Origin of the sequence: Leclercia sp. 119287, from assembly GCF_009734485.1 — a bacterium.
GTDB classification, from domain to species: Bacteria; Pseudomonadota; Gammaproteobacteria; order Enterobacterales; family Enterobacteriaceae; genus Enterobacter; species Enterobacter adecarboxylatus_C.
This window is the reverse complement of record NZ_CP046445.1, coordinates 1,781,236-1,838,906: the sequence shown is the minus strand read 5'-3', so window position 1 is coordinate 1,838,906 and position 57,671 is coordinate 1,781,236. Positions and strand designations below refer to the sequence as shown.

Genomic DNA, 57,671 nt, shown 5'->3' with positions numbered 1-57,671 from the left:
ACTGCTACAGCCGTGATAAGGGCACCGACAATACTCATTCCCGAAATTTTACCGCCCATTATTCACCCCCTGCCGTACCTGCATCAGGAGTGATCCGGTAAAACGTCCAGTCATGTAGCCAGGGCAGTACTGCCAGGTTGAATCCAGTACTGTCGGCATTCAGTGCAATGTACTTACCATCGAGTACTACAGAACCGTGAATACCGTTAACCATGATGTCCCCGAACACTGGCTGATCGACCTGTACGCCATGCTTCTTACAGATATCTGCCAGTGAACCCAGTTCGTGTTTAGTGAACAGTTTCTGACCTGCTTTGATTGTCTTATATTTGCCCATAGCCAGATCGGTATATGCAGTACCGCATAGTTGATCGATAATTTTAAGTACCAGAATATTGCAATCATTTTGGCCTAACAGGAATTCAGTACTTATACATTCCTGAGCAATGTTATGAATTTTAATTATGTTGTTTCTCATTTCTTATACTTCCATGTTTGCTGAGAGTTAATTTTTCCTAGTAATGAAAAGTACGCGTCATTTTTATGTGTACTTTGGTGTACTGAGTTCGCCGCTAAGGTACGCTGCTGTACGTCCAGCTTCTTCCATATGCTATTGACGTATACTGTTAATTCATTCTTAAGATCATCGTTATTAGAAATCGATTCGAAATAATCAATATAGCCACTGAACATGAGAGAATGGTCGAGTACTGTAGCGTCTGCGGGATTCAAAATAGTCAGCCACATATTTACCTGTGCGTTTTTAAGACCACCTGATAATGCGAGTACCTGGAATGACTGCGATACATTGCTGACCTTGAATGACATTGAATCATTACTGATATCTTTCTGTTCACTGAATGAGCCAAAACTGTCATTAATGAAGTCTGGAAAACTGGTATAAAGATTGCCATTGATATTCAGGTCGATATAACCATCATTTAGATGAAGTGCCTGAACACCCGAACCCTGAACTGGATAGATATCAACACATTTAACTGTAACGCCTAACTGCATGACGTCTGATACTGATAACTGTGTTTTATTACCGCCTCTGGTAGTGTTCCAGTACTTCAATAGTGCTGAGTTTGTAAATACTGCCTGATTCATTATAAAGCCTCCGTTGCTTTGATACTGAGGTTCATAATGTTTTTAGATGGCAGATTTAAATCACAGTCAATATCGATAATGAATGTTCCAGTGATACCCTGATAGCGGATTACTTCACCTGCCTGTACGTTCTGACGTAACGCCGGAAACACGGTTATTGAGGTGCCTGTATTGGCGATAATGCGATGAATTTTAGTACTGTTCTGGAAGGTTACTAACGTCCCAACTTCAAGCATATTTGCTGTGCAAGGAATAACAGACCCGCCTTTATTAATGTTTGCAGTACTGTATACTGTTGCAAAATGCTTGCCTGTATATTGACTGTAATAACCTAAATCTGTACTGAAAGGTTTGCCCTGCGAATATTGAGCAATAAAATTCAGTACTTCCTGTCGGTCTGCCTGATTGAACTGGATATTGAATGTTAATTGATAGTACTGAATACCCGTACTGCGGCGTATCTGTGAGCCTGTCCAACTTTTATTAGAGTATGCTGGTTCAATACTCTGCATTTGGAAGTCACTAATTTTAATGTCGTTCGAAAATAAAGCCATTTGAAATCTCCTGATTTATAGTATTTATCAGGAGAACGAAAACAAAAAAGCCAGCGTGAATGCTGGCTTTTGATATTAAGTGTTTCTCTTTTGTGCTGCCCGAACTGACTGCATAACGTTATTAGAATGCTTCTTTAACATTGTCTGGAATTGTTCATCAGTAATTTGACCACCACCATTAACTACCAGTGGTGCATTAATGACAATCTGACCAGTACTGTTACTCTCCTGCTTATCCTGCTGTTTCAGGAATTGAGTTAAATCACGGTTGTTATCGTTATTCAGAACACGTTCACCCGCTTTCAATACCCATGTTGATTCATCTTTGCCACCCAGTTTAGGTACTGAATCAATACCGCTGTGTGCCTGCCCCTGAATCTGTGTACCACGTGCAGTACTGATAATGGATGCCCCTAAACTTGCCACCTGTGCATAGTTCGCAAAGTTGGCAGGCCACGGCGTAGCCATCGCATTCGCTAATGCTTCCTGAATTTTCATAACAATATTGGCAATCGATATACTCTTACCTACCACAAAAGCGGCTTGAGCGGCCTTGTTGCCCTTTCCTGCAACACCTTCAAGCATGGTTCCAATATTCATGGCTGAATCTGCAAACATCTGGATCTGTGCCTGGCTGTTCTGCCGTTCCACTTCTGCCGCTTTGTTATTGTATTTTGCAGTCAAATCAGCTTTACGTTTTTCAAACTGTTCTTTACTAATCAGTTTGTTCTGGTACATTTGTTCATCAACCTGAATTTCAAAATCACGCTGTTTATATATTTCATCCTGCTGCTGTTTGATATCTGCCTGATTGCCAAATGGGTTAGTTGGATCATGCAGTCCAGAACGGATATCCTGTGCTGAAAGCATTTTTGAAATATGTTCGGATGTAATATTCTGGGTATTACCGATAGTCAGTGCTGCCAGATTCTCACTTAATTGTTTAGGATCTGTTGCTTCCAGCATCTCAGTAATAATACGTTTAGAACCTTCAAGCCTCGCTGTTTCCTGCCGGGAAATAATATTTGTTTTCTGGGTTTCATTTAGATTTAGAATAGTTAAGGACTCATCCAGTTTTTTACGTAACTCGTTCTGTGTGTAGTTATATTGCAGTACTTGCTGTTCGGCGGAATTCTTACCCAGTTGAGACATTACCTGATTAAGGTTAATTTTTGCCTGTAGCTGTTTAAGCTCCAACTGTTTAGCGGCATCTGCGGCTTTTTTGGCTGCGTCTGATGCTTTCTTCTCACCTTCTGGATCTTTGAGTTTATAGGGCTTGCTGGTTGGCTGTTGCGTAGGTACTGCACCTGCCGTTGTACTGTTAGAGTACTGACCTTTGCCCCATGAATCCGGCAACGCATGATGATCACCCAGTGACGCAAAATCATATGCAAATCGTTTAAGATTTCCTCCCATCTGATCGAATGATGGTAATTTCCATTCACCAGAAAATATGTTGCGTAGCTCGTTGAGTGCTTCGATGACGGGTAATAGTGCGTTAACTCTGAGTTCCTGGAAGTTGCGATCCAATTGAGCAATATTCTGTTGATAGCGTCCGTATGCCTGTGCCGTTTCAGTAGTAATACCAGCATGTTGTTTTTCAATAGCATTGATCGCTTCAACTTCTGATTTGTACTGTCTCAGTACTGGCAATAGCTTACTACTGTCACTGGCGATAGACTCCATAGCGTTCGTGATCTCAGCATTCGACTTACCCGCTTTTTGCAGTTCGTAGAACGTCTTGATAATCATCTTGATACCGCCATCAGCATCATTCATGTACTTCGTAAAACCCTGTAGATTGACACCCCAGGCTTTCAGGTCATCCCCGAAACCACCCTTGCCTTCACGGAAGAAATCACCCATGTGATCAAGAGCATCTTTGTTGAAATCACTGAATTTGTCATATTCGATGTTCAGTGAACCAAAAGCACCCTGTAGCTTCTGTAATTGTTCTACGGTCATTCCAGAAGTTTGTGAGGCTTCATTCAGTACTTTAACGTAATCAGAGGCTGCATTTACCTGGCTGATTGTAACAGCGGTTAATGCACCGAACCCTGCACCTACAGCAAGTAGACCTGAGTTCATCCCGGCCAGCTTGCCAGTAATATCACCGAACCCACCAGATAATGAAGCGAGCGAACCGCCCGCCTCACGACTGAATGCATTTAAGCTGTTCCCGGCTGTACCTAAAGCACGTTGCAGGCCAGTAGCATCACCGTTGATATTGAATACTAATTGTTGATTGTTCTGTGCCATCCTTAGCCCCCAGTACCAGTACTGCCAGTAATGAATTGCATCATGGCTGACTGTTGTAATTGTTGTTGTGTCAGTTGTTTTTGTTCTTCATCCTGCATACGTTCATATACAGTTTTATTAGAAAGCAGGCCGTGCATATCCCAGTCATGAACATTGGCCTTCTTCATCCCGTCCTGTGTCAGATTGCCACTGCTCATTAATATCAGGTGGGCAAGATTCGAATATTTAATATGTTCAAACCTTGCTCCTGAAGGTTCAATACTGGAATCGTAAATCATCATGTACTCAAATAGTTCAGGATCTAATGACTCCAGTTCTGATGGACTCAATCCGCGTTTGTTTAATAGTTTCAGGGAAAACATCAAACGCGGATTGTTCCTTATTTTTTTTCGATCTGATCCTGAACTTGTGGTTCGTCTGCTTTAGGCCACAATTTCATTACTGCGGTGTTAATTTCACCTACGATAAGTGCATCAATAGAATTAACGTTAATTTTCCCGTCTTCATCAACATCAGAGAAAATAGGTTTACCGTTTTCATCTGCAACTGTATAAAGTAGAGTACTTTTAGCATCAATGCATTTTTCGAAATTGCTGATAGCAGGTCGATGAATATGCAGTACTGCACCATTCTTTAGGGTAACTTCGTGTAGTTCAGGCTTCAGGGCTGCAAATAGAGTATGAATATCCATTATGGCAGTAATCCCTGTGCTACTGGTGCCCCATCACATGCAAAGGTCATTGTGAGGTTCACTACCTTATCCCGATCACCCTCGATCTTCTTCTCGCTAATGAAGCCGTTATAGACAACATATGAACCTGCTGTTTTAGTGGCATCGGTGAAATAACTGAACTTCAACTGAATACGAGTGCCATTTTCAAAAGCAGTTACTAGTTGCTGCTGGGCTGCGTTATCTGGCATCCAGTTAACCTGTAAGGTCACGTCTGCGGTTGTTTTACTACCTACTAGTTTACGATTGTATGAAGTATTGAAAGAAACTACTTCAATTACTGTTGCAGTACTACCAGTACCGGGGAAAGCGGCAACTTCTGGGATATTAGTAAATGTTGCGGCTTGAGTGGCTCCGGCAGTACCAATACCTACTGTGAAATATGTCCCGCCGAAAATGTCCATTGGAGTTGGCATAATGATGTCCTTATCATAGAGTTCAGTACTGGCATCCTTGCCAGTACTGAATTGTTGTGTTTATTCTTACTTATTTATGGCTGCAATCATTGCCCGTAATTCAGCAATTTCATTTTCCATTGCTTCAATTTTTGCAATTGAATGATTTAGTGCAAGTGCGGTATCCATCATAATGACGTTATTATCAAGTGCTAAGGTATCATCCTTATCACAACGATTACCTTCATCATCATATTCCGGTGCGGCTGGTACTAACTTGACATACTCACTATCAATATCGCGTAATGCGTCCTGTGCAATAATGCCACGGCGTTCACGCTCCATCGGATCAAAGTTATATTTGAAAGTACATGGTTTCAGCTTTTTGATATTTTCATAAGATGCTTTACCATCGTTATATTCAATATCATGTTTTAGTGTTGCATCAGAGGTTGCGGCCTTCTGGAATGTGTAACTACCCGACCAACCGCCACCCGCTGTACAGGTCAAATCACCTGATGCTGGAGTAAAGTACCAGTACCGTGTTCCCGCATTACCGGAATCACCAAACTGAGTTAACGAGGTGTTACCCCAGTTAGTCATTCCATTACCAACGTTGCCCCACATTGATCGCAGTTCATAACCACCGTTATGTCTGTATGCCCATGACAATGCACCAATAGCACTGACACCAACGGGATCTGTAGTCATATTTTGATAGATACCGGATTTACCTGACTGAGCTGATTCCCACCACGGTGCAGGAATTGGTGAACCTATTGATAAGAGGCTTCTGAAAGTCCCATTAGTCGCTAATAAACTACCATCCTGACCGATATCAAAATAACTCTGAATTGATGGTGATCCACCTGAAGCGACAATACGTGCCTTACGTGTTTCAACACCGCTTGAGGACTTTTCATATACAGAGAACATATAAGCGGCTGATAATTCTGCACCAGCAACACTAATTGTAGATCGAAGGAGTCCACCAGCCCCCGCGAAATTATTGGGCGGTGTTGCCGCTAAGACTTCATCAGCCTCAATAACACGTGTAGTTAATTCACCAGTATTAGATAATTTGAGTACATCAGTAGTATCAGTAGTACCTGTAGCTATTCTATACAGTGTCCCCTGGACGGTTTCATGAAACGTGGCATCAGTGGAACCAGAGCCGCCTTTGAACTTTCTAAGATATGACTTCCCACCCGCTGTACCAGTACTCATTGATGTATGACCGTAGGTACTTTGGGCAACTGAATCCTGGTTGATAGTGTTCTTAACAGTGAGAGTGCTATTGAAAGTACTGGCACCTGTTATCGTGCCACCAGCCAACGCAAAACCACCCAGTGCCGCAAGGCCAGCCGCTGCTGTTGTGGCACCTGTACCACCCTGTGAAACCGGGATAGTACCGCTGAAATCGCCCTGACTCAGTGTGATGTCGCCGGTTAACGGAATCCCATTTATCATGAGTGTTGAAGGTACTGTACCTTCAATATCTGCCTGAGTAAGGACTACGTTTGTACTGAGATTTTTCCCATTGATGGTGCGACTAGTCGGTACTGCTCCAAGATTCGTTAAAGCTGCGGCTGCTGTAGTAGCTCCCGTACCACCACCAGTGATCGGAATCGCTGTAGTCAGTCCGGTAAGAGACTTGATAGTACTGTTCACACCTGCACTGGTAATGTTTGCAGTACGAACCCATGCAGACCAGGTTACAACGCCACTACTATTACTTGTGCCTGTACGGTTATAGATATCATCAGCATTAGCCGGGTAATAGACCTGAGTACAGCTATTAGCATGTGTTAATCCATTTTTAAGTACAGCTAACGTACCTGCTGCAACTGCTGGATAATTCAATGCCACGGTAGCATTTGCACTTACAGGTTGTTCATAAATGCCATGAACAGAGCCGTTCAGGGTATTCAGATTGACGCCTGTTACGATGGTTCCGTAGTACGGCATTGCTGATACATCGAGTGCCCCCAGTACTAAATCATCACTGAGTACTTGCCCGTTGATCGTTCTTGTCGCTGGTACTGCTGATACGTCTGCTGCGTTCAGAACAATGTTGGCACTTAAAGGTTTAGAGTTCACTGTTACGGTTTTAGCAACACCGCCCAGGTTTGAAAGTGCAGTTGCAGCAACGTTTGATCCAGTACCGCCCTGTGCAACTGAAAGTGCTGTAGTCAGTCCGGTAAGAGACTTGATAGAACTGTTAACGCCTGCGGTAGTGATGTTTGCAGTACGAACCCATGCTGACCATGTGACAGTACCAGTGTCGTTTGAAGTGCCTGTACGGTTATAGATATCGTCAGTACTGGAAGGGTAATAAACCTGAGTACATGAATTCGCGTGAGTTACGCCACTCTTCATTACAAACAACGTACCACCTACGGCAACCGGATAGCTTAAAGCTGTTGTTGCGTTTGCCGTAACGGGTTGTTCATATATTCCAAAAACACCGCCGTGCAGAGTATTAAGATTAATCCCAGCGGCGATAGTTCCGTAGTATGGCATTGCTGATACATCGAGTGCTGAAAGGTCTACATTTGAACTCAGAGCCTGACCATTAACGGTGCGGCTTGTTGGCACTGTTCCGGCAATATCACCCTGTGCTAATACAATATTTGTAGAAAGAGCCTTACCGTTAACGGTTAGAGTATTCGGTACAGAGCCTGCAATATCAGCCTGTGCTAATACAATATTTGCAGAAAGTGCCTTACCATTTACTGTACGGCTGGTTGGTACTGTTCCAGAAATATCAGCCTGAGCAAGCGTAATATTACCAGTTAAGGCTTTACCATTCACAGTTAATGAAGTTGGTACAGTACCTGCAATGTCTGCCTGTGCTAATACAATATTGCCTGATAATGGTTTGCTATTAACTGTTAAAGTACTGGGTACTGTGCCAGCAATATCAGTCTGAGATAATGTAATGTCTGAGGTCAAAGGATAACCATTAACCTTACGGGCAACGTTTGAACCAGTGCCGCCACTTGCGATAGGTAATGGCGTGTTTAACGTAGCTCCGGTAGCTGTCAGAGCACCAGTAATCGTCAGGTTGCCAGTACTGGATAAAGTAAGGGCATCAGAACTATCGGTTGTTGCACCAGTCGCTAAACGGTAGTTCCCTGATTGAATGGTTTCGTGAAAAACTGTATCACCACTACCTCCACGCATCTTACGCAAATAGCTTTTAGTACCTGCGGCTGCTGAACTGAGTGATGTATGACCATAGGTTGCTGCTGCAACACCGTCCTGGTTAATCGTGTTGTTTACCGTTACTGCACCTGTAAGAGTACTGGCACCTGTCACGGCTAAAGTACTGGATAGTGACAGTGTTGTTCCTGTGACACCACCAGTGAATGCACCGCCCGTTTTCGGCATCCCGCCGAGGTTAGACAGTGCAGTACTTGCCACGGTTGCACCTGTGCCGCCAGAACTGATAGGCAATGTTCCGGTTACGCCCTGCGTTGCACCTGCGGCCAGAGAGGGCTTATTTGCAGTACTGTAGACCTGATCCCATCCAGTACTATCAGTGTTCCTGATGTACATGCGAGGTGTTGCAGTCTCAGACACTACGATCTGTGCCTTATTAGTGCCACCACCATCAACCATGCCTACACCCAATAGATCTACACCCAGTGGGTTATCGGTACGTGTCGCCGCTACTTTGATAAATGCGTTACCAGTTGGATCGGCTTCGTAATGTGGAACTGTTGTACCTTCTGCACCCAAACCATAGTTACCGATTAGTAGTGGGGCTGGTTCGTCAATACTGCCCTGATTGACAATAGAAGTTGGGGTATATGTCCATGTACGCCCGTACACCTTATTAATATCAGCATCGTCTTTCTGTGCAGTGATTCGACCGTTAAGAATGATGAAGTTCTGACGTAAACTTGTTGGGCTTTCATAGATACTTAATTTTAGTTGGAAAACTTTGTTATTACTGTATGCACTGTTCAGAAACTGATGACCAACGTTAGACGGGTCGTAATGAACAACAATACTGATGTTACTAATCTTCAAATCACCTCGCAGTACTGCAAGATATTCTTGATCATATGTTTCAATAGTCTGATTTGAACTACTGATTTTTAGTTCTGGGAATGAACCGAGATTATCTATATTTTGATATACTGCGGTTGGGTAGATGTTATTGATATCAGTACTGTAAGATAGCAACGTGCGGTTGCCGAGCATGATCCCTGCCATTATTGTTATTCTCCATTATTTGTAGGACGTGCGATGTAATTAATCTGGCACGTTGTCATAATGGTATTTATGGCTAGACTTGCATCAGGGTCTGTATCATCGACTACTGAAATCAGTTTTAGTGAACTAACATTAATACCCTGCTCCAGTAGGCCAGTAATTAATTCAGTACTGAAAAGTACTTCCTGTACTTTCGTCATCGTTTGCTGTGCTGTTGATTCACTCTGCGATGTAACAAGTATATCCATTGTCAGCATCACAGAATGACGATTGCTGTATTCAAGTTGTTCGTATTGTTCGGTTACATTGCTGATCATCAAAATGTAATCACTGGATGTCTGACTATTTGTTTTAGCGGCCTTGCGTACCTTCAAACCATTAGATACAAAAAGGCTTGATACATGATTTTTAATAATTGAAATATTCATGTGATCAAGCCTCTCTGTAATAAACGTTACATAGACCTGACAGATCATCAATGATGTTGTAAACCTCGTGCCGAACATTATTCAGTACAAAAGAGTCATCATAGGTGATTTTATCACGGCGGCATGTAAAGTAATTTTCTGTTGTTTGTATAAGTCCTTCGGTAGTTTGAATTGCTATTTCGGACTGTTCGAAAATGACAGTAAGAGTACTGCCATTATCTAGTACTAAAGGTTCGCCAAAACTGTTAATCAGAGCATCCATACATTGCGTATTAAATGCTCTCATCAGATTAAGCCAGTTTGATGATACGGAAGGCTTCAGGCACCAATACTGCGAAGTCCAGATCAGCCCAAACGCGAGCGATTACAGAACCACGATTACGGTTAGTGGTATCGTCCATATCCAGCTCAAGAGAATCACCCCACTGTGCAATAGCAACTTTGGAGAAGTCACCGAGGATAATGAAGTTCTGACCAGCCAGTACTTTAGAGTCATAAGCAGGTACACCACACAGATCACCCTCATCGAACAGGTAAACGCCTGCGGTGTTGTCGCCACGCAGAGTACTACGCAGAGTTGCTTTGGTCTGTGGAGACATTACAGCGGCGATAGAACCGTAAGAAACGCCTTCATCACCCAGTTGGCCTTGTGCTGCTACGATGCCTGCATAGGTATATGCGTCTACAGTTTCGACTTTACCCGCTGCTACTACTGCATCTACGATTCCTTTCAGGATCAGGGCTTCCAGACGTTCAGCAGAACCAGCAACAATGGCCTGTGAAACAATTTGTTCTACCTGTGGGCAGGATTTAACTACGCTGCGTGACAGTGGTACAGAACCAGTGAAGGTTTTAGGCTTCAGTACTACAGATTCGAAATTAGCATCTACTTCTGGTGATACACCATTCTCAGAAATAAATCCGAATGAATTTGCGAAATCTGCCACAAGTTTAGGTACTGCAATTTCAGAGGTCAGTCCGGTAAACATCTGTACTGGGAAATTCTTAAGAACAGATTCAGCACGCAGAATATCTACGAATGAACCGTAGAGTACATCAGTGTGAATAATATCTTTTGCGGAAGTGGTGGTTACACCAGCACGTACAGCCTGTGCGAAATCAGCGTTAGCAACTACTGCACCGTTTTTACCGGATGGCAGAGATTTGTCACCGTCCATAATAGAACGGATCAGAGAGTTTAGAGAGAATTCCATTTTATCATCCTTGATAATGGGTTTATTTTTAATTTGTTGGCGAAACGCATCAATGCTTAAGCCAGTTTCGATTGCCTGATTTGTAATTTCAGCGTGGATATTGAATGCACGTGAAATAGCGTTAATTTCGGCAATGCGTTTTTGATCTTCTTCGGCCTGTTCTTCCTGAACGGCTGAATCATTATTTTCAGTATCAGTTTCTGGTTGTTCACCATCACCAGTACTGTCATTGTTATTTATCGTTTCCGCTTCGGCTTCGGAATTGCCTTCGGAATTAGACTCAGAAGTACTAGCAGTACTTTCAGTATTTTCATCGGGTTCATTTTCAGTTTCCTCGTTTCGTTCCTCTTGTTCGGCTGGCTGCTCGTCGTTATTTTCGGGTTCAGGTACTTCTGGTTCCTGCTCTTCTTCAAGAGAACGCCCTACACCGACTAGATCGTCAGCGGGTACTGAAACCATGCTAATTTCGTATGGTTCCCATTTGGTAACTAGGAGGTTGTCACCTTCAATTCGATAATCGAGAATGGAATAACCAACTGAAACTTTGCTTAAAGTACTTTCACGTACCATTTCGAACTTTTCAGCACCCATACCAACTGAACTGAAACGCACTAATGCACGGCCTACATGGTCAGCATCAATACTGGCTGACTCAATAACGCCGATATGATTATCAAAGTTGTGGTTATAAAGCAGAGCGGCCTTATTCTGTAGTCGTTCTAGATTGACGTTCTCAGGGTTATGCAGAAGGATTTCGTTATATTCCTGACCGCTAATAGTACGTACTACTGGATTTTCAGAGCTAAAAGCTAACAGTACTGTACGGTCGTTATTATCTGAGAGTACGTCACTCGTTAACGTCATCTCCCGTTTTTGGTTCTTGAATTTCATTTGAACTGTCCTTGTTCATTGTTTCTGTTTTATTTATCTCCGCTTCGCGTTTCAGTTCTTCAAATACGTGCTGTGGCTCCATGCCTAAATCACGGATAACTTGAGACTTCGACTTGACCCCCATCGCTAGTAATACTTGTTCGTACTGAGCATCTTTATTAGGATCAAGCGAGACTTGCTTAACAGTAATGAAAGTACTGTTAGCGATGTTCTCAAAGTTGGTGAAACTCAGTTCCTTAAGTTCAGTAACCATGATTCTTTTAATAAACTCACGATAGATAGGCTTGAGTACTTTAGAAATAAGGAGATTTGAACGAGTCTTGAACCCTTCACGGCTAATTCTGTCTGCCATCTTCGCAGCACTGAATGACGCATTTTGTGTGTCACCAGTTAGCATCGACTTTGGTACGGATAAGCCAGTTGAAATTGTCGTAAGTACTGCATCACTGAACTCTGTGATTTTGTCAGTACCTGCCTGCGGGTTCAGAGTCTGAATCTGTTGGCCTGGTGCAAGTTCTTTAATACTGCCCGGTTCAAAGTGTTCGACGTATTCACGCTGTTCTGGTTCACCGTCTAAGAGTTCATCCTGTGTATTATCGCTATTGGTAATGAATCCCATAGCCGAACTTGCGATCTTCTTCTGTAGTACTGCCGCTTCGTTATAGCTATTAAAGTCCTCCAGGGTTTTCATTACTGCAATACAGTCCGGGAAACCTCGTTCCTGTCCTGGGAATTCTGGAATGAAATAATGCAGTACTTCACTGGCTGGTACACGTTGAGTACTGTTGGTCTGAATCGTGTAATTCAACGGGTTAATATCGGCAACGTGATAAGCCAGTACTCGACCGTGCTGATCACGCTCTATCCCATTACTGATGTACGAACCGTTTTTCAGTAGCTCGTTTTTAGTACTGGGAATACGACTAGCATCGATGATTGATACCTGTAGTTCATCACCGTCTGTATGCAGTCGAACAAAACATTCACCATCGGTAGCTCTTGCACGCTCTACCAGTTGTTGAAAGATGTCGAATGACAGAGAACCATCAGTACTAAAGCGGTTTGCATCTGATGCCCACTCGTAAAACAGCTTGTCTAAACGGTCTGCCAGTACTGGATCGGTTTGACCATCGAGGCCAATCGGTGAAGGTCTAACAGTGATACCGTCTGCCCCTGCAACTGTGCCAGAACTCAGTGACACATATCGACGTGCATACGGGTTTTGCAGTACCAGTGAACGGCTTGCATCACGTAGCGATGTTAGAGACTGTCTCAGTACTGCATTGATGTTGACGTTCTGAACACCAGTACCGTAAGAGCCGATAATCTTTGTTGGTAGGCCGGTTAGTGAACGGCTTTGGGGTTTGAATTCAGTACTGGTAGGTTGATATTTACGGGTTTGTTTGGCGGGTTTCGGGGCTGGTACTGCGGGTTGTTCAATTTGCCGTTTGTTAAAAGGCCACATTCCGTGTGATCTCCTGTTATTAGCGGCAATGAATAGTACTTTTAAAGAACGTATTGCTGCTTGTTTTGTTTAGTTTTTTCTTGAGGTCATTGACCTGTTTAGTAATACCATTTCTCAGACTGGTCAAAGTATTAAGATCTTCTTTTACGAGAGTCTTGTTGTTTATAGTCAGAGTACTGGTATCACCTGTAATTCTTGCACTGATGATTTTATTAAGGTCATCAAGTTGTGATTGCAGTTCTGTTAATCGTGATGTCTGTGCCATCGGGTCAATGACGGTGACAGTACTGATAGTTAATTCACCATTATTGTTATATACGACTGAGTAATAACCCGGATTCCAATCTGTGGAGTCGATAGTTACCGTTTCAGTATCGTGCTGTGTGTTGTGTGTGAATAACGTATCAGTACTATTTCCGATTTTAATTGTGCTATTAGGTGGCAGTACTTCGTGAAGTACTTCACCAATATAAATTGTTCCTTTCATGTTTATTTATCCTTAGCCGAACCATGATTTGCCAATACTCTTAGTAGTTGGTTTACTGTATTTATTGTTCGGTTCGGCAGGCTTGACGGGTTTAGTAGATTCAGTACTGGTAGTTTCGGTACGGTTGCTACTGCGATATTCACGCAGTTTCTTGAACGGTTGACCGCCTAGTTTACTTAGAGCCAGTTTCATCATGCAGAGGCTGTAGACCAGCGTATCAAGTGCCTCATTACGACGGCCTGTGATCTGTTTCCATCGAACACCACTACCCGAACGTTCTAAGTTCTCTGCTGTGACCTGTTCGAAATAGTCATCAGGCAAATCGTGTGCAAAACGTAGCGTTAGTGGTGCATCTGCTAAACCTGCTACTGCATTGTTTAGCAGGCTACGTACCCAGTTCTTTCCCTCGTGTACGTTCAGCATGTAGAACTGACGGCCTTCTGAGGTACTGCGTTTGAACAAGTCACCTTTGGTATTCGAGCTGCCCTTAATCATTTCGAACTTCTTATACTGCTGACAGAAACTGTGTACCGTCTGCATTGCCCTACCGTTACCACCGTCAACAGCTACTTTCAGTACTGGCAAATCACGCCCGGATACTGTTTTGAAACGTTGATTACAGAACGCCGCAAGGTCTGTATAGGCTTTTGCCCCTTTGATTTCACAGTTAGGGCTATAGAAATAACGATGACCGAGTACGAATAGTTCTGTTTCGTTAAAACCTAATACAGTTGCTTCAAGTCGGTCTAACTGTTGGTCACAACCTACGACAATTCCCAGTACTGAATCTGGTATATTCTTTGAATCGAATGAGTCATCACGTAAGTTCTCTAATGCTAGATCATCAATTTCTTCTTGAAGGTCTGAATAATGAAGTCCGAGTACTGTATTGTAGAAAGACTGGTAATTATATTCGAACCACGCTAGTTCAAACTCTTTAGCAATAGACTGAATAGTACTGTTCGGTGAATACAGGCGGTTAATATAGAATCCTGCCGCGTCAGTTACAGATGGGTTCTGTGCTATCCAACGTCCACCAGCTACCATTTTAATTCGTTGAGATTCGGTTATTTCATTATTACATTTTGGGCAGTGTAATTTTGCAGTACTGCTATCTGGAATATCACGCTTGCCTGCTTTCTTCCATTCGAATTTTATGTTCTCCCACTTCAATGTATGTTCATGCTGGCAGTGAATACATTTTACAAAGTACTCACGTTGATCTGAGTTCTGATACTCAACATCGATTGCATCTCCTGAAAATGTGGGAGTACTTGAAATAAGTATTTTTGCTTCTTGGCCGAAATCGGTAGCCCTCTGCTCTGCCAGGCGTATCGGGTTCCCTTCTGGTGAGTTCTGGTCTATTGCCGAGACTTCATCAAGTATAATTCTCTTGAGCGTTTTTCCGCGTAACCCCTTAGCACTACCTAATGTGAGGAAATACAAAAAACTACCGTCTTTTAATTCGGTCTGCTGCTGGTTATTAGCTTTGGTTTTATCATTCTTGTCTGTTACTAATTCTGACAGTACTTGTACTTGCTCTATGGTCTTGTCAATCTTCGCTGACTTCCATTGCTTAAGCTCTGATAATGAACTTTGGGCAATGCCAATATTAGAACTATCAGTTGCCATCCAATAGAACAATGCTGAATTGAGTAGTGTAGTTTTAGCAATTTGTGCTGATGTTTTATAGACAACTTTGCGGTACTGGTCAGACTCAATAATATCTAACATTTCTTTCTGAAATGAATAGAGGTTTAGTTTTTGTCCGGCTGCTAAACCATCAGGGAGTACTAAATGAGTCTCAGCCCATTCACTGGGCTTTAACTTCTGTGGTGGTTTGATTATTGGTACTGCATTTTTCAGTACTGTTAGTGTCTTGTTCATTTTCGGCATCCGTTCCTTGCTTGCCTTGTTCATCCTCTTCTGGTACTTCAAACTTCATGTCGCCAACTGAATGCAGCATTTCATCAATACGTTGCTGTAGTACTCGTTTAACTTTCAGTACTGAATCTTGTTCGAAAACTTCATGTTGAATTTTGTTCGGTAGTGAGCGGATATAATCACGCAACGTTTTAAAGTACTGGGTAAGTGCTCTGTGAACTTCATCGGCTTCGATTAGTTGATCTAGTTTTAACTTTACTTCTGCTTCGGCTAAATCTGCCTCTGCCTGCATTTTGCGTAGTCGTGCCTGGTCAATCTTGTCTCGTACATCACCATCACGTAGCGGCGTTAAAATGTTGTCTACGATCCATGCACGTGCATTCTCTTCTGTGTCTGTAGGCATCCCGCGTTTCTGCCATGCCAGTACAGTACTGTGTTCATAGCCGTAATCACGGCCTAACTTTCTGATTGAAATTGAGGTGGACATAATATTTCCCTGACTGTTGTTCTTATATTTATCAGGGTTCAGTACTGCATCTGGGATTTCACTGCGTTCACTGAGTAAGTGTGACACCGGTTTTTCAATATTATAAGGATCACTATCGACCGGTGTCACACTTGCCATTAATGAACATCAAAATGACGAACGAATCCAGTACTGAATATTTTGTGGTGTGGTTCGTTGATCAAAAATCGCACATACGCAAAAAAGAACTCGCTGCCGAACACTGCCGAGGCTGCCCCACTCAGGAGTACCTTTTAATGCTTCTGTATCGCTCTGTATGGGTCTGTACTGAATTAAACGCGTCCGTGCGTTAATATTTCTAGCGTTGTTTATGAAGTGATACAGGCTGTTCTGAGAGGTGTTCTAAATAGTAATCACGAATTGCTATAACTTCTTCTTTATAGAACGTATGGTTAACACCGGAATACAGTTCTTCTACAGTTTGCCAGTACTCAACATTCATAAAATCTTCTGCGACAGTCAGTAATAGGCAACACGCCCTGCCCAGTTCTTTAGCGGTTGGTTCTTCCGAGCCTTGCTCAAACTTCGAAATTAGTTCTAAGGCGTTGTGTGTTAGCTGGATACTGTCAGCAGCAGACAATGATTCAAATACCAGTGTATCGTCTGCAATACTTTGTACGATTTTCATACACTTCCCGGTGTTATTGTTTTAACTCCGGCCAGTCTGGATCTTATCTTTACTGTCTGCAATACTGTACAAACATGGGTCTTCCCCGATCATGGTGGGAAGGCTCAGAACGCCATATTCAGCTTTCCGTAGTGGAACATCACCCCCAGTTTAAAGCGCTCCCGGTTTCGGTATCCCCTGGCTTTTATCCTCAGCAGCCTGATCTTGCTGTTAAGTGCCTCCGCATTTCCGTTTGAGACACTGTGTCGCATCGCATTCAGGATCCCGTACAGCCTTTTTCCTATCGTTTTCGCGGCATTTTTCATCATGGGAACGTCACTGTTAGCCGCCAGCGCCAACCATCTCTGCCAGTCACTCCGTCTTTCCTCGCTCCATGGCCTGTTCCAGATATCCTTTGCCAGCTCTTTCAGCGCCCAGCACTGGCTCGTCAGCTTCATCTGTGCACGCAGCCACATCAGCTTTTCCTGCCGGGATTCGGTCATCCACTTATCGCTGTACTGCCACAGGAAGCGGGTTCCTTTTGCCTGGTGTCGGCTTTCAACAGGGAGGTGCGGATGTTCATTCTGACGGGTTTTATCAACTACCTCGCCCAGTTGCTTCGCCACATGGAAGCGGTCAAAGGCGATTTTCTCAACCGCACTGGGTAAGTGGATACGCGCTGCTCTTATATAGCCCGCGTTCATGTCCATTGAGAGCGTTTTGATAGCCAGCAACTGCCCATCAGTGAGCGTGCGAAGATAGCCGGCAAGACTCTCTGTGCCGCGATCATCCGTTAAGGCCAGCGCCCGACCATCGCGATCGGAGATCACCGTTATGTAACGATGTCCTTTTTTAAAGGCGACCTCATCCACATTCATATGACGGGCGGATAATGGCTTTTTTATCCGGGCAAGACCTCGCTTAACTGCCCGGGTCATAATGCCGTCAACCGCATTCCAACTGAGCTTAAGTTGCTTCCTGACAGCATCAACGGTGCTGATTTTCAGCCATGAGAGAACGAACGATTCGAATAGCAACGTATACCGGCTTCCGGGGCCAGCCCACGGAACAGGCAACGTCAGGCAGCCATGCTCCGGACACATAATTCGTGGAACATCGGCTTCAACAATAGTGGTGAACTGGCAGGTATCAAGATGGCGCCATTTACGATGACGGTGATCGTGAACAGAACAGGATTTACCGCAGGTCGGACAGGCTAGCCGGGTGTTTTCAGCGATCTCAATAGTGACAGTAACAGAACCGGCATTTTCATCGAGAGAAAGGGACTTTACCTGCCACGGATCGGACAGGTTGAGAATATGAGCGTAGAGGGACTTTTCGTCCATGGCGGTGACCTCTGGCGATTAAATACACCATTATCATGCCTTCAGCCACCACAACAAGGGAAGACCCACAAACATACAGTATAAATGGAGGGTATAGGGATGGGTAACAAAGATGGGTATGACGCGTCGATCACCAGTGGCATACAGCGGTTCGTACATCATGGGCAATGGGCTACTGTGTGCTATTGGGGTTCAGCTCTAGATGAGTTCAGGATGGGTGATAAAGTCTTCTTTCAGAACGAGCATAGGCAGTACTGGTTAGGTCAGATTCAACCTGATTGTTTTGTGCTGCTCTACCCTGAACCTCTACCACGAGTGCTAGACGGCCTTACCTATCTGGACTCAGTACACCGTATGCATCAGATACACGATGATGATGATTGGTTCTGTGACCAGGGTGAATTGCCGTTCTAACAGTGCCAGTAGTAATCGGGGCAATAAAGCAATACCAGGCCCTGCATAAAGTTCTGTTGATCGGGTTCTGGATGGCTGAAAAAGATATGCAGTACTTCACTGTGTTCATCGTAGTGCATATCTAATTTGATTAGTGGTTCTGTATCGATGACTGCTAGTAGTTCCTGAACAAGTTCGAAATAATATTCAGTGCCATATAGTGGAAGGTGTATTGATGTTCTCATAGGGTAAATTACTCATGTGTGTTTGAGTATTTACCCTATGAATGCCTATCATTGACTGAATTTCTCAATACCAATGATTAGTTCTGATTTACTGACGCTATATTGCCCTGCAACATTAGCCCGTATTTCTCTAATATAATCAAGATATGCAGCACTGGTCAGTATACAGTTAATTTTTTCAACCTCATCCGTTCTGATATATAACATCGAGCCGTCTGAATGTTCTGTGCCAGGTTTAGCATACTCGCCTGCTTTCGTGCCAATACGTTTAACTCGAATATTGGCATTCTGTTTATTACAGAATTTAAACATATTACTCGTTTTTCGAATCTCGTGCATTGTTCGTTTTGTGCTTCGCCGTTCCCATATTTGAAAACAGCACGGTACATGATGCGGTGCATTATCCAGAATGAAACATTTATTAGGTGATGTCTCATCTAAAATTAAATGATAATGATCATTAAGTCTATTCTGCGTTGCAGGTTTTCTGAATGTAAGTGGGACTATGAAACATATGTATTCGCTGTTCAGTGATGCACATTTATTGAAAAACTTGATCGCAAGCTCGCTTTTGAATCCAAACGGTGGGTTACTGAGTGCAACTATTTGGTTATCAGTAACAAAATCCTGTTTCAGGAAATCACCACTAATCAGACCGTCAATTTTAGGATCGATATCAAAACCTAATCGTTTGTTATCGGTTAACAGATTATAAAATGCCCCGGTGCCTGCTGCTGGTTCCATGACCAAAAAATTGCTTAAATCGATATGTTTCCGAGTTTTATTATAACAGTACTGTGCATATTCAGGGGATGTATAGTACTGATCTAAATTGTTTTTAATGCTCATATTTATGTAACCCCAGCAACGTTATTGTTTTATATTTATTGCACTGTGCAGCACTATCCCGTTGCCTGGGTTGTATTGAACAGACATGATAATACCTCACAATCAATAATGTCAGGACGTGCGAGGGTATTCCACTCATTCGTTCGGGGTAGATAATATGGTTTGAAAATGTCCCTGTCAATTATTTTTATTATAAAAATTCGCAGTACTGAAATATGAGCCTCAATAATAAGTACTAAGTACTGGAATATTAGTGTCGTATATTATGAAGTACTTTAAATATTACCTAACCAGCATCGGCAACTGGAATTAACAAACCAAAAATAAGTGCTGATGCTGGCATGAATGAGTTCAAAGGTGGCAGTACTTTTACATAGACACCACTTCAACACTAACCTTCTTACCGCCCTTATAACGTAATAGAAAATGGTACGCTTTATCGCATGTGACATTTGAAGTCGTTCCGCTTGAGAACCAGCTCGTTTCGGTTTTGATGCTGTCTACCTGGTCGCACTGATAGCCTGAGAGTGTGATATCACGCTGTGCCTTCTCCGCATCGTCTTTCGCAGCGTTGTCATCGGCGGCAAAAGCTGTGAAAGAAGTCAACAATAACCCTAACCCAATAATTTTTATCATTAAAGTTCTCCAGCACCTAGAGGTTGCTTATCCGTTGCAAAATGGTTCACCACTTTATCGATCGGTCAAATCGTTATTATTAATTACATCAATAGGCAATAACGATCAATGTTTAAGATATTTCCCCTACCTATTCTGGTAGTTAAGGGCTACTGATAAATTACGTTTACCACTAAAGTAGTGCTGTTTAGGCTTCGCCTGGCCCTTCGTTGTGTGAGAAATGATCTGATGCAGTGGGCGTATACAAGGTGTACACGAATCGTTTATAACTGTTCTATCCCACTACCTTTAGTAGGGGTAAACAACCCATTACGAGGGCTTAAATCGAGATGACATAAAGTTGTGGCGGGAAGTCGTAGTACTTACAGTTATAATAATTCGAATTGAAATTAATAATCAGACATTGAATAGCAGGGTATACATATGGAAATCATCGGGTTACTAATTTTAGCATGGTTAGGTTATGTAATTCTTGGCGGTTACAACAAAGCAAAAACACGCAGGTATCATGCAGTAGTTTCACGAGCAAAAAGAACCTTAGATGAAACGAATGAACTTTATCGTCCGACCTGGATTAATAACGATAACAAAAGGAATGAGTTTATCGGTGTCGTGAGAAGTCTCAGCTCAAAACAAGGTGTGCCAGGTAATTACTTAGACCACCTTTTTAACAATGAGGCTTTTAACCGCATGGTGCTAATGAAATTCACAGCCATCTTAGAGCAAAATAAGATGAGCTTTACAGATCAGAAAATGGCTGTTAGTGAACTCATTCAGGATTTGTGGAAAGATGGCGTTGAAATGCCGCCATCAAATTCTAATCTGCAACAGATTGTCAGTTTTCTTGATACCAAAATTTTTAATAGCTTTGATGGTTCTGCTGTTGCAGCACGCCTATATCTGGATGCTAATTTCATACACGCGGTTGAAACATTCAATAATCCATCTGCTGTTTCATTTGAAGAAAAATATGGTCATACTATTTCAAGTGAAGCTAAAGCATTCTTTGACAAAATAGATGTGACGAATGGTGCTCAGTATATGGAGTTAAATTATCAAACTCACGGCGTTAATCTTACCGAAATCAGTAGATACATTTCATCATTTAGTAATAATAAATCTTCAGAAGAATTAATTCTTAAACTGTTGACCGCTGAGCATCTGATTGAAACCTGGAAGCTCCGCTAATACCCTCTACTTATTTTGGTAATACCCAGTACTGGTAGAACTCTCTATCAGTACTGAACCCTACCTAACACCTCATTACGGTTCAGTACTTGATGAACATCACGATTTACAACAAATCCTGACATACTCAAAGGCCAAAACACCCCCTTTTTTAGGGGGTTAGTAATGGCTGCACTGTGCAGTACTATGTACCTCCCATTTTGCCGTATAAATGGTTCTTTTCATTTAGTTATCCATACATACATATAAATTTCTTTAATGATTTTTATACCACTAATAATGATGGAATAGAAATGAATCGGTTAATAACTTTTTTGTTATCTGCCGTTGTATGTTCAGCAGCACAGGCTGAATGTACTGGCAATTACTATCACAGCATATGTACATTTGATAATGGTGACACTCACACTATTACAAGAACTATGAGTTCAAGCGGAGAAGAAATTACAGAGATAAAAGGACACAACAAAACATCTGGGGCAACATGGGAGGAACGTACTAGAGTTCGGGGAGATGACACCATAACTAGAGGTACGGCTGCAAATGGTGCCCGATGGCGTCAAACAAAACACAATAAAGGGAACGGTGAATACCAGATCTCAGGTGTTGATGCGAGCGGCAATCTGTATAAGTACGAGTGCAAAGCGTCAGAATGCAATGACAGTTATTAGTACTTAGTTCCCTACCAGTACTGAACCCTAATCAACAAACCCCAAACGGTTCAGTACTGGCAGGGGTTCACAGCTTACCATGACGTACCGGCATCGCAACCTTTGAACTTATGTCAAATCATGTACCAGTTCAGTGTGGTAAGGTAGAATCTACGAACAAAGAATAACTAGCGGTTTAACGTATGAGCAACGATGTACCTGCCATCCTGTACAAATATAGAGCGTTCAGTATTAACAGCCTGGACTCACTGATAAATGATACTGTGTACTTAGCTGATCCTGTTTCGTTTAATGACCCGTTTGACTGTCAACCATCTGTGGTGGATGATTTGGATGATGTATTAAAGTTACGGGATATTGCCGCTACATTAATACTTAGTGCGAGACGTACTCAGTTAATGAGTTCAAGCGAAACTCTTCAAGACTTTATCCTGCATCTAAATGGTAGTCTAATGCTTAACATGTTTAATGGTGCCAATCCCCTTTCTGTAGATGATGAAGTATTCGAAGAGGAGTTTGGGCGTTATGAAAAACATATAGAGAGATGTGATGAAGAATATTATGAATTCTACTCTCTTCAAATCCAAAATATGAAAAACGCAATTTTGACTGAACTTAATAGATTGGAGAATTCAAAGCCTATTAAGAATTGGCAAGAAAAAATTGATATGTACTTGGATATAATTAAGACTGAACTTGTAGCAAGCCAAAACATTGGTGTATTGTCATTAGCTGAAAATTTCGACTGTCCTTTAATGTGGGCACATTATTCTGACGAACATAACGGATTTTGTTGTGCCTATAGCATACCAGGTGATGTAAGTAATTTTGCCGCTACAAATGAAATACAAAAAGTTGACTATGATGGAGTACGCACAGTTCTAACAAGTCAACTCCATGAATTATTTAGTAATCCTATTGGTAATACAACTGATATTAATAAAGCGATTTATTTTGTGAAAGCTAAAAAGTGGAAGTATGAGAATGAGTACCGTATGATCGGCAAACCGGGCTTACGTAAATCCCCCTTCATTCTGGAAAGTATCTATTTCGGCCTGCGTTGCAAAGAGTCCGTGAAGTTCAGCATTATGTCGGCATTAGCTAACCGTGACAGTACTGTTCAGTTTTACGAAATGAAAGAGGTGAAAGGTACTTTTAAACTGGAACCGAAACAGATCTCGTTGTCTGATCTTCAGGGTTTGCCGAGGAATTGATAAATTGGTAGTACTGTTTACTCCATTTAGCCGTCTAGATGTATGTGGAATTCACTACCATGTGTTAAAACTTAAAATGTGGAATTATTTACCTATATAGGTTTAAGGTAGTTTTTTCCTCATTTATTGATCTATTTTTGAGAAAGCAGAGGTTTGAGTGTTTTAGAGTCGTCGCAGACGGCGATAAAACCGATTAACCGTATGCGTAGTTCAATAGCGAGCACGCGAGCTATTGGACTATTTCATTATTCATTACATTATGAATCGAGACACAAACGAGCGTTGCTCGTTCGGTCGGGTAATCCTCATACTCCGCTACGCTCCGTATTCGTATTCCCTATTTCCTTTTATTATTGGTTTGATCAGTAATGACTGAACTAATGAATTATTGAATACAACTGTCGTTCGCTACGCGAACACGTGTCTTGAGTACTGACGCCCTCGACTACGCTTCGCTGCGTTCGGGTTGTCCTGCTCGTGTTCAACTCGCACATACTTCTAACTGTCAAAGTTACTATCCCCCACTACCCTAATTAACCCACGTTAGTGATTTCCGCATAACGACAACCAATAAAAAAGACCGCAATTAAGCGGCCTCGTTTTACTTCATCATCCCTCGCAACATCTCTACCTGCTGTTCTGTCAGCTTTTTCTTAGTACACCATTTATCGAACAGTTCAATACTGACATCACCCTTATGTCTCGACTGTAACGTACTGAATGCTTTTCTCAGCTTCTTGTCATCTGCATTGAATACTTCCGGGCGTCCTGGTTTCAACTTTTCAGTACTGTCATCTTCCAGACCCAGATCGATATGATGGATGTTAGCAGCACCCAATGACTCAGCCTGTTCTCTATCTACTACATAAACCACGATCTCAGACTGAGAATCGTAATCACGCAGATTCGAACGGTTGATGAACTGGTATAGGTTCTCAAACTCCCTGGCTTGCACCAGATCCTGGCCCGTAATGCCGAACTGCTCACGACACATAACAGCTTCAACAGGGCTAGGTTTCATACTGGCTAACCAAACCGCCGTTGTGTAGCTCTGGTACGCGTTCATGCCACGGCTATTAGGCGAGATGTACTGGCCTGTGAGGATCTTACCCATGTCACCTTTAGTTGAACTGTTCGACGTATAGTAGTACTGACCCGTTACGTTCTGTTCTATGTACTGTGCGATGGTAGGCAGTGCACTAGGGTTGTCAGTCCTGAAAGTACTGGTGAACCGTTTCTTATCGAGGAAATAGTACACCTTGAGTCGTTCACTCACTGGCACTACACGCTGCCGTAATGACATTTTGACTTCGGTAAACAGACTAGGATGCGAGCGGTACAGCAATGACTCAGTGAATTTGTTCGCCAGAAATGTCATATCCAGGCCAGCATCCACATACTTTTGAATATCTACCCAGGCCATGATTGATAACTGGTTGCAGTCATCCCGGTAAACTTCATGCCCGTCCTGAATTTTAGTACTGAAAAAATTACTGTTCATTCTGAACTCATCGTACAGGTCGATAAATTCAAAACGTTGATGAATATCGGATAGCAAATCATCATAGAAACGGGTAATTGGAACAGCGGTACAGTACTGTTTATCGAGATCCGTGAAACTTGTGAACAACTGTTTGTGTACTTCATGTTTTTTCTCAGTATTGATTACCTTGTAACAATGAAAACTAACAACATCATCTAGCATGATTTTACGGTTTTTGAGCAATGACAGATCTGAAATACGCAAAAAAGCCCGCTCACTGATGATTAGTACTCTGTGCGTCGGTTCTTTGAGAAATTGGTTTACGGCGTACTCGACATTGCTATGAGTTTCAGATGATATCACCGTACAGATATCACCTAACGCTGCGGCTGACTGTTTCATCAATTGCAGTTCTGAATGTACCAATAAATAAGGTATATCAGTACGTTTTATCATTTCAATCGTCATATATGTTTTGGACGATCCGCAATCGCCCTGAATATAGTTCATCATTTATACAATCCTTGTAAGTTTGAGTTGGCAGTACTGAATTGATGGTTCAGTACTGCATAGTATTTAACGGTGAACCGTACAGTAATACGGTTCACCGTTAATTGTTTACAGCTTTATTGTTATGCGTTTTTTACGAATATCATTTTTCAGTTTCCGTATACGTAATTTCAATGCTGCAATGATTTCACGTAAAGGCATTGGTTCAGTTTTGTATTTCTCAATTACAAGTACTATCGCCTTTATTTTCCCCCGCTGCCATTCACGGTGTGCCAGTTCAGGTGTACTAAATGTTCCGAGAGATACCTTCTTTGACTTATCATTTTGCTGGAGTTGGCTGCAATGGGCTTGGAACCCTTTACCGTGCCTAGTGACTCCAACCGGCAGTAATCCGCGATCATTACCACGATCTAGCAGCAAGTTATTCACGTATTGCGGTACATACCTACAAGCGGCTTCTGAATACTCTTTATTGCCAGGAACTAGAATATCCTTGTCCAAGCAATAACCCGGTACATAGTGATCGTGTATATTTGAGTTTTTGAAATTCGAACCAGTCAACCAATCGGGATGTACTGTTACGTTCTCATATGTTGGTTGTCGAGATTTGAACATTTCAGAATACGCTCTGGTAATGACGCTATACCAGTTCTTACCTTGACGTGTTTTGGAGAAACCCGGCACATCATTGATGCCTACACCACATACCAGTTTTTTAGATTTTAGTTTCATTTATATACCAATCCTTTGGTATTTTTCGCTGACCCGTACAGCAAATCATTTGATTCGGGTTGGTTTACTACTGTCTGAAAATCTATTCAGACGCAGAGTTCATACTGCCATTTCTGTTCAACGTCCTGGCAATACTGAATTTTACTTTTTGGTAATAATCGTTTGATTGATTACATATTGTATTGCCGCTGGTAAACCTTTCGGTGCTTGTCCACCATCAACTAATGATTGCAGGTATTGCATCTGCATCTCAGTTAGTCGTACTGTTACCATTCCGGTTTTCTTTATTTTTTGCATAGTAGTCTCCTGTATATTTGAGTTCAAAAAAGCAGTTTTCCGGCGTGAAAAAACGCCCTGATTGCCAGGGCATGTGTAATCACACTAATAGGTTTTTGGAACGAACTTGTCTTGATAATATTGATTGTAACACTAGATAGAATTCCATCCCAAAATCAGCGTTACTTTTTGCATTTTACATAGTTATTTATCAGAAACCGCTGAAAATAGGCTGAAACGAACCCAGAAACAAGAAAACCCGCCTAAGCGGGTTCTTTGTATGTCTAGTACTGTTACTCTGGCTTCTTGAACACTGTCCGTTCAGTACTCGACTTTTTAGGCCAGAACTGAGAACCCTTAAGTTTTGGGTAGTTCACGATAGCGAGCATATCCAGTACCATATTAAACATGCCATCTTGAGCCGTTTCCAGATTGTATAAAGACGTTTCGATATCTTTGATCAACCTGTGGTTCTTAACTTGTTCGATGATTTCAGCACTAACTACAGTACTCGTATCTTTGTCACGTTTAATGTAGTGCGTCCATTCATGCCGCTTACCTGCACCCTCAAATACAAAGTATTCACCCTCTTTATATGAGTACTGCAAAGAAACGATACCATCGTACTTATGAATGACAACAGACCGCATTAACCGCCGTACTATTTCACGCAACTTAACTCGTGTTTCATGAGTTGGATCGGAAATGATACCCCACTGTATCAACTCAAAGAAGTTCACCATATTCGTTTCAAACACGGATTGAGTAGTAAGTAGTAATTTCTTCTGATTTATTCTATCGAGTTCCTGTACTAATTGCTTGCGTTCTTTTTCTGCTGCTGCCAGTAGTTCTACTAATGCTTCTGAATAATGTTTAGCAATACCAGATGCAATATTTTTAATTTCCGTGTTCAGTTCAGCAATACGAACCTCATGCTGTTCGATCTGTCCATCAAGATCGGTGGCTGAGTTCTGATTACGTATTGAATCGTCAAAATACGCATGTGTGAGTACAATCATTAAGCAGTGTTCTATCAGAATGCCTGATAATGACCATGACCGAGTACAACCACCACCTTTTGACGCTAATCCACTACTGCACACGTAGCGTATTTTACCGTCTGTAGTAGTTAAGGTATTCATCGTACCGCCACACTGACCGCAACGAATTAAACGCATACCACCTAGTAAACTAATGCTAGAACTTTTATTTGCCCTGAACTTGTTATTGCTTTTGACTTCTTGAATTCTATAGAACTCAGCCTCAGTACATAAAGGTGGATAATAGTTTTCTAGTTTATGCTCGTCCTTACCTAACTGCATTATCCGACAACCATATAACGCCGGATTCACACGCATATTTTTAATTGTTGAACCAGACCAATCACGACCTTTAAACCCATATGGGTATCTCTCACGCAAGGCTGCAACAATTCTAAAAACACTATGACCCTCTTTACACATTTCGACGATCATTTTTGCGGCATCCCACATAACCGGATGAGGCTTAACGGCCTCCTTTTCATCTCCAGTAGAGTCTATCCACCATACGTGACTTCCCGCACTTTTAATCGTGGCGGGTTTACCTTCTTTGTGACGCTCAATCAACAGTTTCGTATGACTAACAACACGCTTCGATTTTGTCTCAGACTCCTCATTAGCACGGGCAAACAACATGATACTCATCATCAAGCCAGTAGCATTTGCCGCTATCGATTCCCTGTTATAAACGTGTTCATCCAGGCCTGTAACGATGGTGATACCCAGCTTCAGTACTGAGATAAACCATTCTGTCGCGTCGAGTACGTTTTGACGTGAAAGGCGGTCTAACGATTCTACATAGAGCCATGAGTCTGACGGTACTAGACCGCTTTTAACAGCACCAATGAACCCGCCTAATGCTGATTTCTTCTCATCCCAGTTTGCACCCCTATACGCCGATACCGCTTCATCACGCAGTTCTGCCCATTCCAGCCCGTTACGTGCGGCATACTCTTTTGATTTACGGGTTTGGCGTTCGAGTGAACTATTGCCAGTTTGCTTGTCGGATGACCAACGAACATACGAATACAGTTGAGTTTTCATATACTTGACCTGAATTTTTGTTGTTTGCGTTTTATCTACTTAAGAGTATAACAGGCTTGCCCGGATGGCTGATGATATGCACGTTGCCGCTGGCAATAGTGGCAATCATCGCCTCGGTATTGGTGGCTTTGTCCTGCGGGGCAAATACCGGCTCATGAAAACCGGCGAGGATCAGATCCAGCGAGGTCAGCATCGGGCCGGTACAGTCAATCTCACCCTGGGTGTTTTTGATGTTGGCCTCAATTCCGCGCAGGATCCCCACGCCATCCACTACCCGCGGCCAGATACGCATATTCACAAAGTGCCAGTAGTGCGGGGCATCTGCCATATCCGGACCATGATCGGTGATCGCAAAGAGCTTGATGTTCTTTACCTTTGCCTGGGCGATGTAGTCATGAAGATTGCTGTAGGCGTGAGTGCTGGCGACGGTGTGCATATGCAGGTCAACGGGGTACATCGTTCTCTCCTCTCGTGTTTCCCAAAGGATAGCAGTTATCCCAGGCGTTTATTAGCAAAAACCCGGCGATGGCCGGGTTTGACTCAGTAACCGCGCTGCCTGTCGACCTGCCCGGTGACCGGCTCGCCTTTTTCCAGCTGGGTGATGGTGCGCGCGATATAGGCCACGGCTTCGGCCGGATGCGTCACCGCCGCCACGTGTGGCGTCATGGCCACGCGCGGATGGGCCCATAAAGGATGGTCGGCAGGCAACGGCTCTTTACTGTAGACATCCAGCATCGCCCCTTTCAGCTTGCCACGCTCAAGCGCCGCCAGCAGATCGGCCTCCACCACGTGAACGCCGCGCGCCAGGTTCATCAGATAGCTGTTATCCGCCAGCTGATTCAGCAGACCGCTATTGATGATCCCGACCGTCTCCGCCGTATTTGGCAGGAGGTTAATCAGTACCCGCGTGCCCTGTAAAAACTGCGGCAATTCATCCATACCGGCAAAGCTGGTCACGCCAGGGTAGTCCTTACGGGTGCGGCTCCAGCAGCGCAGCGGGAAGCCCCAGGGCGCCAGCGCCTCGGCCACCTTAGAACCCAGCACCCCGGCCCCAAGAATACCGATGGTAAAATCTTCGCGCTGATAATCCGCCAGCGGCTCCCAGCGGGCCTGCTGTTTTAACGCCTGATAGTCATCAAAGCGGCGGAACCAGTGCAGCACCTGGCTTACGGCATACTCCTGCATCTGCTGGCCCATGCCGGTATCTTCAAGGCGAAACAGGGGGATCGTCTCCGCCAGCATTTCCGGGTGCGCTTTAAGTTTGCTGAGGATCGAATCCACCCCGGCGCCGAGGGCAAACACCGCCTTAAGATTACGCCCCTGCAGCATCTCTACCGGGGGATGCCACACCAGCGCATAATCCGCCGGTTCGTTATCACCGCGTTTCCACTCGCGAACCCGCGCGCCCGGCAGCGCCGCCGTAAGCGTTTTAATCCAGTAAGCGTTATCAAATGTTGGGTGGTAAAAAATGATGTCCATTGCGATTGCCTTCTGTTGCGCTGTTTTACGTTCATTTTCAACTGCATCGCAGCATAGCAAAATTTGTTGCCGCGGTCGTTGTTGATAAAAAAGGCACTTTCAGCACAATTAGAAATCAGGTTGGTTGAAGTTTGTCTCAACGCGCTAATTTACTGAAAAAGTTGATTGACGTAAGTAAGGCTTTTCCTTACATTAGCGCCCGTCCCAGCAACAACGGGATGACAATATGGTGAGGTGTCCGAGTGGCTGAAGGAGCACGCCTGGAAAGTGTGTATACGGCAACGTATCGAGGGTTCGAATCCCTCCCTCACCGCCATATTTAAAGAAGAGCTCGCATGAAAATGCGGGCTTTTTTTTCGCATGTAGCACGCCGCCGGGAGGGATGAGACCCCTCGACTGAGGGTTCGACAACTGGCGACAGCCAGTTGGACAGCCTGAGAGCGCAGCGAACAGGCTGCCCGCAGGGTGAGCGAAGCGAATCAATCCCTCCCGGTGCTATATGCAACACCCTGCAGTCTGGAAATGTCGGGTGGCGCTAACGCTTACCCGACCTACAAAACCCAGGCCCGGCCTCGCCCCGTAGGCCTGATAAGCGCAGCACCATCAGGCGTTTTCACCAAATGCAACACCGTGCGGCCTGCATGTCGGGTGGCGCTAACGCTTACCCGACCTACAAAACCCAGACCCGGCCTCGCCCCGTAGGCCTGATAAGCGCAGCACCATCAGGCGTTTTCACCAAATGCAACTCCGTGCGGTCTTCATGTCGGGTGGCGCTAACGCTTACCCGACCTACAAAATCCAGACCCGGCCTCGCCCCGTAGGCCTGATAAGCGCAGCGCCATCAGGCGTTTTCACCAAATGCAACTCCGTGCGGCCTGCTTGTCGGGTGGCGCTAACGCTTACCCGACCTACAAAACCCAAACCCGGCGTCACTCCTCCACCATCCGCGCATACTCCCCGGTCAAAAAATCCACCAGCGTTCTGACGGACGGTAACAGCCCACGCCGCGAAGGATAGACCGCGTGGATCACCTCCCGCCGTGGCTCCCACGCCTCGAGCACTTTTATCAGCTCCCCCGACGCGAGTTGATCCTTGACCATCAAAATCGGCAGCTGGACCAGGCCCACCCCTGCCATCGCCGCTTCCCGCAGCGCCAGCATGTCGGTCGTAATCAGGCGCGGTTGAAAATGAATCTCCGCCCTGGCCCCTTCCGGCCCGCTCAGCGCCCATTTGTGCACCTGTTTCCCCTCCCCCATACTCAGGCCGGGCCAGGCGCTGAGTTCAGACGGCACCACTGGCGTGCCCAGCCTGTCAATCAGCTGCGGCGAGGCCACCAGACAGTGCCCTCTGTCGGCCAGCACCCGCAGGACCAGATCGCTGTCGTCAAAGGGGCGCGGGCGCACGCGGATCGCCACATCAATGCCCTCCGCCACCAGATCCACTCGCCGGTTAGTTGCCTCAAGCTGCAAATTGATGCCGGGATAGCGCGCCATAAACTTCGCCAGCATCGGCCCGACGTGAACATGCAGGAGCGTCACCGGGCAGGTGATCCTGACCATGCCGCGGGGTTCAGCCTGCAATGCCGCGACGGCTTCCTCCGCGGCCTCGGCTTCTACCAGCATCGCCTTACAGTGCTGGTAGAAGGTATGCCCCACCTCCGTAACCGCAAACTGGCGGGTGGTGCGCTGGATCAAGCGCACGCCGAGCCGCTCTTCCAGCTGGGCAATCCGGCGGCTAAGTTTAGATTTTGGCTGATCGAGCGCCCTGCCTGCCGCCGCGAAGCCGCCATGATCCACCACTTTCACAAACCATACGAAATCATTGAGATCCTGCATAACGTCCTCATCGTTCCATTTCTGGAACAGTGCATGTCATTTTCACTATCTACCGGGATATTAAATCTGAATATAAGCTAATTACATTAACAGAACATCAGGAGAAGACGATGAAAAACGTAACAGGCATTTATACCGCACCCCGCCAGCACTGGGTTGGCGACGGTTTCCCGGTGCGCTCGATGTTTTCTTACCAGACCCACGGCGAACCGCTTAGCCCGTTTTTACTGCTGGACTACGCCGGGCCGCACAGCTTCCCGGCTGATGGGGCAAAGCGCGGCGTGGGTGAACATCCCCACCGTGGCTTTGAGACGGTCACCATCGTCTATTCCGGCGAAGTGGAGCATCGTGACTCGACGGGTAAAGGTGGCGTGATTGGCCCGGGTGACGTCCAGTGGATGACGGCCGGTTCCGGCATTCTGCACGAGGAGTTCCACTCCAGCGCCTTTGCGCAGCAAGGGGGCGAATTAAAAATGATGCAACTGTGGGTCAACCTGCCGGCGAAAGACAAGATGGCGACACCGGGCTACCAGAGCATCACCAAAAACCAGATTCCGGTGGTGGCCCTGCCCGATAACAGCGGCGAACTGCGGGTGATTGCCGGGCGCTACGAGGACGTGACCGGCCCGGCCCACACTTACTCCCCGCTGAACGTCTGGGACATCGCCCTGCGTCAGGACAGTCATCTGACGCTCGCTCAGCCAGAAGGCTGGAGCACGGCGCTGGTGGTGCTGGAAGGCAGCGTGACGGTGAATGGTTCCGCCCAGGCGGGTGAAGCTCAGCTTGTTGTCCTGAGTCAGGAAGGCGAGAAGCTGCATCTGGAGGCCAGCAGCGACGCCAAAGTGCTGCTGATGGCCGGAGAGCCGCTGAACGAACCGATTGTCGGCTACGGCCCGTTTGTGATGAACAGTAAAACCGAAATCGCTGAAGCTATTCGCGATTTTAATTCCGGCCGCTTCGGCCAGATCTGAACGTAATAAAGGAGAGAACCATGTCTACCCCAGCTAACTTTAACGGTGCACGTCCGGCTATTGATGTGAATGATGCGGTGATGCTGCTGATCGACCACCAGAGCGGCCTGTTCCAGACCGTTGGTGACATGCCGATGCCGGAGCTGCGTGCCCGCGCTGCGGCGCTGGCGAAAATCGCCAGCCTGGCGAATATCCCGGTGATCACCACCGCCTCCGTGCCGCAGGGGCCAAATGGGCCGCTGATCCCGGAGATCCACGCTAACGCCCCGCATGCGCAGTACGTAGCGCGTAAAGGTGAGATCAACGCCTGGGATAACCCGGAGTTCGTGGCCGCCGTGAAGGCGACCGGACGCAGGACGCTGATTATCGCCGGCACCATCACCAGCGTCTGCATGGCTTTCCCGTCGATAAGCGCGGTGGCTGACGGCTATAAAGTCTTTGCGGTGATCGATGCCTCGGGCACCTACAGCAAGATGGCGCAGGAGATCACCCTGGCGCGGGTGGTGCAGGCGGGCGTTGTCCCTATGGACACCGCGGCTGTGGCCTCGGAGATCCAGCGCACCTGGAATCGTGAGGATGCGGCGCAGTGGGCAGAAGTCTATACGCACATTTTCCCGGCGTATCAGTTGCTGATTGAAAGCTACGGCAAGGCGCAAGAGGTGGTGAAGAACAGCGAAGCCCTCGATTCGCAGCGCTAAGGGTTAGCTCCACGGCCCGAAAACCGTGGAGCTGATTATTGCTTAACCGAACGCGCGGTAAAGCAGAAAATCTGCTTGACCGATTTAGCCCGACTCCCTATAGTAGCGCCCCGTTGCCCCCGAGAGGAAAGGCAGCAAAACAATATGGTGAGGTGTCCGAGTGGCTGAAGGAGCACGCCTGGAAAGTGTGTATACGGCAACGTATCGAGGGTTCGAATCCCTCCCTCACCGCCATATTTAAAGAAGAGCTCGCATGAAAATGCGGGCTTTTTTTTCGCATGTAGCACGCCACCGGGAGGGATGAGAACCCCCGACCGAGGGTTCGACAACTGGCGACAGCCAGTTGGACAGCCTGAGAGCGCAGCGAACAGGCTGCCCGCAGGGCGAGCGCAGCGAGTCAATCCCTCCCGGTGCTATATACAACTCCGTGCGGCCTGCATGTCGGGTGGCGCTAACGCTTACCCGACCTACAAAATCCAGACCCGGCCTCGCCCCGTAGGCCTGATAAGCGCAGCGCCATCAGGCGTTTTCACCAAATGCAACACCGTGCGGCCTGCATGTCGGGTGGCGCTAACGCTTACCCGACCTACAAAATTCAGACCCGGCCTCGCCCCGTAGGCCTGATAAGCGCAGCGCCATCAGGCGTTTCACCGCACAAAAAACAAAGCCCGGTTTCCCCGGGCTCTGCACACAGCAACAGACTCAATAGTAGGCGTTCAGTGTCCGCTGGCACAGGGCCGAGCGCACGCAGTCATCTTTGGTGAACTGCACTATCCCCACCATCTCATCCTCAACGAAACGTGCCAACGCATCGCTCAGACCCGATTTGACGCCGGCCGGCAGGTCGCACTGGGTGATATCCCCGTTCACGATCACCGTCACGTTTTCCCCGAGGCGCGTTAAAAACATCTTCATTTGCGCAGCAGTTACGTTCTGAGCCTCGTCGAGAATCACAACTGCATTTTCAAATGTACGTCCGCGCATATAGGCGAACGGCGCAATTTCTACCTTGCCGATTTCCGGCCGCAGGCAGTACTGCATAAAAGATGCGCCCAATCGCTTCACCAGCACGTCATAAACGGGCCGGAAGTACGGCGCAAATTTCTCCGAAATATCACCGGGCAAGAAGCCGAGATCTTCATCAGCCTGCAATACCGGCCGGGTGACAATGATCTTGTCGACGTCTTTATGAATCAGAGCCTCCGCCGCCTTGGCTGCACTTATCCAGGTTTTTCCGCACCCGGCTTCACCGGTAGCGAAAATCAGCGACTTACTCTCAATAGCATTCAGGTACTGCGCCTGAGCGTCATTGCGTGCAACAACTGGCGTCATATCCCGGCTGTCCCGCGCCATGCCAATTGCTTCAACACCACTCATCTGCACAAGCGAGGTGACCGACTCTTCTTCACGCTGTTTATGGCTACGTGAATCCCGTCTCAGCACACGTTTTGCTTCACGACGAGCTTTGATCACTGCTTTTTGTCTTCCCATGGATAGCACCTTGAGTTGTTGGTATTCATCACTCGTACCGGCATCGGTACGATTAGGCGAACAAACATCTGAGGGTTGGCTTCCTTCTAAGCCATAGCTTACTTGGTTAAATGACCCGGCCGAATCGCTATGCTCACCATTCGACGGATCGGAGAAATCAGGATTTGCTGTGGAGGGAGAGAATTTTTCGGTGAAGAGATCGCTGCCGGAGTTTGAGCCTCCGCGCCGGTTACTGCGGTTATTGCGTTTACCCTGTCCAGTTGAGGACCCAACCATTCGCGATCTCCAGAGCGATTCATGATCACTGTAAGGTTTACCGCTATCTTAATGTAAGTACATCAGGATTTAGCATGAATGCAACATTATTTTTACCTGAGTGCAACTTTTAAGATTCGCCTGACAGCGTTGATTAGTCTGCTACGGGAATATTACAGAATTATAACAAAGAGATAGCGGGACATAAAAAATGTGTCCCGCTTAAGGGGTAAGCGGGACGGGATTCAGGCGCGGAGCAGCTCTTCTGCAAGCCAGCCGTTTTTATCGCGCACGCCCGGCAGGGCGAAGAAATAGCCCCCGCCTACCGGCTTGATATACTCTTCCAGCGCCTCGCCGTTCAGCCGCTTCTGCACGGTCAGGAAGCCCTGCTCCAGATCGTGCTGGAAGCAGACAAACAGCAGGCCCATATCCAGCTGCCCGGAGTTAGTCACCCCCAGCGAGTAGCTGTAGCCCCGGCGCATCATCAGGTTTGATTCGGTCTCCTTTGTGCGCGGGTTGGCGAGACGGATATGGCTGTCGAGGGCGATCACATTGCCGTCGGGGTCGCTGGCGTAATCCGGCACGTCGTGCTCGCTTTTCATGCCCAGCGGGGCACCGCTGTGCTTGTCGCGGCCAAAAATGGTCTGCTGCTCTTTCAGCGGCGTGCGATCCCAGAACTCAACGTGGAACTGGATAATGCGCACCGCCTGATAGCTGCCGCCCACCGCCCAGGCCGGTTCACCCTGATCGGCCGTCACCCACACCACGCTGTCCATCAGGGGCGCATCCTGGCTGTTCGGGTTGGCGGTGCCATCCTTAAAGCCGAGCAGGTTCACCGGCGTCTCTTTGCCTTTGCTGCGCGCGGCGTGGTCAGAGATAAACCCTTCCCGCTTCCAGCGCACGCTCAGCAGATCCGGGGTGTGCTTGATGAGATCGCGCAGGGCGTGGATCACCGTGTCCTGGGTGTTGGCGCAGATCTGGATCAGTAGATCGCCGTGGCACAGGGCCGCGTCCAGAGAGTCATTCGGGAAACGCACCATTTTCTGCAAGGATTTCGGTTTCTGTGGGGCGAGGCCGAAGCGATCGTCAAACAGCGAGGCTCCCAGTGACACCGTCATGGTCAGGTTATCCGGGGCGATAAAGGCGCCCAGGATCCCGGAATCCATCGGCGGCAGACGCGGGTTTGGCGTGTCGGGCGCCGGGCCGCCGGTAGTCAGAAAGGCAATGCGCTGGGTCAGGAGGCGGAACAGACGCTCCAGCTCGCTTTTGTCGCTGGCCAGCACATCAAAGGCCACCAGCATCATCGACGCCTGCTGCGGGGTTAAAATCCCGGCCTGATGGGTAGCGTAAAAAGGCTGCGTCTCCATCCGCGCGTCCGGAGAGAGCGTGCCCGGCGCGCTCTGCGGTTTTGCCGCATGCGCCACCGGGCAACCACCTGCCAGGGCAAGGGCGCCGCCAAGCGCCCCTACCCCTTTTAACAACCGACGTCGTGACGGTTCAGCCACGTCGTACTCGTCATGCTTGTTCATCAACTTAGTCCAGACCCAGTACGCCACGCAGCTGCGCCAGATCTTCTGCCAGAGTGGTGATCGGCCCTTTCAGGGCGTTACGGTCGGCATCGGTCAGCTTGTCGTAGGTTTCAAACCCGTCTTTGGTGCGGTATTTCGCCAGAATGGTGTTCACTTTTTTGAAGTTGGCATCCACTTTCGCCAGCAGTTCGCTGTTATCTTTCTGCAGCTGCGGACGCAGCAGGTCAACAATCTTCTGCGCGCCTTCGACGTTGGCCTGGAAGTCCCACAGGTCGGTATGGCTGTAGCGGTCTTCTTCACCGCTGATCTTGCTGGCCGCCACTTCTTCAATCAGCCCTGCCGCGCCACCCACCACTTTTGACGGCGGGAAGGCCAGCTCGCTGATGCGTTTTTGCAGATCCAGCACGTCGCTGTTGAGCTGCTCCGCGTACTGCTCCATGCCTTTAGTGGCATTGTCGCCAAACAGCGCTTTCTCCAGACGGTGGAAACCGGTGAATTTCGGATCGGCGGCTTTCTGCTCGTAATCATCTTCACGGGCATCGATGCTGCCGTCGAGATCGGAGAACAGCTCGGCAATCGGCTCGATGCGCTCGTAGTGCTGACGGGTTGGCGCATACAGGGATTTCGCTTTTTCGATATCGCCCGCTTTCACCGCGTCGGTAAAGGCTTTGGTGCCGGCAACCAGGTCCGCCGTCTCTTTGGTGACATACGCTTTGTAGGCAGTAATGGCGTCGCCGAGGCTCAGCAGCGCGTCGCCCTTCGCGGCGTCAGCGGTAGCGGCACCTTTCACGATCAGCTTGCCTTTCGGGTTGGTCAGCAGGCCGCAGGTCATGTCGTATTCGCCCGGCTGCAGGTTGGCGGTCATCTTCTGGCTGAAGCCCGGCGCGATGTTCTCGCGCTCTTCCACCACCATTACCCCTTTGAGGATCTCCCACTCCAGCGCTTTCTGGCTGTGGTTCTGGATGATGAACTGGGTTTTACCGCTGTTGACCGTGATGGTCATCGGCTCACACTGTTTATCATTGACGGTAACTTTAACCTGCGGAACATCCGCGGCCTGCGCGGCGAATGCTGACGCAATCAGCGCTGCTAAGCCCGCCTGTAATGCACTGCGACGAAAGTGGATTGCCATGACTTTTCCCTTAACCTTTTAGATTATGTTGTAACTACAATGAATACTTCAGGGCGCAGTATGCGACGGCTGCGTGCCTGGCCGCGATGGCATAAAGAACAGCGCCAGCGCCGGAATGAGATAGATAAAGTACACCGCCACTTCACTGACGCTCGGCGCTTCCTGATAGCCGAAGATCCCTTCGAGGAGCGTGCCGGTCAGAGAGTGAGTCGAGAGGACGTTACTGAGATCGAACGCCACATCCTGGAAGTGGTTCCACAGGCCCGCCTCGTGGAAGGCGCGGATCGTCCCTGCGGCCAGCCCGGCGGCCACCAGCAGAATGAACAGGCTGGTCCACTTGAAGAAGACGGCGAGGTTAAGACGGATCCCACCCCAGTAGAGCAGGAAGCCGAGCACCACCGCGGTTGCGAGACCCAGCACGGCGCCCAGCGGCGGCCAGATCCCGACATCCTGCTGGAAAGCGGCCAGCAGGAAGAAGACCGACTCCAGCCCTTCACGCGCCACGGCGAAAAAGACCATCATGATCAGCGCCCAGCCGTGGTGATTGCCTTTCGCCAGCGCGCTGTCCACCGCCTGCTCCAGCTGAACCTTGACGTTACGCGACACTTTACGCATCCAGAACACCATCCAGGTGAGGATCACCACCGCAATCAGCGCCACGAGGCCTTCGAACAGCTCCTGCTCTTTTTGCGGGAATTCCCCGGTGGTTTCGTTGATGGCAATGCCCAGACCGAGGCAGAGGGCGGCAGCCAGGAAGACGCCAATCCACATCACGCCGATCCAACGGCCGCGCTGGGTGCGTTTCAGATAGCTGGCGATGAGGCTGACAATCAGGGCCGCTTCCAGGCCTTCACGTAACATAATGAGAAATGGTACAAACATGCCGACACCTTAAATGTTTTTCGCGGTCAACTGATGCAAAGAAAGGTAAATTCTTGTGATAGTGATTATCATTACGGCAATAAGAAATACAAGCGAAATATGCTGCATTTTAATGACAGGATGTAAACCCATAAGGGGAAAATAATCACCCAGGTAACTAAAAGGTTTATAAGTTAAGACGTAAAAGTTCATTTACGGTTAAAGCAGGCTGTGGCTAAATGAGCGCCTCATTAATCTGCTGAAAATCAACTATGTATCAATTCCTGCACTTCCTGCTGGCGCTGGTGGTTATCCTTGCGCTGGCCTGGCTGGTCAGCTTTGACCGCCGCAACGTTCGCATTCGCTACCTTATCCAACTTATCGTCATTGAAATTGCGCTGGCGTTCTTTTTCCTGCACGCCGAAAGCGGCTTGTTTGTTATTCAGTACGTCTCGGGCTTCTTCGAGTCGTTACTGAAATATGCCGCCGAAGGGACCAACTTTGTATTTGGCGGGATGGGTGAAAAAGGGCTGGCATTTATTTTCCTCGGCGTGTTGTGCCCGATTATCTTTATTTCGGCACTGATCGGTATTCTTCAGCACTGGCGTATTCTGCCGGTGATTATTCGCGTTATTGGCACCCTGCTGTCGAAGGTTAACGGCATGGGCAAGCTTGAATCCTTTAACGCCATCAGCTCCCTGACGCTCGGCCAGTCGGAAAACTTCATTGCTTACAAAGGGGTGTTGGGCGATCTCTCATCGCGTCGTTTGTTCACCATGGCGGCTACCGCGATGTCGACCGTCTCGCTGTCGATTGTCGGGGCCTATATGACCATGCTGGAGGCGAAATATGTGGTGGCGGCGCTGATCCTGAATATGTTCAGCACCTTTATTATCCTGACGGTGATTAACCCGGCCCGCCCGGAAGCGGAGCCGGAAATTAAGCTGGAGAAGATGCATGAATCCCAGAGCTTCTTTGAGATGCTGGGAGAATATATTCTGGCCGGCTTCAAGGTGGCGATGATTATTCTGGCGATGCTGATTGGCTTTATTGCCCTCATCAGCGCCGTCAACGCCCTCTTCTCCAGCGTCTTCGGCCTGAGCTTCCAGCAGATTCTGGGCTATGTCTTCTATCCGCTGGCGTGGCTGGTGGGGATCCCGCTGAGTGATGCTCTGCATGCGGGCGGGATTATGGCAACCAAGCTGGTGGCGAACGAGTTTGTGGCGATGATCGAGCTGCAAAAAATTGCCACGCAGATGACGCCGCGCGGGCTGGGCATTCTGTCGGTGTTCCTCGTCTCCTTCGCCAACTTTGCTTCCATCGGTATCGTGGCCGGGGCGATTAAGGGGCTGAACGAGCAGCAGGGCAACGTGGTATCACGCTTTGGTCTGCGTCTGGTGTACGGCGCAACGCTGGTCAGCCTGTTGTCGGCGAGCTTTGCGGGATTAGTGTTGTAGTTTTTGATACCGCGGTATTGCCCGGCGGCGCTGGCGCTTGCACGGGCCTACGGGTTAAGTAGGCCGGGTAAGCGCTAGCGCCACCCGGCAGATTCATCAAAACTGCACGCACACCGGCTGGTCTACGCGCATCACCGACTCCTGGGCAAAGCGCTGCTTATAGATCCCGCGCAGTGCCTCAATATTGCTCTCGCTCTGGGCATCTTTGCCGTGGATCAGCATCAGCGCCTTGCTTGATTCGCGCGCTACCTTCCCGTCATTCCCCAGCCACTGCCCTCGCGCATCAAACACCGTTAAGCCATCGCGAAAACGCGGCGTCACGTCCTGGTCAACAAATTGCTGCCACTCCTGGCCGGTGATCGCCTCCCCTGCCGGACGGTTCAGGCCGAAATAGAGGGTGGTTTGCTGCATCTGATTATCAGCTTTGCAGGTGTTTTCCTCCATGCTGCGCGATGGGGCGTTGCAGCCTGCCAGCAGTAAAATTGCGCCAGCCACAAGCCCTGTTTTGATTGTCATTATTCGCTATCCTCATCATTTTTTAGCACAGCGATATGAGCGTAAATCACGGAAATTAGCAATAAAAAAAGCCGGGCGAGCCCGGCTTACAGCGTGTCTTAAACTTACTCAGCCTGTAACTTCGTTGGCGGCGCGGTGTGGTAATGCGCATCCGCTTCCGCAAAGCGTTTCTGCATCGCGGCAGACGGCGCTTTACCCAGCAGGCTGAAGACCACAATCCCGATGCTGCCGAAGATAAAGCCCGGAATGATTTCGTACAGCCCCAGCCACGCGAACTGCTTCCAGACGATGACGGTAACTGCACCAATAATCATCCCGGCCAGCGCGCCGTTGCGGGTCATGCGGGACCACATCACCGAGAACAACACCACCGGACCAAAAGCGGCACCGAAGCCTGCCCAGGCGTAGCTCACCAGACCCAGCACGCGGTTTTCCGGGTTTGCCGCCAGCGCGATGGAGACCAGGGCCACCACCAGCACCATAAAGCGCCCTACCCACACCAGCTCTTTCTGGCTGGCGTTCTTACGCAGGAAGGCTTTGTACAGGTCTTCGGTGATGGCGCTGGAGCAGACCAGCAGCTGGCAGCTCAGGGTGGACATCACCGCCGCCAGGATCGCAGAGAGCAGAATACCGGCGATCCACGGATTGAAGAGGACCTGCGCCAGCTCGATAAACACACGCTCGGCGTTCTGGTTCACCGCACCCGCCAGGGCCGGGTTGTTGTTGAAGTAAGCAATACCGAAGAAGCCTACCGCACAGGCACCGCCCAGACAGAGGATCATCCACGCCATGCTGATACGACGGGCATGGACGATGGTGTGGTGAGAGTCTGCCGCCATAAAGCGCGCCAGGATGTGCGGCTGGCCGAAGTAACCCAGCCCCCAGCCCATCAGGGAGACAATGGCGACGAAGTTCAGCCCTTTCAGCATATCGACATTTTCGATGCTCTTCTGCTGGATCACCGCCAGGGAATCACCCAGGCCGCCCACGGAGAGGATCACAATAACCGGGGTCAGGATCAGGGCAAAAATCATCAGGCTGGCCTGCACGGTATCGGTCCAGCTCACGGCCAGGAAGCCACCCACGAAGGTATAAAGGATGGTTGCTGCGGCGCCCGCCCAGAGTGCGGTTTCATAGCTCATGCCGAAGGTGCTTTCGAACAGACGCGCCCCGGCCACGATGCCAGAGGCACAGTAGATGGTGAAGAACAGCAGAATAACCAGCGCGGAGATAATACGCAGGATGCGGCTGTTATCTTCGAAACGGCCGGTGAAGTAGTCCGGCAGGGTCAGGGCATTGTTATTGGCTTCGGTATGCACGCGCAGACGCCCGGCCACCAGCTTCCAGTTAATCCATGCGCCCAGGGTCAGACCGATGGCAATCCAGCTTTCCGAAATCCCGGAGAGAAAGATAGCGCCAGGCAGGCCCATCAGCAGCCAGCCGCTCATATCCGATGCACCCGCAGAGAGCGCGGTTACGAACGGGCCTAAACTGCGTCCGCCGAGAATGTAGTCGTCAAAGTTTTTGGTTGAACGCCATGCAAGGAACCCTATCAGGATCATGCCAAAAATATAGATAAGAAATGTCACCAGCATCGGTGTGCTAATTGCCATTTAAATACTCCGCAAAGATGTTCGACAGCCTTCCCGACTGTCTTTATTCCACCCCCGGAACGAGGGGGTGATGATGTGTGTTTCTGTTGGCCGCGCGTATCCTGCCGTATGCGCTGCCACGACACAAACGATTTAACACTGCATTTACATCAATTTCATCCCCGGTTTCACACCAGATCCCTGGAGGTTGCACTCGCTCACGCTTTTCGCGGTTGCACCTGCAAAAAGTGTTAAGCGCCGCATGAAACCAGGGTTGATAACCAAAATCCACACCTTTTTTCCGGTTAACCATGACGTAACAATCCATTCATTTTTCAGCTTGCAATCCGGGTCACATTTAACGAGGTTGCACAAAGTTGCAACATAGTGGATATTTCACGTTAACTACACTAGCGCTACTGAATCACAGGAGTTTTTGGCATGGGCATGACCACCATGGGGGTTAAGCTGGATGACGCAACCCGCGAACGGATTAAATCGGCAGCCACGCGGATCGACCGCACGCCGCACTGGTTAATTAAGCAGGCCATCTTTAACTATCTGGAAAAGCTGGAGAGCAACGACGACCTGCCAGAGCTGCCTGCCCTGCTGGCCGGTGCCGCCAATGAGAGCGACGAACACACCGACGCCGCGGAAGAGATCCACCAGCCGTTCCTCGAATTTGCCGAGCAGATCCTGCCCCAGTCGGTGAGCCGTGCGGCCATTACTGCCGCCTGGCGCCGCGCAGAGACCGACGCCGTGCCGATGCTGCTGGAGCAGGCGCGCCTGCCGGAGCCGATTGCTTCCCAGGCCCACAGCCTGGCGTATCAGCTGGCCGAAAAGCTGCGCAACCAGAAAAACGCCACCGGCCGTGCCGGGATGGTGCAGAGCCTGCTGCAGGAATTCTCGCTTTCCTCGCAGGAGGGCGTGGCCCTGATGTGTCTGGCGGAAGCGCTGCTGCGTATCCCGGACAAAGCCACCCGCGACGCGCTGATCCGCGACAAGATCAGCAACGGCAACTGGCATTCGCACATTGGCCGCAGCCCGTCGCTGTTCGTTAACGCCGCCACCTGGGGCCTGCTGTTTACCGGCCGTCTGGTCTCCACCCACAACGAAGCCAGCCTCTCCCGCTCCCTGAACCGCATTATCGGCAAGAGCGGCGAGCCGCTGATCCGTAAAGGCGTGGACATGGCAATGCGCCTGATGGGCGAGCAGTTCGTTACCGGAGAAACCATCGCCGAAGCGCTGGCCAACGCCCGCAAGCTGGAAGATAAAGGCTTCCGCTACTCCTACGATATGCTGGGCGAAGCGGCACTGACCGCCGCCGACGCGCAGGCCTATCTGGTCTCTTACCAGCAGGCGATCCACGCCATCGGTAAAGCCTCTAACGGTCGCGGCATTTATGAAGGCCCGGGGATCTCGATTAAGCTCTCCGCCCTGCACCCGCGCTACAGCCGCGCCCAGTACGACCGCGTCATGGAAGAGCTCTATCCGCGCCTGAAGTCCCTGACCCTGCTGGCGCGCCAGTATGACATCGGGATCAACATTGATGCCGAAGAGGCCGACCGCCTGGAGATCTCTCTCGATCTGCTGGAAAAACTGTGCTTCGAGCCGGAGCTGGCGGGCTGGAACGGGATTGGCTTCGTGATCCAGGCCTACCAGAAGCGCTGCCCGTTTGTGATTGATTACCTGATTGACCTCGCTACCCGCAGTCGTCGCCGCCTGATGATCCGTCTGGTGAAGGGCGCCTACTGGGACAGCGAGATCAAGCGCGCGCAGATGGACGGTCTCGAGGGCTACCCGGTCTACACCCGCAAGGTCTACACCGACGTCTCTTACCTCGCCTGCGCCAAAAAGCTGCTCGGCGTGCCGAACCTGATCTACCCGCAGTTCGCCACCCACAACGCCCACACCTTAGCGGCTATCTACCAGCTGGCCGGTCAGAACTACTATCCGGGCCAGTACGAATTCCAGTGCCTGCACGGCATGGGTGAACCGTTGTACGAGCAGGTCACCGGTAAAGTGGCGGATGGCAAACTGAACCGTCCATGCCGTATCTACGCCCCGGTCGGCACCCATGAAACCCTGCTGGCCTACCTGGTGCGTCGTCTGCTGGAGAACGGGGCTAACACCTCCTTCGTGAACCGCATCGCCGATACCACCCTGCCGCTGGACGAGCTGGTGGCGGATCCGGTGCAGGCCGTCGAGAAAATGGCTGCCCAGGAAGGTCAGGTGGGTCTGCCGCATCCGAAGATTGCCCTGCCGCGCGAGCTGTACGGCAACGGGCGCGTCAACTCCGCCGGTCTGGACCTGGCGAACGAACACCGCCTGGCGTCGCTCTCCTCGTCGCTGCTGAACAGCGCCCTGCAGAAATGGCAGGCCAGACCGATCCTCGAGCAGCCGGTTATCGCTGGCGAAATGCAGCCGGTGGTCAACCCGGCCGAGCCGAGAGATATTGTCGGCTTTGCCCGGGAAGCGACCGAACAGGAAGTGGATCTGGCCCTCGACAGCGCGGTGAACAACGCGCCGATCTGGTTCGCCACTCCGCCGCAGGAGCGCGCCGCGATCCTCGAACGTGCTGCGGTGCTGATGGAAGATCAGATGCAGCAGCTGATTGGCATTCTGGTGCGCGAGGCGGGTAAAACCTTCAGCAACGCCATCGCCGAGGTGCGCGAGGCCGTTGACTTCCTGCACTACTATGCCGGTCAGGTCCGCGAAGACTTTGACAACGAAACCCACCGCCCGCTGGGGCCGGTGGTCTGTATCAGCCCGTGGAACTTCCCGCTGGCGATCTTCACCGGGCAGATTGCCGCCGCCCTTGCCGCCGGTAACAGCGTGCTGGCGAAACCGGCCGAGCAGACGCCGCTGATTGCCGCCCAGGGGATCAACATCCTGCTGGAAGCAGGTGTCCCGCCGGGCGTGGTGCAGCTGCTGCCAGGCCGCGGCGAGACCGTCGGCGCGAAGCTGACCGCCGACAACCGCGTGCGCGGGGTAATGTTCACCGGCTCCACCGAAGTGGCCTCCCTGCTGCAACGCAATATCGCCACCCGTCTCGACGCCCAGGGCCGTCCGACCCCGCTGATCGCCGAAACCGGCGGCATGAACGCGATGATCGTCGACTCCTCCGCCCTCACCGAACAGGTGGTGGTGGACGTAGTGGCCTCGGCCTTCGACAGCGCCGGACAGCGCTGCTCTGCCCTGCGCGTGCTCTGCCTGCAGGATGATATCGCTGACCACACCCTGAAAATGCTGCGTGGCGCGATGGGCGAGTGCCGGATGGGCAACCCGGGCCGTCTGACCACCGACATCGGGCCGGTGATCGATGCCGAAGCCAAAAGCAACATTGAGAATCACATCCAGGCGATGCGTGCCAAGGGCCGTCCGGTGTTCCAGGCGGTGCGTGAGAACAGCGAAGACGCCCGCGAGTGGACCAGCGGCACCTTTGTGGCGCCAACCCTGATCGAGCTGGCCAGCTTCGACGAGCTGAAGAAAGAGGTCTTCGGCCCGGTGCTGCACGTGGTGCGTTACAACCGTAACAACCTCGATGCGCTTATCGAGCAGATCAACGCCTCCGGCTACGGTCTGACGCTGGGCGTGCATACCCGTATCGACGAAACCATCGCTCAGGTGACCGGCAGCGCGAAGGTCGGCAACCTGTACGTAAACCGTAATATGGTCGGCGCGGTCGTTGGCGTGCAGCCGTTCGGCGGCGAAGGGCTGTCGGGCACCGGTCCGAAAGCCGGGGGGCCAATGTACCTGTACCGCCTGCTGGCGAACCGTCCGGCCAACGCCCTCGGCGTGACCCTGGGTCGTCAGGATGCACAATACCCGGTGGATACGCAGGTGAAAGCGGTCCTGACTCAGCCGCTGGAAGCGCTGGCGACCTGGGCTGAAAAACGTCCTGAACTGCGTGCGCTGTGCCAGCAGTATGGCGAGCTGGCGCAGGCCGGTACCCAGCGCGTGCTGCCTGGCCCGACCGGCGAGCGCAACACCTGGACCTTGATGCCGCGCGAGCGCGTGCTCTGCGTGGCGGATAACGAGCAGGATGCGCTGGTTCAGCTGGCGGCGGCGTTAGCGACCGGATGTGAAGTGCTGTGGCCGGAAGATGCCCTGCACCGCGACCTGGCGAAGCAGCTGCCGAACGCGGTAACCGCGCGCATTCACTTTGCGAAGGCGGATGTACTGACCAGCCAGCCGTTTGACGCGGTGATCTATCACGGGGACTCCGACCAGCTGCGCGAGCTGTGCGAGCAGGTTGCAGACCGGAAAGGCGCCATTGTGTCGGTGCAGGGCTTCGCCCGCGGCGAAGATAATCTGCAGCTGGAGCGTCTGTACGTGGAGCGCTCCCTCAGCGTCAACACCGCTGCCGCAGGAGGTAACGCCAGCCTGATGACCATCGGCTAAGCGTGCAAACTCACCCCGGTGGCGCTACGCTTACCGGGGCTACCGGATTGTGCGGTCTGTATTCCCCGGTGGCGCTGCGCTTACCGGGGCTACAAATGATAATCTGATTTTTGTAGGCCGGGTAAGGCGAAGCCGCCACCCGGCTTTTTTATACGGAGGGAGAGATGAAACGAGCTTTGATCGCAGGTGTTTCGTTACTGCTGAGCACCAGCGCCCTGGCGGATGAGTGCGCCAACGCCAGCACCCAGGTTGAACTGAACACCTGCACCGCGGAGCAATATCAGGCGGCGGATAAAACCCTGAACCAGACTTACCAGGCTGTGATGAAGCGCGCCGCGGCCCCCCAGCGCGATCTGCTGAAAAAGGCCCAGCAGGCGTGGATCGCCCTGCGCGATGCCGACTGCGCCTTTGTCGGCTCGGGCACTTCAGGCGGCTCCGTTCAGCCAATGATCGTGAATCAGTGTCTGGCGGATAAAACCCGCGAGCGGGAAGCGTATCTGGCCTCGCTGATGCAGTGTGAAGAGGGCGATTTAAGCTGCCCTCTCCCACCGGCAAATTAACGCACCCGGATCCCTTCGATAATCATCCGCTGCACGTTATCCACGGTGCTGTGGAAGAAGTCGTCATCCTTCAGCGACTTGCCGGTCACCGCCTCCACCTGGGCAGAAAAGTCGGCGTAGTGCTGGGTGGCGGCCCAAATCATAAAGATCAGATGATGCGGATCTACCGGCGCCAGTTTGCCGGTGGCAACCCACCCGGCAATGATCGCCGACTTCTCATCCACCAGCGATTTCATATCGCCGCTCAGCACCGTTTTCAGCAGCGGTGCCCCCTGCAGCATCTCCAGACAGAACAGCCGCGAGGCCTGGGGATAGTCCCGGGAGACCTCCAGCTTGAGGCGGATATACTGCTGGATCGCCACCAGCGGGGTGAGCTCCTCGCGAAACGCCTTCAGCGGCGCCAGCCAGATATCCAGGATCTGTTGCAGGACGGCAACGTACAGCGCCTCTTTTGAGGGGAAGTAGTAGAGCAGATTGGTTTTCGATACCCCCGCCAGCTCGGCTACCTGTTCCAGCCGCGTGCCGTGAATGCCAAACTGCGAAAAGGTCTCCAGCGCCGCCGAGAAGATCGCCTGTTTTTTCGCGCTCACCGCCTGCGAACGTTTACCGCCTGTTTTCACTGCGCCTTGTGCCATGTGCTCACTCCTTGTTGATCTGTTCCCAGCATAGCAAAAACCCCTGAGTGACCACGACTATCTGCACCGCGACCGCGCACGACTGCCTGCTTTGTGTGCAACTATTTTGACCAGACAGTCCACTTTTGCCGCCAGCATTTTATCAACCATCAGTTAACACATTAATAACATTGCCAATTTCAAACCTGGCATCCGCTTTGCAAAACAGGCTTACGCGGCTGAACAGGAGATGCAGGATGCAGCGCCACGTCTGACTTTCACCCCTATGTTGAGATGAAGAGAGGTTAGCGATGAAAATTGGCGTATTCGTTCCCATTGGCAATAACGGCTGGTTGATCTCCACCCACGCGCCGCAGTACATGCCGACCTTCGAGCTGAACAAAGCCATCGTGCAAAAAGCAGAGCACTACCACTTCGACTTTGCCCTGTCGATGATCAAGCTGCGCGGCTTCGGCGGTAAAACCGAATTCTGGGATCACAACCTGGAGTCCTTCACCCTGATGGCCGGGCTGGCGGCGGTCACCTCGCGGATCCAGATCTACGCCACCGCCGCCACCCTCACCCTGCCTCCGGCAATCGTGGCGCGGATGGCCTCCACCATCGACACCATCTCCGGCGGGCGCTTTGGCGTTAACCTCGTCACCGGCTGGCAGAAGCCGGAGTATGAGCAGATGGGCCTCTGGCCGGGGGATGAGTACTTCTCTAAACGCTACGACTACCTCACCGAGTATGTGCAGGTCCTGCGGGATCTGTGGGGCACCGGCAAGAGCGACTTCAAAGGCGAGTTCTTCACCATGAACGACTGCCGGGTCAGCCCCCAGCCGTCGGTGCCGATGAAGGTGATCTGCGCCGGACAGAGCGACGCCGGGATGGAATTCTCGGCGAAATATGCGGACTTCAACTTCTGCTTCGGCAAAGGGGTCAACACCCCGGCGGCCTTTGCGCCCACGGCGGCACGGATGAAAGAGGCCGCGGAGAAAACCGGGCGCGACGTCGGCTCCTACGTGCTGTTTATGGTGATTGCCGACGAAACCGACGAGGCGGCACGGGCGAAGTGGGAACACTACAAAGCCGGGGCCGACGACGAAGCCCTGAGCTGGCTCAGCGAGCAGAGCCAGAAAGACACCCGCTCCGGGGCGGACACCAACGTGCGGCAGATGGCCGATCCCACCTCTGCGGTGAACATCAATATGGGCACCCTGGTGGGCTCGTATGCCAGCGTGGCGCGGATGCTCGATGAGGTCGCCAGCGTACCGGGCGCTGAGGGGGTACTCCTGACCTTTGATGATTTCCTCTCCGGGATTGAAACCTTCGGCGAGCGTATCCAGCCGCTGATGCAGTGCCGCGCTCATCTTCCGGTTTTCACTAAGGAGGTCGCGTAATGACCACCCTGCCCGCACGTCCGGAAGCCATCACCTTTGATCCGCAGCACAGCGCGCTCATCGTGGTGGATATGCAGAACGCCTACGCCAGCCCCGGGGGCTATCTCGACCTCGCCGGGTTTGACGTCTCCGCCACCCGGCCGGTGATCGACAATATCCGCACCGCGGTGGCCGCCGCGCGCGCCGCCGGGATCCAGATAATCTGGTTCCAGAACGGCTGGGATGAAGAGTACGTGGAGGCGGGCGGCCCCGGCTCGCCCAACTTCCACAAATCCAACGCCCTGAAAACCATGCGCCAGCGCCCGGAATTGCAGGGCAAGCTGCTGGCGAAAGACGGCTGGGATTACCAGCTGGTGAACGAGCTGGTGCCGGAGCCGGGCGACATCGTGCTGCCGAAACCGCGCTACAGCGGCTTCTTTAATACCCCGCTGGACAGCCTGCTGCGCAGCCGCGGGATCCGCCATCTGATCTTTACCGGCATCGCCACTAACGTCTGCGTGGAGTCGACCCTGCGCGACGGCTTCTTCCTCGAATATTTCGGCGTGGTGCTGGAAGACGCCACCCACCAGGCGGGCCCGGCGTTTGCCCAGCAGGCCGCGCTGTTCAATATCGAAACCTTTTTTGGCTGGGTTACTGATGTCGCCACCTTCTGCGACGCCCTTTCCCCTGCCACCTATGCCCGTATCGCCTGAGGAGTGAACCCATGCCAAAATCTGTGATTATCCCGCCAGGCACCAGTACGCCAATCGCCCCCTTTGTGCCAGGTACGCTGGCAGATGGCGTGGTTTACGTCTCGGGCACCCTGCCGTTCGACGCCCACAACAACGTGGTGTTTCCCGATGACCCAAAGGCGCAAACCCGCCACGTGCTACAGACCATCCAGCGCGTTATCGAAACGGCGGGCGGAACGATGGCGGACGTGACCTTCAACAGCATCTTTATTACCGACTGGAAAAACTACGCCGCGATTAACGAAATCTACGCCGAGTTTTTCCCCGGTGATAAGCCTGCGCGGTTCTGCATTCAGTGCGGGCTGGTGAAACCCGAGGCGCTGGTGGAGATCGCCACTATCGCCCACATTGGCCGGTGAGGTTGCCATGAAACTGTCTATTTCACCTCCGCCCTTTGACGGCGCACCGGTGGTGGTGCTGATTGCCGGGCTGGGGGGCAGCGGCAGCTACTGGCTGCCCCAGCTGGCCGACCTGGAGCAGGAGTATCAGGTGGTTTGCTACGACCAGCGCGGCATCGGCAACAACCCCGGCGAGCTGCCGGAGGCGTACAGCCTGGCGCAGATGGCCGATGAGCTGTGGCAGGCGCTGAGCGAGGCCGGGATAAGGCGCTTTTGCGTGGTGGGCCATGCGCTGGGGGCGCTGATTGGCCTCCAGCTGGCACTGGATCGGCCCGGAGCGCTCAGCGCGCTGGTGTGCGTCAACGGCTGGCTGACGCTGCATCCCCATACCAAACGCTGCTTCCAGGTGCGCGAGCGGCTGCTGCATGCCGGTGGCGCCCAGGCCTGGGTGGAGGCCCAGCCGCTGTTTCTCTATCCCGCCGACTGGATGGCCGCCCGCCAGCCGCGCATGGAGGCCGAAGAGGCGCTGGCGCTGGCCCATTTCCAGGGCAAAAACACGCTCCTGCGCAGGCTCAATGCCCTGAAGCGGGCCGATTTCAGCTGCCAGGCGCTGCGGATCCGCTGCCCGGTGCAGATTATCTGTTCCGCCGACGATCTGCTGGTGCCCGCCGTCTGTTCAACGCAGCTGCACGCCGCCCTGCCCGGGAGCGTCATCACGGTGATGCCACGGGGCGGCCACGCCTGCAACGTCACCGAGCCGGAGGTCTTCAATGCCCTGCTGCAAAACGGGCTCGCCAGCCTGCTGCACCGCCACGAACGCTTATCGAAGGAGTTGCCATGAGTGAAGCCATCACCCCGACCGCGCAGCATGCGCTGTTTACCGAAGCACGCACCCACAACGGCTGGCTGGATCGCCCGGTCAGCGACGAGACGCTGCGCGACATCTACGACCTGATGAAGTGGGGCCCCACCTCCGCCAACTGCTCCCCGGCGCGGATGGTGTTTATCCGCACCCCGGAAGGTAAAGAGAAGCTGCGCCCGGCGCTTTCCAGCGGCAACCTGCAAAAGACCCTCACCGCCCCGGTGACGGCCATCGTGGCCTGGGACAGCCAGTTTTATGACCGTCTGCCGGAGCTGTTCCCCCACGGTGATGCCCGGAGCTGGTTCACCGCCAGCCCGCAGCTCGCCGAGGAGACCGCCTTTCGCAACAGCACCCTGCAGGCGGCCTATCTGATTGTCGCCTGTCGGGCGCTGGGGCTCGATACCGGGCCGCTCTCCGGCTTCGACCGGGAGAAGGTGGATGCGGCCTTCTTCACCGGCAGTAACCTGAGAAGCAATCTGCTGATCAACATCGGCTATGGCGACACCAGCAAACTCTACGGGCGCCTGCCCCGCCTGAGCTTTGACGACGCCTGCGGGCTGGTATAAGGAGCGCTCATGAACATTGATAAACAAGCCTTTCGCGATGCCATGGCCTGCCTGGGGGCGGCGGTGAATATCATCACCACCGACGGCCCGGCCGGACAGGCGGGTTTTACCGCCAGCGCGGTGTGCAGCGTCACCGATTCGCCGCCAACCCTGCTGGTGTGCCTCAATCGCGGTGCCTCGGTGTGGCCGGTGTTTCACGACAACCGCACCCTGTGCGTCAACACCCTCAGCGCCGGGCAGGAGTCGCTGTCGAATCTGTTCGGCGGCAAAACCCCGATGGCGGAGCGCTTCGCCGCCGCCCGCTGGCAGATCGGGGAGACCGGCTGTCCGCGCCTGGCAGACGCGCTGGCCTCGTTCGACTGCCGGATTAGCCAGGTGGTCAGCGTGGGCACCCACGACATTCTGTTTTGCGAGATCCTTGCAATCACCCGCCACCCGGAGCCGCAGGGCCTGGTGTGGTTTGACCGCGGCTACCACGCCCTGATGCGACCCGCCTGTTAACCCTCCTTAAGGAGCAGCTGATGGCACTATTCGGTTTTCCTCACTGGCAGTTGAAATCGACCTCTGATGAACGCGGCGTGGTCGCGCCGGATGAACGTCTCCCGCTGGCGCAAACCGCGGTGATGGGCGTCCAGCACGCGGTGGCGATGTTTGGCGCCACCGTGCTGATGCCCATTCTGATGGGGCTGGATCCCAATCTGTCGATACTGATGTCGGGGATCGGCACCCTGCTGTTTTTTTTCATTACCGGCGGACGGGTGCCGAGCTATCTGGGCTCCAGCGCGGCCTTTGTCGGGGTGGTGATTGCCGCTACCGGCTTTAACGGCCAGGGGATCAACCCGCAGCTGAGCGTCGCCCTGGGCGGGATTATCGCCTGCGGCGCGATCTACACTGCGATTGGCCTGGTGGTGATGAAGCTCGGCACCCGCTGGATCGAAAGGCTGATGCCGCCGGTGGTCACCGGGGCGGTAGTGATGGCGATTGGTCTGAACCTGGCCCCGATTGCCGTCAAAGGCGTTTCCGGCTCGGCGTTTGACAGCTGGATGGCGGTGGTGACGGTGCTGTGCATCGGCCTGGTGGCGGTCTTTACCCGGGGGATGATCCAGCGGCTGCTGATCCTGGTGGGGCTGATCTTCGCCTGCGTGATCTATGCTCTGCTGACCAGCCTCTTCGGGCTCGGCAAACCGGTCGATTTCGCCCTCGTGCAGCAGGCAGCGTGGTTTGGCCTGCCGCAGCTGACCTCACCCACCTTTAACGGCCAGGCGATGATGCTGATCGCCCCGGTGGCGGTGATCCTCGTTGCGGAGAATCTCGGCCACCTGAAGGCGGTGGCCGGCATGACCGGGCGCAATATGGACCCGTATATGGGCCGGGCCTTTGTCGGTGACGGGCTGGCGACCATGCTGTCGGGCTCGGTGGGCGGCAGCGGCGTGACCACCTATGCCGAGAATATTGGCGTGATGGCGGTGACCAAAGTCTACTCGACGCTGGTGTTCGTGGCGGCGGCGGCCATCGCCATGCTGCTCGGCTTCTCACCCAAATTTGGCGCGCTGATCCACACCATTCCGGCGGCGGTGATTGGCGGGGCGTCGATTGTGGTGTTTGGCCTGATTGCGGTGGCCGGGGCGCGGATCTGGGTGCAAAACCGGGTCGATCTCAGCCAGAACGGCAACCTGATTATGGTCGCCGTCACCCTGGTGCTGGGGGCCGGTGATTTCGCCCTCTCCCTCGGGGGCTTTACCCTGGGCGGGATCGGCACCGCCACCTTTGGCGCGATTGCGCTTAACGCCCTGCTCAGCCGCCGGATAGCCGGGGTGACGCAGGGCGAGGTGGCGGTTCAGGATCCTTAGTCGATAGTGGCGCTGTCGATGTCGGGCAGCGCCTTTTTCTTTCTCTTAAGCTTCAGCTCGCTCACCAGCACGCCTGCGATGATAAAGGCCGCCCCCACCAGGGCGAGTAGCGGCAGGCGCTCCCCGGCCAGACGGCCAAAGATCCCCGCCCACACCGGCTCCCCGGTATAGATCACCGTCGCCCGGGTGGGTGAGACGCTGCGCTGGGCCCAGTTCATCGTCACCTGAATAATGGCGCTAAAAATCCCCAACCCAAGGGCGACAATCACCAGCCCGGATGAGATCGGCGGGACGGACTCCCCGGCCGGGATCATCAACAGAAACGCCACCAGCGAGGCGGTCGCCAGCTGCACAACGGTGACGCGCTTGACGTCCACCTTTCCGGCCCAGGCGCCGATCAAAATAATCTCAGCAGCAATCGCCACCGCCCCCACCAGGGTGATTATCTCCCCCTTTCCGAGCGCCAGCAGGTTATCGTCCGGCCCCGCCAGCAGGATCAGGCCGATAAAGGCCAGCACAATCCCGATGCAGGACATCACCCCCGGTATGCGGCGCAGGCAGAGCCACTGCAACAGCGGCACCAGCGGCACATACATGGCCGTGATAAACGCCGACTTGCTGCTGGGAATACTTTGTAATCCCCAGGTTTGCAGGCTGTAGCCCAGCGCAATGGAGACGCCGATCGCCAGCCCGGCTTTCAGCTCGGTCATGGTCAGGCCGGGCAGTGTTTTCAGGGAGATAATCGCCACCGCAATGGCCGCCGTGGCGAAGCGCAGGCCGACAAAAAAGAAGGGATCGCTGAGCGTGACGGCGTACTGCACGGCAAGAAAGGTCCCGCCCCAGAACATGGTGATAAGGATCAGGATCGCTTCCTGCGGTTTGATCGAGAAGGCATAACGGGAGGAGGACATGGGGCACCAGCACAAAGGGTCAATCCGCTAGTGTGGAAGGAATTTGATAACACTTCAATAACAGGCATAAAAAAACCGCCGGGGATCCCGGCGGCGGGGGGTGCCAGTGGTCATGTGACCCATACTTCAGACGTCTGCAACTTAACTGCTCTTGTTGCCGCCATGGCTATTTTTGCCCCCTTTTTTGCCAGCTTCGGATGCGCGTTGAGGGTCGTTTTTAAAGTTCCCCCCGCTTTGCTGGCCACCTTTACGTCCTGCTTCTGATGCTCTTTCACGGTCTTCTGCAAAATTACCAGACCCACCACGATGGTTTGCCATGTCGGACCTCCAGAGTTATAAAACATAAGACTTAATACTGTATTCAGTGAAGGCTATTCTTTCACCTGGCGGCGCTAAAAAAGTGTCTTTATCTGCGCCACGTGAACCTAAGCTTAGTGGAGTATGAGCATTCATCCAGCTAACCGTAATATTCTGCAATACGAAATCAGCCTTTCGTATGACGCTCGTCGAAACGGAACCATAAGCCTTTCTTATCATTCTAAAAATTCACAATAGCGAAAATGTGTCATTTTGCTACGAAAGAAAGGCCATCCGCTTTTTTGTTTGAAATCAAATAAATGGCGGCCAGATTTGCAGTCTCGCTGTCACGTCATATCTTTAAAAGAGTGCAGCATGCCGCTGCCTTAAAAATCATGCGAGGAGTGAAGCGAAATGACGAAAATTCTGGTGCTCTACTATTCCATGTACGGACACATCGAAACCATGGCTCATGCAGTGGCGGACGGCGCCAGGAAAGTCGAGGGGGTTGAGGTGGTAATCAAACGCGTACCGGAAACCATGCCAGCGGAAGCCTTTGCCAAAGCCGGGGGGAAAGCGCAGGATGCGCCGGAAGCCTCACCGCAGGAGCTGGGCGATTACGACGCTATCATCTTTGGCACCCCGACCCGCTTCGGCAACATGTCCGGGCAGATGCGCACCTTCCTCGACCAGACGGGCGGGCTGTGGGTGAAGAATGCGTTACACGGCAAAATCGCCAGCGTGTTCAGCTCCACCGGTACCGGCGGCGGTCAGGAGCAGACCATTACGTCGACCTGGACCACCCTTGCCCATCACGGTATGGTGATTGTGCCGATCGGCTACGGGACACCGGAGCTGTTTGATATTTCTCAGACGCGCGGCGGTACGCCGTATGGGGCGACGACTATCGCCGGCGGTGATGGCTCGCGCCAGCCGTCGGAAGCGGAACTGAACATTGCCCGCTATCAGGGTGAATATGTTGCCGGTCTGGCTGCTAAACTGAAAGGTTAACTCTCAACAGGAGGATTACTATGCCAACTCAAGAAGCTAAAGCACATCGCGTCGGAGAATTTGCGCGTTTACGTAATACGTCACCGGAGATCGCCGAGGCGATTTTTGAAGTCGCAAAATATGACGAAAAACTGGCAGAGAAAATCTGGGAAGAAGGCAGTGATGAAGTGCTGGTGATAGCCTTCGATAAAACCGACAAAGACTCGCTGTTCTGGGGCGAGCAGACCATCGAGCGCAAAAACGTCTGATACGCGTGCTGACAAAAAACGCCTGATGGCGCTACGCTTATCAGGCCTACGGGGTGCGGACCCGACCCTGGACTTGTAGGTCGGGTAAGCGAAGCACCACCCGACGTTTTGTTCCCTCTCCCCTGTGGGAGAGGGAACACGCTTATTTCGCCGCCGTGTTCAACACCGTATTAAAGGTCTCCACCGGGCAGAATCCATCCGCATCTACCGGACAGCCGCTCAGCTCCAGCGTGACGCGCTGCGCCGGGGCTTTCAACGTCAGCACCTGGGCATTACGCAGCTGCTCCGTACTCTGATAAACATACTCAATTTTCATCAAATCACGGTTGCCGGTCTTATCATGCCAGCGCTGGAAGACGATCTTGCCGCCTATCGGCGTGCGCTCGTACTGACCGGGCAGCTGATAGGGTTTGAAGTCGAGGGCTTTCAGCAGCGAGGCGATGTTGGAGTCATGCCCCACCAGCAGGGTGACCTTCGGCGCTTTCGCCTGGTCGGTGACCAGCGCGTTGTCGATATACTTCACCAGCGGCTTCGCCACGTTCCGCGCCACCTCCGCTGAAGTAAACAGCGAGTCCTGATAGCCGTTTTTCAGCTGGGACAGCACGCGCCACTGCTGATCGGTTTTGATCTCGCCCCAGGCCACCTGATCCAGCGGGAAGCCTTCGTAATATTGCAGAGTAAACGCATCCACCAGCGAGTTACCCACCTTCAGCGGACCAGAGACGCCGGGCTCTTTCTGGTACTCGGCGCTGTAGGTGTCTTTCGCGTCGGTCAGGGAGCAGACCTGTTTCTCTTTGCAGGACGGCGAATCCTTGTAATCGGTCATCTGCTCCAGCAGCCGGTAGCTCTCGTCGAGCTTCATCCCCTGACGCTCGGTGTTCATCGCCTGCAGAGCTTTCTCGCGGAATTCCGGGGAGTTGTCGGTGATCACCGGGTTAAAGGTGGGGTCCATGGTACCCATCTGTTCCTGATGATGCACCGGCACGTCGCAGCCCGGGAAGGCCCCGGTGATGAAGAACTGCGCCGTCGCCACCGTGCGCTGCAGGCTGTTGGCATAGGCATAGACGCTGTTCGCCGTCGGGCACTCCCCGGCGGTCACCACGCCCTCCTCCGCCAGCCACTCGCGCATGTAATGGCCCATATAAACCTCCAGCACGCCGCCTTTGGTGGTGAGCTGTCCGCCCGGCACATCCCACTCCGGCCATTTTTCCGGGGTTGACTGCTCCAGCACGCTGCCGTTATTGGCCAGCGGCGCGCGCAGGTTGTGACGGCTCATGATCAGAACCTGTTCCAGCTGATACCCTTCCGGCGCGGTTTGCGCCTGGACACCGCAGGACAGGCCGATGCTGCCCGCCACGGCGACAGCAATTAGTGCTTTTCTCATCCCTAATTCCTCACTCTGTTTTATCGTCGTAAACAGTGTGACAGATTTGTGACGGATTACCTGGAGCCTGCCCGCAAAGTGACAGCTTACTTTGTGTATGAAGGCGAATTGGTTTTATAATAAAACTCACCGCTGATAAGGAGCCCCCGTGAAACGAACCCGCCTGGAAGAGAGTCCCTGCCCTGTTGCCCGCTCGCTGGATATTATCGGCGACTGGTGGTCGCTGCTGATTGTGCGCGATGCCCTGCGCGGGGTGACGCGTTTTGGCGAGTTTC

General features: G+C 50.9%; 53 protein-coding genes, 2 tRNA genes and 1 pseudogene (2 of these 56 only partly in view). 20 read left to right on the top strand and 36 right to left on the bottom strand.

Annotated elements, in window-relative coordinates; genetic code table 11:
• The 19 genes from GNG27_RS08815 to GNG27_RS08725 all read right to left on the bottom strand — a co-directional run.
• Positions 1-59, bottom strand: partial view of a fibronectin type III domain-containing protein gene (locus GNG27_RS08815; RefSeq protein ID WP_156263429.1) — the beginning only. The gene continues 3,844 nt to the left of window position 1, outside the view; only the first 59 of its 3,903 coding nucleotides appear in the window; its start codon is at positions 57-59; its stop codon lies beyond the left edge, outside the window.
• Positions 59-478: a hypothetical protein gene (locus GNG27_RS08810; protein ID WP_156263428.1), complete on the bottom strand. Its 420-nt coding sequence runs from the start codon at positions 476-478 to the stop codon at positions 59-61. The genes GNG27_RS08815 and GNG27_RS08810 overlap by 1 nt, the downstream gene beginning before the upstream one ends.
• Positions 475-1,110, bottom strand: coding sequence for a DUF2163 domain-containing protein (locus GNG27_RS08805; protein ID WP_156263427.1), 636 nt, complete (start codon positions 1,108-1,110; stop codon positions 475-477). The genes GNG27_RS08810 and GNG27_RS08805 overlap by 4 nt, the downstream gene beginning before the upstream one ends.
• On the bottom strand, positions 1,110-1,664 hold the full coding sequence (locus GNG27_RS08800) for a hypothetical protein (RefSeq protein ID WP_156263426.1): 555 nt from the start codon (positions 1,662-1,664) through the stop codon (positions 1,110-1,112). Before GNG27_RS08800 ends, GNG27_RS08805 begins: the two co-directional genes overlap by 1 nt.
• A 75-nt stretch (positions 1,665-1,739) precedes the next feature.
• Positions 1,740-3,923 (bottom strand): hypothetical protein, encoded by a 2,184-nt coding sequence (locus GNG27_RS08795; protein ID WP_156263425.1) that lies wholly within the window; start codon positions 3,921-3,923, stop codon positions 1,740-1,742.
• Between the two features lie 2 nt (positions 3,924-3,925).
• Positions 3,926-4,288: a hypothetical protein gene (locus tag GNG27_RS08790; protein ID WP_197090572.1), complete on the bottom strand. Its 363-nt coding sequence runs from the start codon at positions 4,286-4,288 to the stop codon at positions 3,926-3,928.
• A 14-nt stretch (positions 4,289-4,302) separates the two neighbouring features.
• Positions 4,303-4,614, bottom strand: a complete 312-nt coding sequence (locus GNG27_RS08785) for a hypothetical protein (RefSeq protein WP_156263423.1) — start codon at positions 4,612-4,614, stop codon at positions 4,303-4,305.
• A complete protein-coding gene (locus GNG27_RS08780; protein ID WP_231600437.1) occupies positions 4,614-5,069 on the bottom strand; it encodes a phage tail tube protein in 456 nt (151 codons plus the stop codon). Before GNG27_RS08780 ends, GNG27_RS08785 begins: the two co-directional genes overlap by 1 nt.
• Before the next feature lie 66 nt (positions 5,070-5,135).
• A complete protein-coding gene (locus GNG27_RS23460) occupies positions 5,136-9,272 on the bottom strand; it encodes a tail fiber domain-containing protein (protein ID WP_197090571.1) in 4,137 nt (1,378 codons plus the stop codon).
• Positions 9,273-9,277: 5 nt separating this feature from the next.
• The gene (locus tag GNG27_RS08770; RefSeq protein ID WP_156263422.1) at positions 9,278-9,700 is read right to left on the bottom strand and encodes a hypothetical protein; all 423 of its coding nucleotides are present in this window, start codon (positions 9,698-9,700) and stop codon (positions 9,278-9,280) included.
• A gap of 290 nt (positions 9,701-9,990) precedes the next feature.
• Positions 9,991-11,805: a phage major capsid protein gene (locus GNG27_RS08765; protein ID WP_156263421.1), complete on the bottom strand. Its 1,815-nt coding sequence runs from the start codon at positions 11,803-11,805 to the stop codon at positions 9,991-9,993.
• Positions 11,762-13,270: a phage portal protein gene (locus GNG27_RS08760; RefSeq protein WP_156263420.1), complete on the bottom strand. Its 1,509-nt coding sequence runs from the start codon at positions 13,268-13,270 to the stop codon at positions 11,762-11,764. Before GNG27_RS08760 ends, GNG27_RS08765 begins: the two co-directional genes overlap by 44 nt.
• A 19-nt stretch (positions 13,271-13,289) precedes the next feature.
• Positions 13,290-13,757, bottom strand: a complete 468-nt coding sequence (locus GNG27_RS08755) for a hypothetical protein (protein WP_156263419.1) — start codon at positions 13,755-13,757, stop codon at positions 13,290-13,292.
• A gap of 12 nt (positions 13,758-13,769) precedes the next feature.
• The gene (locus GNG27_RS08750) at positions 13,770-15,644 is read right to left on the bottom strand and encodes a terminase gpA endonuclease subunit (protein ID WP_197090570.1); all 1,875 of its coding nucleotides are present in this window, start codon (positions 15,642-15,644) and stop codon (positions 13,770-13,772) included.
• A complete protein-coding gene (locus GNG27_RS08745; RefSeq protein WP_156263417.1) occupies positions 15,571-16,266 on the bottom strand; it encodes a hypothetical protein in 696 nt (231 codons plus the stop codon). Before GNG27_RS08745 ends, GNG27_RS08750 begins: the two co-directional genes overlap by 74 nt.
• 199 nt (positions 16,267-16,465) lie before the next feature.
• On the bottom strand, positions 16,466-16,795 hold the full coding sequence (locus tag GNG27_RS08740; RefSeq protein ID WP_156263416.1) for a hypothetical protein: 330 nt from the start codon (positions 16,793-16,795) through the stop codon (positions 16,466-16,468).
• Positions 16,796-16,899: 104 nt separating this feature from the next.
• Entirely contained in the window at positions 16,900-18,120 is a 1,221-nt protein-coding gene (locus tag GNG27_RS08735) for an ISL3-like element ISKox3 family transposase (protein WP_000343760.1), read from the bottom strand.
• Between the two features lie 686 nt (positions 18,121-18,806).
• Complete coding sequence (locus tag GNG27_RS08730) at positions 18,807-19,607, bottom strand: hypothetical protein (RefSeq protein ID WP_156263415.1); 801 nt, start codon at positions 19,605-19,607, stop codon at positions 18,807-18,809.
• A 369-nt stretch (positions 19,608-19,976) separates the two neighbouring features.
• Positions 19,977-20,243: a hypothetical protein gene (locus GNG27_RS08725; protein WP_156263414.1), complete on the bottom strand. Its 267-nt coding sequence runs from the start codon at positions 20,241-20,243 to the stop codon at positions 19,977-19,979.
• Positions 20,244-20,666: 423 nt separating this feature from the next.
• On the opposite strand from GNG27_RS08725, the gene GNG27_RS08720 reads away from it, so the two are divergent.
• The 3 genes from GNG27_RS08720 to GNG27_RS08710 all read left to right on the top strand — a co-directional run bounded on the left by GNG27_RS08720 (position 20,667) and on the right by GNG27_RS08710 (position 23,316).
• Complete coding sequence (locus tag GNG27_RS08720) at positions 20,667-21,431, top strand: hypothetical protein (protein WP_156263413.1); 765 nt, start codon at positions 20,667-20,669, stop codon at positions 21,429-21,431.
• A 176-nt stretch (positions 21,432-21,607) separates the two neighbouring features.
• Positions 21,608-22,102 (top strand): hypothetical protein, encoded by a 495-nt coding sequence (locus tag GNG27_RS08715; RefSeq protein ID WP_156263412.1) that lies wholly within the window; start codon positions 21,608-21,610, stop codon positions 22,100-22,102.
• A gap of 182 nt (positions 22,103-22,284) precedes the next feature.
• Entirely contained in the window at positions 22,285-23,316 is a 1,032-nt protein-coding gene (locus GNG27_RS08710) for a DUF2971 domain-containing protein (RefSeq protein WP_156263411.1), read from the top strand.
• Between the two features lie 601 nt (positions 23,317-23,917).
• On the opposite strand, the gene GNG27_RS08705 is transcribed toward GNG27_RS08710, so the two are convergent.
• The 6 genes and pseudogenes from GNG27_RS08705 to ghrA form a co-directional block, all read right to left on the bottom strand.
• Positions 23,918-25,312 (bottom strand): hypothetical protein, encoded by a 1,395-nt coding sequence (locus tag GNG27_RS08705; protein ID WP_156263410.1) that lies wholly within the window; start codon positions 25,310-25,312, stop codon positions 23,918-23,920.
• A 105-nt stretch (positions 25,313-25,417) separates the two neighbouring features.
• On the bottom strand, positions 25,418-26,041 hold the full coding sequence (locus GNG27_RS08700; RefSeq protein WP_156263409.1) for a hypothetical protein: 624 nt from the start codon (positions 26,039-26,041) through the stop codon (positions 25,418-25,420).
• Positions 26,042-26,182: 141 nt separating this feature from the next.
• A complete protein-coding gene (locus tag GNG27_RS08695) occupies positions 26,183-26,338 on the bottom strand; it encodes a hypothetical protein (protein WP_156263408.1) in 156 nt (51 codons plus the stop codon).
• A 272-nt stretch (positions 26,339-26,610) separates the two neighbouring features.
• A complete protein-coding gene (locus GNG27_RS08690) occupies positions 26,611-28,401 on the bottom strand; it encodes a recombinase family protein (RefSeq protein WP_156263407.1) in 1,791 nt (596 codons plus the stop codon).
• A gap of 52 nt (positions 28,402-28,453) precedes the next feature.
• Positions 28,454-28,858: pseudogene (locus tag GNG27_RS08685) on the bottom strand (PHP domain-containing protein); the annotation flags it as partial.
• A gap of 83 nt (positions 28,859-28,941) precedes the next feature.
• The gene (gene ghrA, locus GNG27_RS08680) at positions 28,942-29,880 is read right to left on the bottom strand and encodes a glyoxylate/hydroxypyruvate reductase GhrA (RefSeq protein ID WP_156263406.1); all 939 of its coding nucleotides are present in this window, start codon (positions 29,878-29,880) and stop codon (positions 28,942-28,944) included.
• A gap of 228 nt (positions 29,881-30,108) precedes the next feature.
• Between ghrA and GNG27_RS08675 the strand changes: the two genes are divergently transcribed.
• Positions 30,109-30,196: transfer RNA gene (locus GNG27_RS08675), tRNA-Ser, on the top strand.
• Positions 30,197-30,809: 613 nt separating this feature from the next.
• On the opposite strand, the gene GNG27_RS08670 is transcribed toward GNG27_RS08675, so the two are convergent.
• On the bottom strand, positions 30,810-31,715 hold the full coding sequence (locus tag GNG27_RS08670; protein ID WP_156263405.1) for a LysR family transcriptional regulator: 906 nt from the start codon (positions 31,713-31,715) through the stop codon (positions 30,810-30,812).
• Between the two features lie 110 nt (positions 31,716-31,825).
• Between GNG27_RS08670 and GNG27_RS08665 the strand changes: the two genes are divergently transcribed.
• The 3 genes from GNG27_RS08665 to GNG27_RS08655 all read left to right on the top strand — a co-directional run bounded on the left by GNG27_RS08665 (position 31,826) and on the right by GNG27_RS08655 (position 33,618).
• Complete coding sequence (locus GNG27_RS08665; RefSeq protein ID WP_156263404.1) at positions 31,826-32,686, top strand: pirin family protein; 861 nt, start codon at positions 31,826-31,828, stop codon at positions 32,684-32,686.
• 20 nt (positions 32,687-32,706) lie between these two features.
• Positions 32,707-33,384, top strand: a complete 678-nt coding sequence (locus tag GNG27_RS08660) for an isochorismatase family protein (RefSeq protein ID WP_156263403.1) — start codon at positions 32,707-32,709, stop codon at positions 33,382-33,384.
• A 146-nt stretch (positions 33,385-33,530) separates the two neighbouring features.
• A tRNA-Ser gene (locus tag GNG27_RS08655) sits at positions 33,531-33,618 on the top strand.
• Between the two features lie 468 nt (positions 33,619-34,086).
• Here the strand turns inward: GNG27_RS08655 and phoH are convergent.
• From phoH to efeU, 4 genes are all read right to left on the bottom strand, one after another.
• The gene (phoH, locus tag GNG27_RS08650) at positions 34,087-34,875 is read right to left on the bottom strand and encodes a phosphate starvation-inducible protein PhoH (protein WP_197090593.1); all 789 of its coding nucleotides are present in this window, start codon (positions 34,873-34,875) and stop codon (positions 34,087-34,089) included.
• A 500-nt stretch (positions 34,876-35,375) separates the two neighbouring features.
• Complete coding sequence (efeB, locus tag GNG27_RS08645; RefSeq protein ID WP_156263401.1) at positions 35,376-36,659, bottom strand: iron uptake transporter deferrochelatase/peroxidase subunit; 1,284 nt, start codon at positions 36,657-36,659, stop codon at positions 35,376-35,378.
• A gap of 4 nt (positions 36,660-36,663) precedes the next feature.
• Positions 36,664-37,791: an iron uptake system protein EfeO gene (gene efeO, locus GNG27_RS08640; RefSeq protein WP_156263400.1), complete on the bottom strand. Its 1,128-nt coding sequence runs from the start codon at positions 37,789-37,791 to the stop codon at positions 36,664-36,666.
• Positions 37,792-37,839: 48 nt separating this feature from the next.
• On the bottom strand, positions 37,840-38,673 hold the full coding sequence (gene efeU, locus GNG27_RS08635) for an iron uptake transporter permease EfeU (protein WP_156263399.1): 834 nt from the start codon (positions 38,671-38,673) through the stop codon (positions 37,840-37,842).
• 251 nt (positions 38,674-38,924) lie between these two features.
• Between efeU and GNG27_RS08630 the strand changes: the two genes are divergently transcribed.
• Entirely contained in the window at positions 38,925-40,109 is a 1,185-nt protein-coding gene (locus GNG27_RS08630) for a NupC/NupG family nucleoside CNT transporter (RefSeq protein WP_156263398.1), read from the top strand.
• A gap of 96 nt (positions 40,110-40,205) precedes the next feature.
• Here GNG27_RS08630 and GNG27_RS08625 read toward each other — a convergent pair whose 3' ends face one another.
• On the bottom strand, positions 40,206-40,625 hold the full coding sequence (locus tag GNG27_RS08625) for a DUF3574 domain-containing protein (protein ID WP_156263397.1): 420 nt from the start codon (positions 40,623-40,625) through the stop codon (positions 40,206-40,208).
• Positions 40,626-40,729: 104 nt separating this feature from the next.
• Complete coding sequence (putP, locus tag GNG27_RS08620; RefSeq protein ID WP_156263396.1) at positions 40,730-42,238, bottom strand: sodium/proline symporter PutP; 1,509 nt, start codon at positions 42,236-42,238, stop codon at positions 40,730-40,732.
• Between the two features lie 420 nt (positions 42,239-42,658).
• On the opposite strand from putP, the gene putA reads away from it, so the two are divergent.
• Both putA and GNG27_RS08610 read left to right on the top strand, forming a co-directional pair.
• Positions 42,659-46,621, top strand: coding sequence for a trifunctional transcriptional regulator/proline dehydrogenase/L-glutamate gamma-semialdehyde dehydrogenase (gene putA, locus GNG27_RS08615; RefSeq protein ID WP_156263395.1), 3,963 nt, complete (start codon positions 42,659-42,661; stop codon positions 46,619-46,621).
• Between the two features lie 164 nt (positions 46,622-46,785).
• On the top strand, positions 46,786-47,181 hold the full coding sequence (locus GNG27_RS08610; protein WP_156263394.1) for a lysozyme inhibitor LprI family protein: 396 nt from the start codon (positions 46,786-46,788) through the stop codon (positions 47,179-47,181).
• On the opposite strand, the gene rutR is transcribed toward GNG27_RS08610, so the two are convergent.
• Positions 47,178-47,816 carry an HTH-type transcriptional regulator RutR gene (rutR, locus tag GNG27_RS08605; protein WP_142489014.1) on the bottom strand — a complete coding sequence of 213 codons (639 nt, stop codon included), beginning with the start codon at positions 47,814-47,816 and terminating at the stop codon, positions 47,178-47,180. The genes GNG27_RS08610 and rutR overlap by 4 nt on opposite strands.
• 290 nt (positions 47,817-48,106) lie before the next feature.
• On the opposite strand from rutR, the gene rutA reads away from it, so the two are divergent.
• The 7 genes from rutA to rutG are packed head-to-tail and all read left to right on the top strand — an operon-like array spanning position 48,107 to position 53,545.
• Positions 48,107-49,198, top strand: a complete 1,092-nt coding sequence (gene rutA, locus GNG27_RS08600; protein ID WP_156263393.1) for a pyrimidine utilization protein A — start codon at positions 48,107-48,109, stop codon at positions 49,196-49,198.
• The gene (rutB, locus tag GNG27_RS08595) at positions 49,198-49,890 is read left to right on the top strand and encodes a pyrimidine utilization protein B (RefSeq protein ID WP_156263392.1); all 693 of its coding nucleotides are present in this window, start codon (positions 49,198-49,200) and stop codon (positions 49,888-49,890) included. The genes rutA and rutB overlap by 1 nt, the downstream gene beginning before the upstream one ends.
• 11 nt (positions 49,891-49,901) lie before the next feature.
• Positions 49,902-50,288, top strand: coding sequence for a pyrimidine utilization protein C (gene rutC, locus GNG27_RS08590; protein ID WP_106992667.1), 387 nt, complete (start codon positions 49,902-49,904; stop codon positions 50,286-50,288).
• 7 nt (positions 50,289-50,295) lie between these two features.
• Positions 50,296-51,108, top strand: a complete 813-nt coding sequence (gene rutD, locus GNG27_RS08585; RefSeq protein ID WP_156263391.1) for a pyrimidine utilization protein D — start codon at positions 50,296-50,298, stop codon at positions 51,106-51,108.
• The gene (locus GNG27_RS08580; protein WP_142489010.1) at positions 51,105-51,695 is read left to right on the top strand and encodes a malonic semialdehyde reductase; all 591 of its coding nucleotides are present in this window, start codon (positions 51,105-51,107) and stop codon (positions 51,693-51,695) included. The genes rutD and GNG27_RS08580 overlap by 4 nt, the downstream gene beginning before the upstream one ends.
• A 9-nt stretch (positions 51,696-51,704) precedes the next feature.
• On the top strand, positions 51,705-52,196 hold the full coding sequence (rutF, locus tag GNG27_RS08575; protein WP_142489009.1) for an NADH-dependent FMN reductase RutF: 492 nt from the start codon (positions 51,705-51,707) through the stop codon (positions 52,194-52,196).
• Between the two features lie 20 nt (positions 52,197-52,216).
• Complete coding sequence (gene rutG, locus GNG27_RS08570; protein ID WP_156263390.1) at positions 52,217-53,545, top strand: pyrimidine utilization transport protein G; 1,329 nt, start codon at positions 52,217-52,219, stop codon at positions 53,543-53,545.
• Here rutG and GNG27_RS08565 read toward each other — a convergent pair.
• On the bottom strand, positions 53,542-54,456 hold the full coding sequence (locus tag GNG27_RS08565; RefSeq protein WP_156263389.1) for a DMT family transporter: 915 nt from the start codon (positions 54,454-54,456) through the stop codon (positions 53,542-53,544). The genes rutG and GNG27_RS08565 overlap by 4 nt on opposite strands.
• A gap of 141 nt (positions 54,457-54,597) precedes the next feature.
• Positions 54,598-54,774, bottom strand: a complete 177-nt coding sequence (locus GNG27_RS08560; protein ID WP_032617468.1) for a general stress protein — start codon at positions 54,772-54,774, stop codon at positions 54,598-54,600.
• Between the two features lie 393 nt (positions 54,775-55,167).
• Here GNG27_RS08560 and wrbA point away from each other — a divergent pair, with 393 nt between their 5' ends.
• On the top strand, positions 55,168-55,764 hold the full coding sequence (wrbA, locus tag GNG27_RS08555; protein ID WP_142489006.1) for an NAD(P)H:quinone oxidoreductase: 597 nt from the start codon (positions 55,168-55,170) through the stop codon (positions 55,762-55,764).
• A 20-nt stretch (positions 55,765-55,784) separates the two neighbouring features.
• Positions 55,785-56,012, top strand: a complete 228-nt coding sequence (locus GNG27_RS08550) for a YccJ family protein (protein WP_142489005.1) — start codon at positions 55,785-55,787, stop codon at positions 56,010-56,012.
• A gap of 142 nt (positions 56,013-56,154) precedes the next feature.
• On the opposite strand, the gene agp is transcribed toward GNG27_RS08550, so the two are convergent.
• A complete protein-coding gene (gene agp / locus GNG27_RS08545) occupies positions 56,155-57,396 on the bottom strand; it encodes a bifunctional glucose-1-phosphatase/inositol phosphatase (protein WP_142489004.1) in 1,242 nt (413 codons plus the stop codon).
• Positions 57,397-57,544: 148 nt separating this feature from the next.
• Here agp and GNG27_RS08540 point away from each other — a divergent pair, with 148 nt between their 5' ends.
• On the top strand, positions 57,545-57,671 hold the 5' portion of the coding sequence (locus GNG27_RS08540) for a helix-turn-helix domain-containing protein (protein WP_156263388.1). 326 nt of this gene lie beyond the right edge of the window; the window shows 127 of its 453 coding nt (coding positions 1-127); it begins with the start codon at positions 57,545-57,547; its stop codon lies beyond the right edge, outside the window.

What these genes read in the sequence shown, in the direction of transcription:
- rutF (WP_142489009.1), top strand. Translation starts at nt 51,705, where the DNA reads ATGAACATTGATAAACAAGCCTTTCGCGATGCCATGGCCTGCCTGGGG.
- GNG27_RS08710 (WP_156263411.1), top strand. Translation starts at nt 22,285, where the DNA reads ATGAGCAACGATGTACCTGCCATCCTGTACAAATATAGAGCGTTCAGT.
- GNG27_RS08780 (WP_231600437.1), bottom strand. Translation starts at nt 5,069, where the DNA reads ATGCCAACTCCAATGGACATTTTCGGCGGGACATATTTCACAGTAGGT.
- GNG27_RS08760 (WP_156263420.1), bottom strand. Translation starts at nt 13,270, where the DNA reads ATGTGGCCTTTTAACAAACGGCAAATTGAACAACCCGCAGTACCAGCC.
- putP (WP_156263396.1), bottom strand. Translation starts at nt 42,238, where the DNA reads ATGGCAATTAGCACACCGATGCTGGTGACATTTCTTATCTATATTTTT.
- GNG27_RS08755 (WP_156263419.1), bottom strand. Translation starts at nt 13,757, where the DNA reads ATGAAAGGAACAATTTATATTGGTGAAGTACTTCACGAAGTACTGCCA.
- GNG27_RS08625 (WP_156263397.1), bottom strand. Translation starts at nt 40,625, where the DNA reads ATGACAATCAAAACAGGGCTTGTGGCTGGCGCAATTTTACTGCTGGCA.
- GNG27_RS08785 (WP_156263423.1), bottom strand. Translation starts at nt 4,614, where the DNA reads ATGGATATTCATACTCTATTTGCAGCCCTGAAGCCTGAACTACACGAA.
- phoH (WP_197090593.1), bottom strand. Translation starts at nt 34,875, where the DNA reads ATGGGAAGACAAAAAGCAGTGATCAAAGCTCGTCGTGAAGCAAAACGT.
- rutB (WP_156263392.1), top strand. Translation starts at nt 49,198, where the DNA reads ATGACCACCCTGCCCGCACGTCCGGAAGCCATCACCTTTGATCCGCAG.
- GNG27_RS08720 (WP_156263413.1), top strand. Translation starts at nt 20,667, where the DNA reads ATGGAAATCATCGGGTTACTAATTTTAGCATGGTTAGGTTATGTAATT.
- GNG27_RS08550 (WP_142489005.1), top strand. Translation starts at nt 55,785, where the DNA reads ATGCCAACTCAAGAAGCTAAAGCACATCGCGTCGGAGAATTTGCGCGT.
- rutR (WP_142489014.1), bottom strand. Translation starts at nt 47,816, where the DNA reads ATGGCACAAGGCGCAGTGAAAACAGGCGGTAAACGTTCGCAGGCGGTG.
- GNG27_RS08765 (WP_156263421.1), bottom strand. Translation starts at nt 11,805, where the DNA reads ATGAAATTCAAGAACCAAAAACGGGAGATGACGTTAACGAGTGACGTA.
- GNG27_RS08725 (WP_156263414.1), bottom strand. Translation starts at nt 20,243, where the DNA reads ATGATAAAAATTATTGGGTTAGGGTTATTGTTGACTTCTTTCACAGCT.
- GNG27_RS08580 (WP_142489010.1), top strand. Translation starts at nt 51,105, where the DNA reads ATGAGTGAAGCCATCACCCCGACCGCGCAGCATGCGCTGTTTACCGAA.
- rutA (WP_156263393.1), top strand. Translation starts at nt 48,107, where the DNA reads ATGAAAATTGGCGTATTCGTTCCCATTGGCAATAACGGCTGGTTGATC.
- GNG27_RS08565 (WP_156263389.1), bottom strand. Translation starts at nt 54,456, where the DNA reads ATGTCCTCCTCCCGTTATGCCTTCTCGATCAAACCGCAGGAAGCGATC.
- rutD (WP_156263391.1), top strand. Translation starts at nt 50,296, where the DNA reads ATGAAACTGTCTATTTCACCTCCGCCCTTTGACGGCGCACCGGTGGTG.
- GNG27_RS08630 (WP_156263398.1), top strand. Translation starts at nt 38,925, where the DNA reads ATGTATCAATTCCTGCACTTCCTGCTGGCGCTGGTGGTTATCCTTGCG.
- GNG27_RS08690 (WP_156263407.1), bottom strand. Translation starts at nt 28,401, where the DNA reads ATGAAAACTCAACTGTATTCGTATGTTCGTTGGTCATCCGACAAGCAA.
- GNG27_RS08560 (WP_032617468.1), bottom strand. Translation starts at nt 54,774, where the DNA reads ATGGCAAACCATCGTGGTGGGTCTGGTAATTTTGCAGAAGACCGTGAA.
- GNG27_RS08695 (WP_156263408.1), bottom strand. Translation starts at nt 26,338, where the DNA reads ATGCAAAAAATAAAGAAAACCGGAATGGTAACAGTACGACTAACTGAG.
- rutG (WP_156263390.1), top strand. Translation starts at nt 52,217, where the DNA reads ATGGCACTATTCGGTTTTCCTCACTGGCAGTTGAAATCGACCTCTGAT.
- GNG27_RS08740 (WP_156263416.1), bottom strand. Translation starts at nt 16,795, where the DNA reads ATGAAAATCGTACAAAGTATTGCAGACGATACACTGGTATTTGAATCA.
- GNG27_RS08810 (WP_156263428.1), bottom strand. Translation starts at nt 478, where the DNA reads ATGAGAAACAACATAATTAAAATTCATAACATTGCTCAGGAATGTATA.
- GNG27_RS08670 (WP_156263405.1), bottom strand. Translation starts at nt 31,715, where the DNA reads ATGCAGGATCTCAATGATTTCGTATGGTTTGTGAAAGTGGTGGATCAT.
- GNG27_RS08745 (WP_156263417.1), bottom strand. Translation starts at nt 16,266, where the DNA reads ATGGCAAGTGTGACACCGGTCGATAGTGATCCTTATAATATTGAAAAA.
- wrbA (WP_142489006.1), top strand. Translation starts at nt 55,168, where the DNA reads ATGACGAAAATTCTGGTGCTCTACTATTCCATGTACGGACACATCGAA.
- GNG27_RS08700 (WP_156263409.1), bottom strand. Translation starts at nt 26,041, where the DNA reads ATGAAACTAAAATCTAAAAAACTGGTATGTGGTGTAGGCATCAATGAT.
- GNG27_RS08705 (WP_156263410.1), bottom strand. Translation starts at nt 25,312, where the DNA reads ATGATGAACTATATTCAGGGCGATTGCGGATCGTCCAAAACATATATG.
- GNG27_RS08805 (WP_156263427.1), bottom strand. Translation starts at nt 1,110, where the DNA reads ATGAATCAGGCAGTATTTACAAACTCAGCACTATTGAAGTACTGGAAC.
- GNG27_RS08750 (WP_197090570.1), bottom strand. Translation starts at nt 15,644, where the DNA reads ATGAACAAGACACTAACAGTACTGAAAAATGCAGTACCAATAATCAAA.
- GNG27_RS08800 (WP_156263426.1), bottom strand. Translation starts at nt 1,664, where the DNA reads ATGGCTTTATTTTCGAACGACATTAAAATTAGTGACTTCCAAATGCAG.
- efeU (WP_156263399.1), bottom strand. Translation starts at nt 38,673, where the DNA reads ATGTTTGTACCATTTCTCATTATGTTACGTGAAGGCCTGGAAGCGGCC.
- GNG27_RS08770 (WP_156263422.1), bottom strand. Translation starts at nt 9,700, where the DNA reads ATGAATATTTCAATTATTAAAAATCATGTATCAAGCCTTTTTGTATCT.
- efeO (WP_156263400.1), bottom strand. Translation starts at nt 37,791, where the DNA reads ATGGCAATCCACTTTCGTCGCAGTGCATTACAGGCGGGCTTAGCAGCG.
- GNG27_RS23460 (WP_197090571.1), bottom strand. Translation starts at nt 9,272, where the DNA reads ATGGCAGGGATCATGCTCGGCAACCGCACGTTGCTATCTTACAGTACT.
- putA (WP_156263395.1), top strand. Translation starts at nt 42,659, where the DNA reads ATGGGCATGACCACCATGGGGGTTAAGCTGGATGACGCAACCCGCGAA.
- GNG27_RS08735 (WP_000343760.1), bottom strand. Translation starts at nt 18,120, where the DNA reads ATGGACGAAAAGTCCCTCTACGCTCATATTCTCAACCTGTCCGATCCG.
- GNG27_RS08730 (WP_156263415.1), bottom strand. Translation starts at nt 19,607, where the DNA reads ATGAGCATTAAAAACAATTTAGATCAGTACTATACATCCCCTGAATAT.
- GNG27_RS08660 (WP_156263403.1), top strand. Translation starts at nt 32,707, where the DNA reads ATGTCTACCCCAGCTAACTTTAACGGTGCACGTCCGGCTATTGATGTG.
- ghrA (WP_156263406.1), bottom strand. Translation starts at nt 29,880, where the DNA reads ATGGACATCATTTTTTACCACCCAACATTTGATAACGCTTACTGGATT.
- GNG27_RS08795 (WP_156263425.1), bottom strand. Translation starts at nt 3,923, where the DNA reads ATGGCACAGAACAATCAACAATTAGTATTCAATATCAACGGTGATGCT.
- GNG27_RS08610 (WP_156263394.1), top strand. Translation starts at nt 46,786, where the DNA reads ATGAAACGAGCTTTGATCGCAGGTGTTTCGTTACTGCTGAGCACCAGC.
- GNG27_RS08665 (WP_156263404.1), top strand. Translation starts at nt 31,826, where the DNA reads ATGAAAAACGTAACAGGCATTTATACCGCACCCCGCCAGCACTGGGTT.
- rutC (WP_106992667.1), top strand. Translation starts at nt 49,902, where the DNA reads ATGCCAAAATCTGTGATTATCCCGCCAGGCACCAGTACGCCAATCGCC.
- efeB (WP_156263401.1), bottom strand. Translation starts at nt 36,659, where the DNA reads ATGAACAAGCATGACGAGTACGACGTGGCTGAACCGTCACGACGTCGG.
- agp (WP_142489004.1), bottom strand. Translation starts at nt 57,396, where the DNA reads ATGAGAAAAGCACTAATTGCTGTCGCCGTGGCGGGCAGCATCGGCCTG.